The sequence below is a fragment of the Acetobacter conturbans genome (genome assembly GCF_011516755.1).
Taxonomy (GTDB): Bacteria; Pseudomonadota; Alphaproteobacteria; order Acetobacterales; family Acetobacteraceae; genus Acetobacter; species Acetobacter conturbans.
Genome location: NZ_WOSY01000007.1, coordinates 1 through 57,671 on the forward strand (window position 1 = coordinate 1; position 57,671 = coordinate 57,671).

The 57,671-nt window shown below is 59.1% G+C and carries 46 protein-coding genes (1 of these 46 running past the window's edge); 13 read left to right on the forward strand and 33 right to left on the reverse strand.

What is annotated here, in order from left to right; genetic code table 11:
* The 4 genes from GOB81_RS08495 to GOB81_RS08510 form a co-directional block, all read right to left on the reverse strand.
* Positions 1 to 2,649 (reverse strand): beta strand repeat-containing protein (locus tag GOB81_RS08495; RefSeq protein ID WP_173569992.1); only part of this gene is annotated, 2,649 nt, incomplete at its 3' end.
* A gap of 488 nt (positions 2,650 to 3,137) precedes the next feature.
* Positions 3,138 to 4,169: a ferrochelatase gene (hemH, locus tag GOB81_RS08500; protein WP_173569993.1), complete on the reverse strand. Its 1,032-nt coding sequence runs from the start codon at positions 4,167 to 4,169 to the stop codon at positions 3,138 to 3,140.
* Between the two features lie 56 nt (positions 4,170 to 4,225).
* Positions 4,226 to 4,870, reverse strand: coding sequence for a hypothetical protein (locus GOB81_RS08505; protein WP_173569994.1), 645 nt, complete (start codon positions 4,868 to 4,870; stop codon positions 4,226 to 4,228).
* 31 nt (positions 4,871 to 4,901) lie between these two features.
* Positions 4,902 to 6,002 (reverse strand): A/G-specific adenine glycosylase, encoded by a 1,101-nt coding sequence (locus tag GOB81_RS08510; RefSeq protein WP_338421340.1) that lies wholly within the window; start codon positions 6,000 to 6,002, stop codon positions 4,902 to 4,904.
* A gap of 10 nt (positions 6,003 to 6,012) precedes the next feature.
* On the opposite strand from GOB81_RS08510, the gene GOB81_RS08515 reads away from it, so the two are divergent.
* Together GOB81_RS08515 and GOB81_RS08520 are read left to right on the forward strand one after the other, a co-directional pair.
* Entirely contained in the window at positions 6,013 to 6,519 is a 507-nt protein-coding gene (locus GOB81_RS08515; protein WP_242010145.1) for a DUF721 domain-containing protein, read from the forward strand.
* 169 nt (positions 6,520 to 6,688) lie between these two features.
* Positions 6,689 to 6,877, forward strand: a complete 189-nt coding sequence (locus tag GOB81_RS08520; protein ID WP_173569997.1) for a hypothetical protein — start codon at positions 6,689 to 6,691, stop codon at positions 6,875 to 6,877.
* A gap of 63 nt (positions 6,878 to 6,940) precedes the next feature.
* Here GOB81_RS08520 and GOB81_RS08525 read toward each other — a convergent pair whose 3' ends face one another.
* On the reverse strand, positions 6,941 to 8,311 hold the full coding sequence (locus GOB81_RS08525) for an aldehyde dehydrogenase family protein (RefSeq protein WP_173569998.1): 1,371 nt from the start codon (positions 8,309 to 8,311) through the stop codon (positions 6,941 to 6,943).
* Positions 8,312 to 8,640: 329 nt separating this feature from the next.
* Between GOB81_RS08525 and GOB81_RS08530 the strand changes: the two genes are divergently transcribed.
* Entirely contained in the window at positions 8,641 to 9,414 is a 774-nt protein-coding gene (locus GOB81_RS08530) for a glycosyltransferase family 25 protein (RefSeq protein WP_173569999.1), read from the forward strand.
* Positions 9,415 to 9,536: 122 nt separating this feature from the next.
* Positions 9,537 to 11,690, forward strand: a complete 2,154-nt coding sequence (locus tag GOB81_RS08535) for a catalase (protein WP_173570000.1) — start codon at positions 9,537 to 9,539, stop codon at positions 11,688 to 11,690.
* 218 nt (positions 11,691 to 11,908) lie between these two features.
* On the opposite strand, the gene GOB81_RS08540 is transcribed toward GOB81_RS08535, so the two are convergent.
* From GOB81_RS08540 to GOB81_RS08590, 12 genes are all read right to left on the reverse strand, one after another.
* Entirely contained in the window at positions 11,909 to 12,100 is a 192-nt protein-coding gene (locus GOB81_RS08540) for a hypothetical protein (RefSeq protein ID WP_173570001.1), read from the reverse strand.
* An 11-nt stretch (positions 12,101 to 12,111) separates the two neighbouring features.
* Positions 12,112 to 13,251, reverse strand: coding sequence for a cytochrome d ubiquinol oxidase subunit II (cydB, locus tag GOB81_RS08545; RefSeq protein ID WP_173570002.1), 1,140 nt, complete (start codon positions 13,249 to 13,251; stop codon positions 12,112 to 12,114).
* A gap of 3 nt (positions 13,252 to 13,254) precedes the next feature.
* Positions 13,255 to 14,850 (reverse strand): cytochrome ubiquinol oxidase subunit I, encoded by a 1,596-nt coding sequence (locus GOB81_RS08550; RefSeq protein WP_194299862.1) that lies wholly within the window; start codon positions 14,848 to 14,850, stop codon positions 13,255 to 13,257.
* 87 nt (positions 14,851 to 14,937) lie between these two features.
* On the reverse strand, positions 14,938 to 16,599 hold the full coding sequence (gene cydC / locus GOB81_RS08555; RefSeq protein ID WP_173570004.1) for a thiol reductant ABC exporter subunit CydC: 1,662 nt from the start codon (positions 16,597 to 16,599) through the stop codon (positions 14,938 to 14,940).
* 17 nt (positions 16,600 to 16,616) lie between these two features.
* Entirely contained in the window at positions 16,617 to 18,305 is a 1,689-nt protein-coding gene (cydD, locus tag GOB81_RS08560) for a thiol reductant ABC exporter subunit CydD (RefSeq protein WP_173570005.1), read from the reverse strand.
* A 391-nt stretch (positions 18,306 to 18,696) separates the two neighbouring features.
* Positions 18,697 to 20,019: a cytochrome P450 gene (locus tag GOB81_RS08565; protein ID WP_242010147.1), complete on the reverse strand. Its 1,323-nt coding sequence runs from the start codon at positions 20,017 to 20,019 to the stop codon at positions 18,697 to 18,699.
* Positions 20,000 to 20,131 (reverse strand): hypothetical protein, encoded by a 132-nt coding sequence (locus tag GOB81_RS17885; protein WP_277876904.1) that lies wholly within the window; start codon positions 20,129 to 20,131, stop codon positions 20,000 to 20,002. Before GOB81_RS17885 ends, GOB81_RS08565 begins: the two co-directional genes overlap by 20 nt.
* A gap of 10 nt (positions 20,132 to 20,141) precedes the next feature.
* Entirely contained in the window at positions 20,142 to 22,358 is a 2,217-nt protein-coding gene (locus tag GOB81_RS08570; protein WP_173570157.1) for an FUSC family protein, read from the reverse strand.
* A 213-nt stretch (positions 22,359 to 22,571) separates the two neighbouring features.
* Positions 22,572 to 23,102 (reverse strand): adenine phosphoribosyltransferase, encoded by a 531-nt coding sequence (locus GOB81_RS08575; protein ID WP_173570007.1) that lies wholly within the window; start codon positions 23,100 to 23,102, stop codon positions 22,572 to 22,574.
* Between the two features lie 137 nt (positions 23,103 to 23,239).
* A complete protein-coding gene (locus GOB81_RS08580) occupies positions 23,240 to 25,477 on the reverse strand; it encodes an ATP-binding protein (RefSeq protein WP_173570008.1) in 2,238 nt (745 codons plus the stop codon).
* Between the two features lie 141 nt (positions 25,478 to 25,618).
* A complete protein-coding gene (locus GOB81_RS08585) occupies positions 25,619 to 26,872 on the reverse strand; it encodes a multidrug effflux MFS transporter (RefSeq protein WP_173570158.1) in 1,254 nt (417 codons plus the stop codon).
* Between the two features lie 181 nt (positions 26,873 to 27,053).
* Positions 27,054 to 27,821, reverse strand: a complete 768-nt coding sequence (locus GOB81_RS08590; protein WP_242010149.1) for a TVP38/TMEM64 family protein — start codon at positions 27,819 to 27,821, stop codon at positions 27,054 to 27,056.
* A gap of 112 nt (positions 27,822 to 27,933) precedes the next feature.
* Here GOB81_RS08590 and GOB81_RS08595 point away from each other — a divergent pair, with 112 nt between their 5' ends.
* Positions 27,934 to 28,998, forward strand: coding sequence for a COX15/CtaA family protein (locus GOB81_RS08595; protein ID WP_173570160.1), 1,065 nt, complete (start codon positions 27,934 to 27,936; stop codon positions 28,996 to 28,998).
* A gap of 302 nt (positions 28,999 to 29,300) precedes the next feature.
* Here GOB81_RS08595 and GOB81_RS08600 read toward each other — a convergent pair whose 3' ends face one another.
* The 3 genes from GOB81_RS08600 to GOB81_RS08610 form a co-directional block, all read right to left on the reverse strand.
* The gene (locus GOB81_RS08600; RefSeq protein WP_173570009.1) at positions 29,301 to 30,785 is read right to left on the reverse strand and encodes a glucoamylase family protein; all 1,485 of its coding nucleotides are present in this window, start codon (positions 30,783 to 30,785) and stop codon (positions 29,301 to 29,303) included.
* Positions 30,786 to 30,975: 190 nt separating this feature from the next.
* Positions 30,976 to 31,608 carry an SGNH/GDSL hydrolase family protein gene (locus GOB81_RS08605; protein WP_338421341.1) on the reverse strand — a complete coding sequence of 211 codons (633 nt, stop codon included), beginning with the start codon at positions 31,606 to 31,608 and terminating at the stop codon, positions 30,976 to 30,978.
* A gap of 93 nt (positions 31,609 to 31,701) precedes the next feature.
* Complete coding sequence (locus tag GOB81_RS08610; RefSeq protein ID WP_173570010.1) at positions 31,702 to 32,955, reverse strand: OpgC family protein; 1,254 nt, start codon at positions 32,953 to 32,955, stop codon at positions 31,702 to 31,704.
* A 215-nt stretch (positions 32,956 to 33,170) separates the two neighbouring features.
* Here GOB81_RS08610 and GOB81_RS08615 point away from each other — a divergent pair, with 215 nt between their 5' ends.
* A complete protein-coding gene (locus GOB81_RS08615; protein ID WP_173570011.1) occupies positions 33,171 to 34,286 on the forward strand; it encodes an Mrp/NBP35 family ATP-binding protein in 1,116 nt (371 codons plus the stop codon).
* A gap of 4 nt (positions 34,287 to 34,290) precedes the next feature.
* Here the strand turns inward: GOB81_RS08615 and GOB81_RS08620 are convergent, their stop codons facing one another.
* On the reverse strand, positions 34,291 to 34,737 hold the full coding sequence (locus GOB81_RS08620) for a hypothetical protein (RefSeq protein WP_173570012.1): 447 nt from the start codon (positions 34,735 to 34,737) through the stop codon (positions 34,291 to 34,293).
* Positions 34,738 to 34,841: 104 nt separating this feature from the next.
* A complete protein-coding gene (locus GOB81_RS08625) occupies positions 34,842 to 35,717 on the reverse strand; it encodes a 4-(cytidine 5'-diphospho)-2-C-methyl-D-erythritol kinase (protein ID WP_173570013.1) in 876 nt (291 codons plus the stop codon).
* A gap of 227 nt (positions 35,718 to 35,944) precedes the next feature.
* Between GOB81_RS08625 and GOB81_RS08630 the strand changes: the two genes are divergently transcribed.
* The gene (locus GOB81_RS08630; RefSeq protein WP_173570014.1) at positions 35,945 to 36,868 is read left to right on the forward strand and encodes a DMT family transporter; all 924 of its coding nucleotides are present in this window, start codon (positions 35,945 to 35,947) and stop codon (positions 36,866 to 36,868) included.
* Between the two features lie 25 nt (positions 36,869 to 36,893).
* Here GOB81_RS08630 and GOB81_RS08635 read toward each other — a convergent pair whose 3' ends face one another.
* On the reverse strand, positions 36,894 to 38,894 hold the full coding sequence (locus GOB81_RS08635) for a transglycosylase SLT domain-containing protein (protein ID WP_173570015.1): 2,001 nt from the start codon (positions 38,892 to 38,894) through the stop codon (positions 36,894 to 36,896).
* A gap of 163 nt (positions 38,895 to 39,057) precedes the next feature.
* On the reverse strand, positions 39,058 to 39,903 hold the full coding sequence (locus tag GOB81_RS08640; RefSeq protein WP_173570016.1) for a uracil-DNA glycosylase: 846 nt from the start codon (positions 39,901 to 39,903) through the stop codon (positions 39,058 to 39,060).
* A 303-nt stretch (positions 39,904 to 40,206) separates the two neighbouring features.
* Here GOB81_RS08640 and GOB81_RS08645 point away from each other — a divergent pair, with 303 nt between their 5' ends.
* The 4 genes from GOB81_RS08645 (at position 40,207) to GOB81_RS08660 (ending at position 44,945) form a co-directional block, all read left to right on the forward strand.
* The gene (locus tag GOB81_RS08645) at positions 40,207 to 42,012 is read left to right on the forward strand and encodes a tetratricopeptide repeat protein (protein WP_173570017.1); all 1,806 of its coding nucleotides are present in this window, start codon (positions 40,207 to 40,209) and stop codon (positions 42,010 to 42,012) included.
* A gap of 159 nt (positions 42,013 to 42,171) precedes the next feature.
* A complete protein-coding gene (locus tag GOB81_RS08650; RefSeq protein WP_173570018.1) occupies positions 42,172 to 42,795 on the forward strand; it encodes a methyltransferase family protein in 624 nt (207 codons plus the stop codon).
* A 513-nt stretch (positions 42,796 to 43,308) separates the two neighbouring features.
* Positions 43,309 to 43,707, forward strand: a complete 399-nt coding sequence (locus GOB81_RS08655; RefSeq protein ID WP_173570019.1) for a GlcG/HbpS family heme-binding protein — start codon at positions 43,309 to 43,311, stop codon at positions 43,705 to 43,707.
* Between the two features lie 20 nt (positions 43,708 to 43,727).
* Positions 43,728 to 44,945, forward strand: a complete 1,218-nt coding sequence (locus GOB81_RS08660; RefSeq protein WP_173570020.1) for an MFS transporter — start codon at positions 43,728 to 43,730, stop codon at positions 44,943 to 44,945.
* A 166-nt stretch (positions 44,946 to 45,111) separates the two neighbouring features.
* Here the strand turns inward: GOB81_RS08660 and purU are convergent, their stop codons facing one another.
* On the reverse strand, positions 45,112 to 45,990 hold the full coding sequence (purU, locus tag GOB81_RS08665; RefSeq protein WP_173570021.1) for a formyltetrahydrofolate deformylase: 879 nt from the start codon (positions 45,988 to 45,990) through the stop codon (positions 45,112 to 45,114).
* Positions 45,991 to 47,050: 1,060 nt separating this feature from the next.
* On the opposite strand from purU, the gene GOB81_RS08670 reads away from it, so the two are divergent.
* Positions 47,051 to 48,037: an alpha/beta hydrolase gene (locus GOB81_RS08670; protein ID WP_173570022.1), complete on the forward strand. Its 987-nt coding sequence runs from the start codon at positions 47,051 to 47,053 to the stop codon at positions 48,035 to 48,037.
* A gap of 38 nt (positions 48,038 to 48,075) precedes the next feature.
* Here GOB81_RS08670 and GOB81_RS08675 read toward each other — a convergent pair whose 3' ends face one another.
* From GOB81_RS08675 to GOB81_RS08700, 6 genes are all read right to left on the reverse strand, one after another.
* Positions 48,076 to 48,585 carry a hypothetical protein gene (locus tag GOB81_RS08675; protein ID WP_173570023.1) on the reverse strand — a complete coding sequence of 170 codons (510 nt, stop codon included), beginning with the start codon at positions 48,583 to 48,585 and terminating at the stop codon, positions 48,076 to 48,078.
* A gap of 66 nt (positions 48,586 to 48,651) precedes the next feature.
* Positions 48,652 to 50,538 carry an N-acyl-D-amino-acid deacylase family protein gene (locus GOB81_RS08680; protein ID WP_173570024.1) on the reverse strand — a complete coding sequence of 629 codons (1,887 nt, stop codon included), beginning with the start codon at positions 50,536 to 50,538 and terminating at the stop codon, positions 48,652 to 48,654.
* A gap of 192 nt (positions 50,539 to 50,730) precedes the next feature.
* The gene (locus GOB81_RS08685) at positions 50,731 to 51,246 is read right to left on the reverse strand and encodes a hypothetical protein (RefSeq protein ID WP_173570162.1); all 516 of its coding nucleotides are present in this window, start codon (positions 51,244 to 51,246) and stop codon (positions 50,731 to 50,733) included.
* Positions 51,247 to 51,452: 206 nt separating this feature from the next.
* Positions 51,453 to 52,562 (reverse strand): 3-isopropylmalate dehydrogenase, encoded by a 1,110-nt coding sequence (gene leuB / locus GOB81_RS08690; RefSeq protein WP_173570025.1) that lies wholly within the window; start codon positions 52,560 to 52,562, stop codon positions 51,453 to 51,455.
* A 35-nt stretch (positions 52,563 to 52,597) separates the two neighbouring features.
* Positions 52,598 to 53,890 (reverse strand): hypothetical protein, encoded by a 1,293-nt coding sequence (locus GOB81_RS08695; protein ID WP_173570026.1) that lies wholly within the window; start codon positions 53,888 to 53,890, stop codon positions 52,598 to 52,600.
* A 110-nt stretch (positions 53,891 to 54,000) separates the two neighbouring features.
* Positions 54,001 to 55,281, reverse strand: coding sequence for a hypothetical protein (locus GOB81_RS08700; protein WP_173570027.1), 1,281 nt, complete (start codon positions 55,279 to 55,281; stop codon positions 54,001 to 54,003).
* Positions 55,282 to 55,383: 102 nt separating this feature from the next.
* Here GOB81_RS08700 and GOB81_RS08705 point away from each other — a divergent pair, with 102 nt between their 5' ends.
* Positions 55,384 to 55,986 (forward strand): DNA-3-methyladenine glycosylase I, encoded by a 603-nt coding sequence (locus tag GOB81_RS08705; protein WP_194299858.1) that lies wholly within the window; start codon positions 55,384 to 55,386, stop codon positions 55,984 to 55,986.
* 25 nt (positions 55,987 to 56,011) lie between these two features.
* Here GOB81_RS08705 and ybaK read toward each other — a convergent pair whose 3' ends face one another.
* On the reverse strand, positions 56,012 to 56,491 hold the full coding sequence (ybaK, locus tag GOB81_RS08710) for a Cys-tRNA(Pro) deacylase (protein ID WP_173570028.1): 480 nt from the start codon (positions 56,489 to 56,491) through the stop codon (positions 56,012 to 56,014).
* A gap of 153 nt (positions 56,492 to 56,644) precedes the next feature.
* Positions 56,645 to 57,671, reverse strand: partial view of a mechanosensitive ion channel family protein gene (locus tag GOB81_RS08715; protein ID WP_338421345.1) — the 3' portion only. Its footprint extends 104 nt past the window's final position; the window shows 1,027 of its 1,131 coding nt (coding positions 105-1,131); its start codon lies beyond the right edge, outside the window — the gene reads right to left on this strand; the stop codon is at positions 56,645 to 56,647.

Genomic DNA, 57,671 nt, shown 5'->3' on the forward strand with positions numbered 1-57,671 from the left:
GAGATCAACTTCCTCGGTATCGCTGGATGAACCGCCCGTAATGCTGACAGACCCGTTCAGACCAGCGCCGTTGCCCAGAATAACCTGATTGGCACCACCAGCATTGATCGTAACGTCGCTGTTGCCGAGCCAGACCTGATTGCTGCCACCAGAAACGCCGGTGATCGTCCAGTCAGTCGTATTGCCGGCCCCATTGGACACCAGCAGTCCTGTGCCGCCCGTGTAATTGACCTGAGACGCGGAACCGAAAACCACGACCTGAGACGTACTGTCGGCAGCATTGACAGTCTGGGTTTTTCCGTCTGCCGTCACCGTGGTGGAGCCGCTGCCGGTGTTTGCAATATTCAGCGTATTGGAACCACCGTCGGCGCCCATGATAAAGCTGTCGCCGCTTGTGCCTGTTTCCGTTGCGTCAACGATTCCGTTGCCCGACATGGTGACAGTCGTGCCGTTGCTGCCTGCGTTGTCATTCTTCAACGTCAGTGTCGATGCACCGGCATTAATGAAAGTACCTGCCGCCGTGTTCGTCAGCGCCACACTGACATCCGCATTGTTGGATGTGGTGATTGTATTGCCGGACGTCAGGAAAGTCGCTGAACCCGCCACGCTGACGGTGGACGACGCCGATACCGTGGTGGAACCATCCGAGGCGGTCAGGGAGAAAGTCGCGTTACCGCTTTCCGAATCCACCATGACGGAGGGGTCAGTTGCCGTGATGGCGCCGCTCGCAAGCTCTGCCGTAAGCTCAGCAACAGTGCCGGTAACGGTCACTGTTTTGCCATCGGTGGACACCGTTGCATTCAACGCGCTGTCAGCCGCAACAGACAACGTGCCGGAACCGCTTGTTTCCTGTACGGTGAGCGTCACACTGGTGGCACTTGCATCCGACAGATTCACACCCTGAAGCAATGCGGAAAGGGAGTCCGCCGTTGCCGGAGCACTGAACGACAGGCCTGGCTCCACGATCGTCGAAGCCGTCGCGGTGCTGGATGTGTAGCCATTCGTGACCGAGGTCGAAAAAGAAACTGTTTCCGCCGTTTCAAGACCAGCGGTTGCCGTAAATGTGACGGCACGCAGAGCGGCCTGCACATCAGCGACATCACCCTTCAGCGTGAGAGTGCCACTGCCACTTCCCGAAACCGTCAAATCCGATGCAGTGCCGGACGAGAGTGTCCCCGCAGCATCCGCGACCGTGACCGTCACTGTAACCGGCAGGTCGCCCGGACTGGTCACAACAGCAGATGCGAACGGAGTATTCGCGGCGTCACTTGGGTCGCTTGAAGCAGGCAGACCACTCAGGGCAGGAGCCGTCGTCGGAATAACGGTCAGATTCTCGGAAAAGGCTGTGGCCGTCACACCACTTGAAACATTGGACGCGTCCAGTGTCACGGTGGTGACCTGACCTTCCGCCGCAGAACCCTGAGCGATATCGAACACGGCGGTATCCAAAAAGGCCGTCGCGTCGGTAGCATTGTCAAATGTGGCCGTGACCGTTTGTGCAGTACCGTCTGTCGTATTCGACACCGAACCGACAAGGCCCGTGTTCGAAGCCGCAGAGAGATCCAGCGTGCCAGCCGCGGTATTGCTGTTCACAAGAGAGACGCTGACCTCGCCCGTCGCATTGGTGAAGGTCACCCCATATGTGGACGATGGGAAAAGTGCGTAAGTGGCATTCGACTGGGTCAGGCCGTAGCTCCCCCCACTCGCGCTGCTGCTTCCAGTCGGAGACACAGCACTAACCGCCATGGAAAACGGCAACAGCGTACCGTATTCCATTAAAGTCTGGCCGATCGACTGCACGACACTACTGCCGGTTTCCTGCAGCGTCAGGGTCGTCTGGATCTGGGCCTCGTCGGTTTTCAGGAGCGTCGAACCGCTATTGCCGACAAAGTAGATATCGTTCTGGAGAATGGTAGCGAGTTCAGCTTCCGTGCCCGTCACGGCGATCGTGGTGGTGCCATTGCCCGAAACCGTCGCATCCGATGGAAGGCTGATCGCTTCAAGTGTGCCACCCACCCCGGCTGTGACAGTGTCGATGGAAAGCGTCAGCGTCGCTGTCTGGGTAGTGGAAAGCCCCGACGTTCCGAGATTCGACGTCGTCAGGCGATACAGTCCACCAATGCTGGATGCGAGCCCTGCCGTGTCGGAAACCGAGAAAGATGGCTGGGTGGAAATGAATGCCTGCGCGGCATCGATGTTGCTATCGATGACAATGGAGGTCGTCGCGGACGCAGTGCCATAGCTGTTGCTGATGCTGACCGTGAAATCGTCCGTTTCCGGCACCTGCGCATAAACGCCGTAGCCCAGTTCCTGTTCAAAGTATTTCGTGAAATTAGACAGGGAACCGACATAGGTAATTGTATTGCCGTCGGACGAAACCGTCACATCACTCGCAATATTTGAATCATGCAAAATGCGGGTAGTGCTGAAAGTTCCGCTACCCGCCGTTTTGGTGATCGTTATGGTATCAACGGGATCATCACTCTGATCTGCCGCCTGCCAGTCGATACTGCCATCCGACAGGACAAGTCCTGCAAGCGGATAAAAGCTGATGGGCGCAAGCTGATACCCTCCTTCCTGCACGAGGACGGAAGGGGCCGTGCTTGTGGTTTTCCCAAGCTCGGAAGAAATATTGCTGTTGTCGCTCATGGATCCATATTCCATCAGCGCTCCGCACGACTGTTATCCGCCAGTTTTTCTATCTGCGAACACATCCGCACGCGAACGCGGCATTCAGGAGCCGGACCATTGTCCAGCGGCATGGATGGAGACTAAGAAAAAGAAGTTAATAAAATCTGCACAAACACTTGGCCAATTCCTAATTAGTGAATGTATTTTTAATAACTATATTCAAAAATAGAGACTTAAAAGTAATTTAAACACAATAACTGTATAAATTATGAGATATATTATATTTTTTACCAAACAATCAGCGGGTTTCAGTTACATAAGCCCTTCTGACACCGATATATCTCCTCCCCATAAGGTGGGGATGATTTTCTTCTTTTTTATACAGAAATAGATTCTTAACTCCCTCCTCTGACGAGGGAATCAAAGACCACCACCTCGATTTAAAGTAAAAATTACAATTTTATTTCTAATAACCGCAGAATTACAGAAACAAATCAATTTTACTTCTAAACCCAACCCTGAAGTTGCGACCGCGCAAGATACTCGAGTAAATCGATAGCCTGAGAACAGGCATTCAGGCACGGAATAAGGGTCAGTTCTTCCCCGCCAGCCGCCATGAATTCATGCCGCACTTCATTCCCAAGTTCATCAAGCGTTTCGAGGCAGTCCACCATGAAACCGGGCGTCATGATGGCGACTCGACGAATCCCCTGTGCCGGAAGTGCTGCCACAAACGGTGCGGTGTAAGGCTCAAGCCATTTTGCGGGTCCGAAACGCGACTGGAAGGTCAGCGGCATCTCTTCACTGGTTTTACCCAGTCGCTCCCGGAGCGCCACGACGGTGCGTTCACAGTCCGCCTGATAAGAATCGCCCTTGCGAACATAGTCTTTCGGCAGGCCATGGAAGGATGTCACCACCACCTGAGGCTGCTCGGGAAGCCCCGCAAGCGCTTCTTCCAGCGTCGAGGCAAGCGCATCGATATAGACCGGATCATCGGGAAAGGGTGCAAGCGTACGAATGGCAGGCTGCCGTCGGATCTTCATTAAAAAACGGAAGAGCTGATCGTTGGCCGTCGCGGTCGTGGTCGCGCTGTACTGGGGATAAAGCGCCATGGCCACAATGCGGTCGCAGCCACTCTGCATCAGTTCGGTCGCGGCATCCGCGATGGAAGGTGTACCGTAGCGCATCCCCCATGCAACGCTCACATTCTCGGAACGGAACCGCTCCGCCAGCAACTCCGCCTGCGCCCGCGAAAAAGTCCTTAGGGGACTCTCATCGCGCTCCCTGTTCCAGATACGACCGTACGCCTTGCCGCTCTTCCCCGGCCTGACGGTCAGCACCACGCCCTGCAGGATGGGCTGCCAGATCGCGGGATTGGCTTCAATCACGCGCTGATCGGAAAGAAACTCCGACAGATACCGCCGTACAGCCGCATAGTTCGTATCATCGGGCGTGCCGAGATTGATGAGCAGAATGCCGACCCGACTGCCCGGGGCAGGCGCATCAGGATGTTCGGAAGAAATGTGAAGGAATTCCATGCGTCCTGCTTATCGTAATCCCGTCGCAGAGAGAAACCGCCGGAGCGGCCCTCACCTCACGACCGGGGTGGCATGTAACGTGCTGCGGTGATCGTCTCCTCCGGCTCCGATGCCGTCGCCGGCAGGACAAGAGTCGTGCTTTCACCGGGAGGAATCGTCCCCATGCGCGTCAGGATGCTGCCGATCACTTCCAGCGAGTATGCCCGCTCACCGATGAGCACGCGCAAACCGCTCGTCGGCCGCGGCGCCTCCATCGGATGACCATCCTGATCCTTGAGCACCAGCCCGCTGTCGGGGAAAATATTTTTCGCCGTCCGCATGGGAATGGGCGTCAAGAGAATGCTTTCTCCTTCTTCCCTCTCGCCGAGCGTCACGCTGCCATCCTCGTGACTGGCGATAAACCCTCCACGCGCTTCAACGAACGGGCCGTCCGAATCAGTGATGCGGAGAGAAAGTGCCACACCCTGCTGAATGACCGGCTCGATCATGGGGAGCGGCATAGGGCGCGTCTCACGCTTGATGAGCATGAAGGGTTGCTGCGTCCGTCCGGGATCAACGTCGAAGATCAGACCGGGGAAACCGTTGGGGCAATCTTCAGGGGCACGGGCAACGAGGCGATCTTCATCAGGGTCGTTGTCAAGGAACCGGCCATAACTGTCATACAGCCAGATTTCCTCAGGACGCGTCCGTGTCTCCGACACATTTCATCTCCCTTGCTGCGTGACCCCACCGTCAGCCGGGAGTGTCACCAAAAAATCCCGCTACCCCCGTCTCGACGCATTTCCGCATCAGAGAAGAGAGCGCAAGCCTTCCGACATCATCGAGCTCAGCCGGAAACCCTTCTTCCTCGCGCGGATTGGGCAGGGTGTCCACCATCGCCGCATAGAGATCGACGAACAGGGTGAAATGCGTGAAGACGTGCTTCACCAGACCCACCGGTCGCCAGTCGAGCGCCCGAAGCGTCTTCGCCTGCCGATCGGCGAACGGGGCCTCCTCCCCGATTTCTCCCACAGCCCAGCGATTTGACCGCCATTCCGGACCCGGCAGTTCGAGGGTGCCGCCGAGAAGACCATGTGGAGGACGCCGTCGGAGGAGCACCCTGCCGCTCCTGTCGAGCAGCAGGAAATGCACTCCATACCGGACCGGCCGTACGACCTTGGGGGCCTTACGAGGGAACTCCGTCTGCCTCCCCAAACGCCGGGCTTCGCAGGGGGCCTGCCAAGGGCAGAGAACGCAGGCGGGAGAACGGGGAACGCAGACTGTTGCGCCGAGATCGAAAAGCGCCTGCGCGAAATCGGATGGCCGTTTCCGCGAGGCTTTGCCCACATTCAGTAATGCAGCCTTTTGGGCCAGTTGCTTGCGTGCGCCCGGCAGAGGGTCTTCAACCGCGAACAGCCGGGCGGTGATCCGCTCGACATTGCCGTCCACCGGCACGACCGGCACTCCGAACGCGATGGCGGCGATCGCCGCTGCGGTATAGGCACCGATACCGGGCAGCGTCAGAAGGCCGGTCACGTCCAATGGAAAGCCGCCGAGACGAACAAGGTCCTGCGCGCAACGATGCAGGTTGCGGGCGCGGGAATAATAGCCCAGCCCGGCCCATGCCTGCAGCACGTCGTCGAGGGGTGCCCGTGCAAGGGTCGCGACATCGGGAAAGCGTTTGAGGAAATTGTGGTAATAGGGGATGACCGCCGTAACCGTCGTCTGTTGCAGCATGATCTCGCTGATCCACACATGATAAGGATCGGCGACTTCGCCATGAGGCGCGCGCCATGGCAGAGTCCGGCGGTTATGGTCGTACCATGCGAGAAGATCTGAGTCTGACAGAGTCACGGAAGCGCTTATGAAACCCGCACGCCCGACAGGCAAGAGCAAGGCAGGCGAAGCTCCTCCCCCTCCGAAACGCGCCTTCAAACCGCGCGACCTCGGCGTGCTGATCCCCGGGATCACGCGGGAAGCTTTCAGGAAACGGTCACCGGCCCATGTCACCCTGTTCATCGACTGGATGCAGATTGTCGGACAGGCTCTCGCCGACCGGACCGAGCCCCGGAAGCTCTCCGCCGGCACCCTGACCATCGCCTGCCGGGGTCCCGTGGCGATGGAAATCCAGCACATGCAGACAGCGCTGGTCGATCGTATCAACACATGGTGCGGGCACAGGATCGTCGACCGACTGAAGCTGGTGCAGGATTTCCAGCCAACCAGCCCGCATCTGGCGACGGGGGCAAAAAAACAGCCACGGGTCAGCGTGCCCCCGGTGGTGGTCGCGGATCTGCCTGAGGGCCCCCTACGGGAGGCGCTGGAGGCGCTGGGCACACGACTGGCCGAACGTAAGGCGGCACAGAAATAGCCCCTCAGGTTTCCCGCAAGGGAGACCCTTTGCCAGAGCATGGCAGAATCGCATGCCCGACCCCAATTTGTTTACCTATTGGCTACGGAGACATGAGAAAGACGCGCCCGGCTCCGGGCACTCTGCTTCCGGAGATGTCAAATCGCCATCTGACCGTCCGGAGACACACATGAAACACGCCACGCACAATCGGGATGCCGATCTGCAGGCCGAGCACGATTTTCTGCTTCGCTGGCGACGTACATCATCGCGAGACACCGCCGGGATGCTGCGGGCCAGTCTACTGCGTCGCACCAACCCCGATCTCGTGAAGAAAGTGGAGATGGAGAAAGAGCCGGTCCTCACCTCCGTCGACTGACCTCCTGCTTCCACAAAGGCTCCGCCCGCGCTGTCGCGGGTCGGAGCCATCCGCTGGGTTGCTTTATGGAACGCAAACCAGCTTGCGGTTGATGAACTCCTCGATGCCGAACTCGGACAACTCACGACCGTAACCGGAGTTCTTGATCCCGCCGAAAGGCAGTTCCGGACCGCCGCCGCCCATGGCGTTGATGAACACCATACCGGTTTCGATGCGTTCCGCGACACGCCAGCCGCGCTCGATATCCTTCGTATAAACCGAACCGCCAAGGCCGAATGGCGAGTCATTGGCCAGCGCGATGGCCTCTTCCTCGTCACGAACACGGTAGATCGAAGCGACCGGACCAAAGATCTCCTTGTAGAAGATCGGGTTATCCTTCGTGATATTGGTCAGTATCCCGGCCCGCATGAAGAAGCCGTCATGGTTGAGACGCTCGGCACCCGTAAGCAGGGTTGCCCCGCCTTTCACGGCAATATCAACCTGTTCGAGCGTAAGGTTCAGGGCGCTCTCGCTGCTCATCGGGCCATGCGTGTTGTCCGGGTCGAGCGGATCGCCATAACGGAACTCGCTGATCGCGGCCTGCAGGCGACCGGTAAATTCGTCGGCGAGACTCTCGTGGACGATCATCCGCTTGGCGGCAGTGCAAACCTGCCCGTTATTTTCGAAGCGCCCGTCAATGGCGCTGCGGATCACGAGATCAAGGTCGGCATCCTCCAGCACGATGAAGGCATCGGTCCCGCCCAGTTCCATGGTGCTCTTCTTCAGAGCCTTGCCCGCCTGCGCGGCCACCGCGCTGCCCGCCCGCTCACTGCCGGTCAGCGCAACACCACAGATTTCCGGTCGTGAGATGAGCTGTTCGGACTGATCGTTGCTGATGAAGAGATTGGTATAAGCCCCCTCGGGCGCACCGGCGTCGATGAACAGTTGCTCGAAGGCCAGCGCACACTGCGGAACGCTCGGCGCATGCTTTACCATGACGGTATTGCCTGCCATGAGATTGGGAGCCGCGACACGGGCGAGCTGATAGTAAGGGTAATTCCAGGGCTCAACGCAGTAGATGACACCGAGTGACTGGCTGATGACCTGCGCCTTGTGGCAGGAGGTCTGAATGTTGCGTGGTGCGAGGATGCGCTCGGCGTTGTCGGCATAATAATCGAGAATAGCGGCGGAAAACTCGATCTCGCCGACGGATTCCCGGATCGATTTACCCATTTCAAGCCCGATGAGGCGTGCGTGCTTTTCCTTGTCCCGGCGAAGACTCTCGGCGGCAGTCTTGAGGATTTTCTTCCGGTCATCGAAGGAACGGTGACGCCAGTCATCGCGCCAGAGAGCATGCGCCTTTTCCAGTCTGGCACTCATCTCAGCATCGGTGTGCTCGTCAAAAGTCTTTTCAACCTTGCCTGTCGTCGGATTGAGCGTCTTGTAAGCTGACACGATGATCTCTCCTCTCTGATATTGCGGGCTGAAAGCCGTCATCTGCATCGGAAGCAGGGATGTTGGCTCATACTCCAATGAATTCGCGCAAACAGGAAGAGGTCAGGAGCATCTTGCGCCTCTCCCCGCATGCAGCCCCAACGCGCCACTAAACGCCAGCGTTCACGTAGCGCGGCCGATCGTTGCCGAAATATGATGAACACGCTCATTTCTGTCGCGGGTAAGAAATTCTTAATTTGGACCGTCTAACGAAAGACAGAAGCTTTTCGCTCGAGGAGCCGATTGCCCTGCCGCTGAGCCGACAGGGTTCTGTGTGGGGCTGTTCTGCCGTGAGTGCGCCAAAAACCTTCGTCATCAATCTTGAACGCCACACCAGTCGGCTTGCGGCCTTCTTCCAGAACAATCCGGGTCTTCGCGATGTGGAGGTCTTCCGGGCCGTGGATGGCTGGTCTCTGTCCCGACCGGACCTTATCGTCGGCGGCATCATCGCGCCTGACAATAAATATGTAGAACCAGCTCTCGGCGTGCTGATGTCCCACCTGACCCTCTGGCGCTTTGCCATAGAGCAGAACCAGACCATCACCATCCTTGAAGATGATGTCATTCTTGCGAGCGATTTTTCTCCGCTCACCTGTGAACTGGCAGCCCCGCAGGAAGAGTATGATGTGATCGTGTGGGGGGCGAATACGGACTGGCCGATAACGGTGCGTCCCGGAAGAGGACTGCCGGAAACCACACTGATATTCGACCCACAATCCGAATCAGGACAAACTCCACCCGAAGGACGCACGCACACCCCGTCCCTGCTCCCTCTCACGGGGTTTGCCGGGATCAGCGCCTACACGATCACGCCGCAGGGAGCACAAACGCTTTTCACCCGCCTGCTGCCGATCGGGAACCAGCCTGCCCGCACGCGTTATTTCGAAGCCGGACTGGGGCTCCAGTCCCATTTCATCGAATGGGCTAACAGCGGACTGGATGTGGAACTGAACAGACAGACAGACACAATGAAGTTTTATCTGTGTTTCCCGTTCCTCGCGATTCCCTCCAACGACTGGTCAACATCTTCCTTCACGCGGGAAGCCCATACCCTGTGTGCATGACACAGAACTGAAAGCCTTTTCCACTTCTCCCGACACGAGATTGGTGAACAGATCCCGCAACTTCTGAACGGCAGCTGCGTTTGAACGGCAAAGCACGACCACATGACGACCGGGAGAACCACATGTCTGAAGAGAACACGCGCACCCCCAGCATCAAGAACGGGCTGCACGATCATCCGCAGGGCAGCGGCGAGACCAGAACAGTGGATCAAATTGCGCCGGGTGGCGAACTCCATCAGAACGTGGCTCATGACGGTGACCATGCGGATGGCGTCACCCATCTGACAGACAATTTCGGTCTTCGTATTGCGGATAACGAAAACTCCCTCAAAGCAGGTACGCGCGGACCAAGCCTGCTTGAAGATTTCATCCTTCGTGAAAAAATCTTCCATTTCGACCATGAGCGCATTCCGGAGCGGATTGTGCACGCACGCGGCTCCGGTGCGCATGGCGTCTTTGAATGCACAAAAGCCATTCCGGAACTGACCAAAGCGTCCATTTTTCAGAAGGTCGGTGCAAGCTGCCCCGTTTTCACACGCCTATCCACCGTGACGGGTGGCGCAGGGTCAGTTGACACCCCCCGCGACGTGCGCGGATTTGCCGTCAAATTCTATACTGACAGCGGCAACTGGGATCTAGTCGGCAACAATATCCCGGTTTTCTTCATTCAGGATGCCATCAAGTTCCCCGACCTCGTCCATAGTGTGAAAATGGAAGCGGACCGAGGGTATCCGCAGGCCGCAACCGCGCACGATACTTTCTGGGATTTCGTCAGTCTCATGCCTGAATCCCTGCATACTGTCGTGTGGGCGATGTCCGATCGCGGCATTCCGCGTTCCCTGCGGATGATGGAAGGGTTTGGTGTCCATACTTTCCGTTTCGTGAATGAAAAAGGCGAAGGAAAATTCGTCAAATTTCACTGGAAACCTGTTCTCGGCATACAATCGACAACATGGGATGAGGCTGTAAAAATAGCCGGAGCCAATCCTGACTTTCACAGGCAGGATCTGTTCGAAGCCATCGATCAGGGCGATTTTCCGGCATGGGATCTGGGTGTTCAGATATTTGACGAGGCATGGGCCGAGAAACAGCCTTATGACGTGCTGGACGCGACGAAACTCGTGCCGGAAGAAGAAATTCCCGTTGATATCATCGGTCGGATGACACTCAACCGAAACGTGGACAATTTTTTTGCCGAGACCGAACAGGTCGCATTTATGCCGACCAACATCATCCCCGGCATCGACTTCACCAACGATCCACTGCTTCAGGGGCGCCTGTTCTCCTATCTCGATACCCAGAAATCCCGTCTGGGCACGACAAACTTTCACCAGATCCCCATCAATGCGCCGAAATGTCCGTTTCACAACTTCCAGCGTGACGGCATGATGCAGACACTGGTTCCGACAGGCCGGGCCAATTACGAACCCAACAGTCTGGCGGAAGCAGGTGAAAACGGTGGCCCACGCGCCTGCCCCACAACGGGTTTCTCGACGTTCCAAGAAAACGCCGAGCGCAATGATCCGACAGAGAAAGTTCGCACCCGAGCTGAGACTTTTTCCGATCACTACAGCCAGCCAGGACTGTATTACCGTTCCCTCACGGAGAACGAACAGGCCCATCTTGCCTCTGCCGTCGTCTTCGAGTTGTCGAAAGTCCAGATTGAGCATGTTCGCAACCGTGTCGTGGCTCAGTTCCGGAATGTCGATGAGTCTCTTGCGAAACGTATTGCCGTTGGTCTCGCCATCGACCTTCCTGAAAAGGCCAAACCCGCCAAGGAACCTGTCGATCTCGGCACATCGGACGCTTTGTCAATTCAGAAACAGGCGAAGAACACAATGCAGGGGCGCAAGGTCGCCATCCTGTTCGCGGAAGGTTCTGATCTGGCTGAAATCACGAAATTCAAGAAGCTGATCGAAGCTGAAGGCGGCACCCCGGCACTCGTGGCGCCGAAAGTGGGTGGAATTCCCGTCAAAGGCGGAGAACTCAAGGCCGACGGCTTGCTGGCAGGCTCTCCCTCTGTCCTGTTCGATGCCGTGATTTCGATTCTTATGCCGGAACAGGCGGAAAAACTGGCAAAAAATGCGGCGGCCCTGGAATGGTTCATGGACGCCTACGCCCACTGCAAAACGATTGCCCATTGCAAGGGAACGCAGGTTATTCTCGACCGGGCTGGCATCCAGAAAGACGATGGCGTTGTGCCGCTGGATGAATTTAAAAAAGTTGGTGTCAAGCGGCACTGGGAACGCGAAGCGAAAGTCCGTGATCTCGCCTGACGGCCGCCAGCTTCCACTCTGCCTGTTACGGAAAGCCCCCGACTGCGACACTGCAGTCGGGGGCTTCATATATTGCCCAATCTCCTGAGCAAATGAGGCGTTATGGCAAGCGCGCGTTCAGGGAATCATCTTTTTCATGATCGTCATGGCGATCAGGTACAGAAGCAGATAAAAACCCGGCACAAGAAAGATAAACCGCTCGATATCACCAAACATGATCAGATATCCTTCACTTCGCTACCCTGATGCTGTGCCTCGAACAGCACCGCACCTGCACTCGCAGTAAGAACAATCATCACCGTTCCCACCACCCACGCGAAATACCACGGCCCCTGATCACCGACGAACACAGCGAACAACAGCGCAACGACGACTGCCAGCGCCAGACCGACCATACGGACAAGTTGCATGACATGATTCCTCAATAGCTGTGGGGGTCTTGCACTACGTCTTCAACACGCACCTTGCCGCGCATGACGTAGTAACACCACGATGTGTAAGACAGAATAATCGGCATGAAGATCAGCACCACGATCAGCATGCAAGTCAGGCCATAAGCACTGCCTGTCGCATTCCACACTGTCAGGCTTTCGTCAGGCATTGTCGAAGACGGCATGAGAAATGGAAACATCGACACAGCGACCGATCCGATTGTCCCGATCCAGGCGCCAAGGCCACCCCACCATCCGACGACCGGCGCGTTTGCCTTCAGCGACAGGACGCCGGCAAGCATGCTGATGACCCCGAAAGCGGGGAAAAGCCAGAGCAACGGATAATCATAATAGTGCGCGAGCCACGCGCCGGTCACACGCGCCACTTCCTGTCCATGCATCGGGTTTGCCGCCATCGCGGGATCTACGGTTCCTGTCAGAACATAACCACTCATGGAGAAAATCCTGAAACCCCCGACGACAAACAACAGTGCGGCGATCACCCCACCGCCCATGGCATAGCGACGCGCCCGGCCATAGATCGGCTCTTCCGAGCGCAGCATCAGCATCGCGCCCCCCTGATACACGCTGAGTGAGACAGCCATCAGGCCGCAGAGGATTGCGAAGGGGTTCAGGAGATAAGAAAGAAATGTCTCGTCCTGATAATACTGGCCAAGCCAGTCATAATGATAACCCACGCCCTGCATCACATTTCCGAATGCGGCCCCGTAGATGAACATGGGAACGAAACCAGAGATCAGAAAGACCCAGTCCCAGCTTGCCTTCCAGCGTCTGCTGTCAGCCTTGGAGCGATACTCGAATGCCACCGGACGCAGGATCATGCTGAACAGCAGCATGATCATCACCACGTAAAAGACCGAGAATGACGTCGCATAAAGGGTCGGGAAGGCTGCAAAGATCGCGCCACCACCAAGAACAAACCACACCTGATTTCCGTCCCAGTGCGGTCCGATGATGTTGAGCATCGTGCGACGTTCGCCATCATTCCGCCCGACCAGACGCAGCAATGTACCAACACCCATATCCATGCCGACCATCAGCCCGAGACCGATAAACAGCACGCAGAGCAAAGCGCCCCATATGAGTTTCACAACTTCATAATAGTCCATGGGTCAATCTCCCATGCCCGTGACGAACACATCGTCAGGGACGACATGAACGGATGCGCTCTGAGCGTGATGCGCGTCATGCTCAGGGCCGAGACGGGCGAATTTGAACATCAGGAAAAGCTCGGCTGCGATGAAGATCGAGTAGAGCAATGCAAATCCCGCCAGCGAGAACACCATGTAAGACACACCGTGGGAGGAGGCGGACAGATAGGTCGGCAGAAAGTTAAAGACCGTCCACGGCTGACGCCCGGCTTCCGCCGTAATCCAGCCGAACTCGGTCGCCAGGATCGGGAGTGGAATCGACCACAGACATAGTTTCAGCAACAGATGGTTGCGGTTCAGCCTGTTTTTCAGACTGACATAGGCGCCAAGGGCAAATAGCAGGAAGAACCACAGGGACAGGACAACCATGATCCGAAAGGACCAGAATGTGACGAACACATTAGGAAGAATATCCGGTTTCGTGGCATCGACCACGGACTGCATCTGATCTTCCGTAATAGCTGCTACATCCTGCCCCGGCGCATGTTTCATCGCCAGAAAGCCGAAACCCATATCGGCTTCATGAGCCCTGAATTCTGCCAGAGCGGTTGCGGAATGCGTCTGATCATAATGATGGAGCGCAACCAGTGCCTGAATACCTGAGGTTATGCGGGGTTCAGCCTGTGTCTGCAGCTCCTTCATCCCGATAATGGTCGTGTCGAAAGAATGTGTCACCAGCGGGGACAAAACGAATGGAATACCAACTTCCAGATGATTTTTCTGCTTTTCATCATCGGGAATGGCAAATGCCAGCCAGGGTTCGTAAGGAGGGTGACTGTTCTCCCAGAGCCCTTCGATCGCCGCAATTTTGGTCGGCTGGTGTTCATAGTCAAGGCGACCAAGAACATCCCCAAGTGTGATCACCGCTACCGTCGAGATGATCCCGAAAATCGCCGCCATGCGGAATGATCGTGCAGCAAATTCTTTGTTACGACCCTGAAGAATATAGAATGCGCTGATTCCCATCACAAACATGGCTGCGGTGACATAGCCCGCCACAGATGTATGAACGAACTTCGCCTGAGCATCCGGATTGAAAATCACCTGCACAATGCTGTCCGACTGCATACGCATTGTGTCCGGATCAAAATGGGCTCCCTGAGGCACATTCATCGCGGCATTGGCAACGAGAATCCACAATGCCGACAGGTTGGACCCCAGAGCGACGAGGAACGTCACAGCCAGATGCGCCTGCCGACTCAGGCGATCCCATCCGAAAAACATCAGTCCAACGAAGGTTGATTCCATGAAGAAGGCCATCAGACCTTCAATGGCCAGTGGTGTGCCGAACATGTCACCAAAGAAATGGGAATACATGGACCAATTAGTCCCGAATTCGAACTCCATGGTAATACCGGTGGCAACACCTATGGCAAAATTGATGCCGAACAGTTTGCCCCAGAACTGGGCCATGTCCTTATACACCTGCTTACCGGTGACGACGTACACCGTCTCGATAGCAGCGAGGAAAAAAGTCAGGCCCAGAGTCAGTGGTACAAACATGAAATGATAAAGGGCTGTCAGCGCAAACTGGAATCGCGAAAGATCGACAACCATGGGATTTATGGAATGCACGTCAGGTCTCCAGATTTTCTCTATCTGTTTTAGAAGTCACCTTATAAGTCATTGATCTTTTCCTTCTTCTTATATTTTCTTATCCCGGAATTTTCCCTGCTCCAGCATGATAATCCTTCCTGGAAAATGGATATTCCGAAGTCTATGGGTGATACACAGCACAGTGGTCGTCTTCGGAATAACGTCCAGAAAACTGTGGATAAGCTGACATTCCGTTTCTTCATCAAGACCTTCCGTTGGTTCATCGAGGATGATCCAGGGGGTATTGCGAAGAATAGCCTGCGCCATCGCGAGCCGACGCGCCTGCCCGCCGGACAGCTTTACTCCGGCCTCACCAATCAGCGTGTTCAGCCCGGCAGGAGAATTTCGAATGAATGCCCCGATTTGGGCGGCGTCCAGCGCACGCCACATTGCATCCTCATCGGCATACGGACAGGCGATCAGAAGATTCCTCCTGACACTACCGACAAAAAGATGAAAATCCTGAGAAACGACGCTGATACATTCAGCCATGACTTCCGTATCGAGCGTCCGCAGATCGACACCCCCGAAGGTAATGTTGCCTTCCTGAAAATCATAAAATGAGAAAATAACTTTTATAAGACTGCTTTTCCCGGATCCGGACTCCCCGACAAGCGCCACGCGCTCCCCCGGCCGGATGACCAGATTAACATCCTGAAACACCGGCTCCGTTCGTCGGGGATAACACATCGTAACATGCGCCATCTCCAGACCATGATCTAAAAGACCATGATAATATCGAGTATTTTTCTCCGTTTTCTCAGTATCACACAGAGGAAATACCCGATCCGCAGCAACCCGTGCGCGCAAGGCCGCCATTCTGGTCGCCACGAGCGGGGACACAAAACCAAACGCACACAACGTCCCGAGCATGAGCATAGGCACGCAAGAACCCGAAATTTCATGAGATTGCATTGCCTCGACCGCAATGACGATGATTGCAAGAGTTACACATATCATCAGGAAAGAGTTCAGGGCCCTCGCACCACTCTCCCTTACAAGCAGCCGGATGCGTGCCGTTCCTATCTCACGCTGAAGAGTCTCAAATCGGGCGATGATGCCGGTCACGGCACCCATCACGCGCAACTCTCCTACCCCCTGGATTGCCTCCACCAGATCACCCCGCATGATTTCCTGCCGTCGCGTGATGAACTGCGTTCCTTCCTCACATAATCTTCCCGCGATCCACGGAAGAATGAGACCGGAAATCACAAGTCCAGAACAAAGGAAAATGGCTGCTTCTTTAGAGACGGAAGCCATCAGACCAACCGCCACGCATCCGCAGACCAACGCCGTGCTGACGGGCAGCACCACATCCGACCATATCGTCGCCAGCGTGTCTGCGTCCGCAGCGAAGCGGGCCATCATGTCCCCGCTTCTGTTTTCCTCTGACAGGGCAGGCATCTTCGGAATAAGATTTGCGAAAACCCACGTCCTGAGCCGACCAGTTACGCGCAGGACCACATCATGCGTGGCCACGCGCTCGCCATAGCGGGAAAGAATACGTATGGTCGCAAACAAACGGACCCCGGCCGCAGGAAGAAACATGTTGAACGCATTCTGCGTGACATATCCTCCAAGACCCGCTTGCGCCGCTGCGGCCAGCAACCAGCCAGAGGTGACCAGCAAACCGAAATCCGACAGCGCCGCGCCACAGGACAATCCGAACGCCAGCGCCATGCGGCCCTGCAATCCTTTTGATAAGAGCAATATTTTCCTGAACACACTCATGCCACTACACCCCGAAGAGTGCGCACGTCCGTGACTGTCCCGCCACTCACATGCAGGACATGGTCCGCCACCTGCATCATCTCAGCCCGATGCGTCGCCACGATCACGATACGGCCCGTGACATTCTGCCGAATGGAACGAATCACCCGCGCCTGACTGTCACCATCCAGCCCGGCGGTTGGCTCATCCAGCAGCAGAACGGAAGAATTTCTCAGCAATGCGCGAGCAAGAGCCAGACGCATTCCCTGACCGCCGGAAAGACCGATACCATTGTCTCCAATGACTGTTTCGAATCCCTCCGGCGTAGCCTCAATGAATGCCAGCGCATCCGCCTGACCGGCTGCCTCGCGGAGTTGAGCGTCGGTCGCATCCGGCGCTGCGAGACGCAGGTTCGCCGCGATACTGCCTTGAAAAAAGTGAGGCCGCTGAGGCACCCAGCCGATCGACAACGCCGCCTTACTTTCGCGTCCTTTATCGTCGAGGCTTATGATACAACCAGCGGATGGCGTGATCTGACCGAGAAGCAGCCGTATTAATGTCGTCTTGCCCACCCCGCTCGAACCCGTCAGAACCGTTAGCTGACCGCGACAAAAACTTGCGTTTACACCAGCAAGAATCTCGGGACCGTCAGCATCGTAACGGGCACTCAGGTTTTCACAGGACAGACACGATACGCTGACGGATTTTTCCGTCACCTGCTGCTCTGCACCCATCAATTCTGGTAATGCGAACACACCCACGATCTTCGTGCAGGCAGAAACAGCATTCTGTCGTGCATGATAACTGGCGGAAAATGCTCGCAATGGTGCGAAATATTCCGGCACGAGCAGCAGAATCAGAAAAGCTGAGCGAAACTCTGCCGTTCCTGCCAGCAATCTCGTGCCCAGCACAACCGCAACCAGAGCGATGGACAGACTTGCAAAAAACTCCAGCGTGGCCGTCGTAAGAAACGCAATTTTCATGACCGACATCGTCGTGCGCCGATAGTCATCGGACAGGACAGATATTGCCCTAACCGCTTCGCGCGTGCGCCCGAACAGACGCAGCGTTGTCATCCCCTGCAGAAAATCGAGAAACGCACTGCCCAGACACAGGAACTGCGTCCATTGCCGATCCATCACCGCCTGCGCCCGATAACCCACAAGAGCCATGAAGACAGGAATAAGCGGCCCTGTGCAGACAAGGATCGCGAAGCTCCAGCCATCGACACGAAATACCACCGCCAGAATCAAGAGAGGTAGCACCATCATCAGGGCGGCGCGTGGAATATAATGAGCGACATACGGTTCCAGCGCCTCGGTGGCGTCCACGAGCGTGGCGGCAAGCTCTCCGCTGGATCGGCCGACAAGCCCGACAGGGCCAACGTGAAAAAGATGTGCGAGCAGATCACGCCTTACCGCGGATGTGATTTCTACACCCACACGCGCCGATAAAATGTCCGCACCCCACTGGAAAACGCACCGCCCTCCGGCAGCGAGCAGTACCCAGACCATGACGGTTTTTTCCGAATCGAAAGTCCGATGACGAAACACCAGCCCGTCAACCAGATCCGCCAGCAACATCAACTGGACAACCAGCAGCACGGCGGCAATGCCCGCCACGAGCAGGCAGGGAGCAAGCTTACGGCCTGCCCGCCGGGTCAGCCGCTCCATGCTCCATTCTTCGTTTTCCGATTTCGCCTGCATTGTCGTTTGCCTGTTTCCATGCCGACGGGAGGACCCGACTCCCACGCAACACTTTATTGATACCACATATAGTTTACTAAATAATTTAATCAATAACGGATTTATAAAATATATTGGCCGAAAAAGCCCAAAACAGCACATATTTTGGCTTATAATTAACATATTTTATTAATTAATATGAAAATCGCGCACAGCACGTAACGGCGCAGACCATCGCTCCGCAGCTCTTAGAGGCTGTTCAAAGGTTCTTTGCTGGCGCGCTTCCTGCGCACCAATGCTCCGGGTCCGCCTGCCCGCTCCGCTTCACGGCTCAAAAACACGCGCGTGGCTCATCAGAGAGCGTTTGAATCAACCTCGGATTCTCATTGAAAAAAGCTGAAACGTCTGCCTCTCACCCGCGAGGTGTAAATCTGAATCTCACGGCCCGGGAGGGGCGCGTCGAAAGCACGCCAACGGGCAGCACAGGCTCGTCGTCCACAACCGCAAACTGATAAAGCTGCACCAGCCGCGCCAGAACCAGAACGGCCTCGGTCATGGCAAGCTGCGCGCCGATGCAGACATGCGGACCAGCTCCGAACGGCAGAAACGCGAACCGATCAGGCTCCGGGCCATCGAGAAACCGTCCCGGATCGAATGCATCGGGATCACGCCATAACCCGGGATTGCGATGGAGCATCCAGAACGGCAGCAGCAGCATTGCGCCGCGTCGCACAATCTGCCCGCAGAGCGCCACATCCTCGACCGCTTCCCGCCCCGTCATGAAAGCCGGCGGAAACAGGCGCAACGCTTCACGAACCACCGCGGTTGTCACAGGAAGAGCGGTCAGGGCGGCCGCAGCCCCTTCCGGTGAGAGGTCCACATGCCCGACCTCCTCCGCCACCGCCTCCTGCCATCGTGGCACGCGGCCCAGCAGCCAGATGGCCCAGAAAAGCGCCGTCGCCGTGGTTTCATGACCGGCGACGATCATTGTCGCCACCTCATCCACCACCGCCTGACCCGGCGTCATGCCGTTCACACCGAAGGCCCGCACGAGCAGGTCGAACAGGTCGCGGGCCTCCTCCCCGTTTTCAAGCACCGGCCGTTCGGCGATGATCGCCTCGATCAGCGCCACCCACCTGCGGCGAAATCGCGCACGACGCCAGTCCACGAGTGTCGGCACGGAAGGCGGCAGCAAAAAATCCGTCGGGCGCGGCTGGCCGATGCCCATCATGAAGGAGGTCACCATCCGACGCAGGATTCCGCCGAATGTTGCGCTCGTCATCGAAAACATGGTGACCGCAGCAATATCAAGCGCGAGAGTCTGTGTCAGACCGAACACATCGACGGACGTGCCGGTCGGGATGGCTGGCAGTGCATCACCGGCACAGACTGCGATATGCCGCGCCAGCGTCGGCACGACACGCGGCGTAAAAGCCGGCGCCATCGCACGGCGCTGCCGTCTCCAGACATCGCCCTCACTGACCAGAATGCCCTCTCCGACAATCGGACTGAGCACGCGCCGTCCCATCCGCAATCGCTGGAATGACCCGGACTGAGTTGTCAGCACGGCCTTGATAGCCTCAGACCCGGGCGCGAGGACCAGAGTCTTCCCCAGTGCGCGCAACGGCACGACAGGTTGGTGAAAGCAGCGTGCAGGGAAAGCCCCGAACCCGTTTCGTTTCAGCCGGAAGAGAACGCCGAGACCACTGACATCATCAGGCGCGAGTGGCGGCATGGGCGGAATGAAAAGCGAGGGCATAAGGCAAGAAATAGCGGCAAACCGGAGAGCGGGCCAGTGCGCCGGACACCCCTTCCGATCCGGAAGAGACCGTTCGCGCCTCAGCCATTACGTGTTTTTCAGGAGAATACCGGATCCAGATAGGGGCTGGAGGCATCGAAAAACAGCCGGTTGTTCGACAGTTCCGCCGCGATCACACGCAGGCTCGCCAGAGCCCGCAGGATCTCGACGCGCTGGGAGAGGTTGGTTTCACTCTGTTCCAGTCGCACCAGAGCCGCGACGGCTCCGCTGGTAGCACGCTCCGTGCGACCGTAGTGACCACCATAACGTCCGGTAAACTGCGCCATCCGGACCAGCATCTCCTGCACGTCTCGTGCCGCGGCCGAAGGCAACGCGCCCCGCTCCAGCACGGCCCGCAGATTGAGGATGGCCAGCCCCACCGTCATGCCGGACAGAACGCCGTGAAGATAGGCGTCGATCACCGGCCCCCGACGCCCCCCCACCGTATTGAGCAGCCGCACCATGCGCTCGATGCTCACGCCGATCACATCATGCGACATCAGCGGGTAGCGGCTGCGCGCCAGCTTGCGCAGCATCAGCAGGATCTGTGCCCGCATGTTCCAGCGCACACCGTCAGGATCGAGCGGCAGGAAAACACGATACATCCACATGCAGAACGCCATCGTCAGAAACAGCGGCATCGCGGTGTTGAAGAATGTGACTTCATCCAGCATCCGTTCATCGTTGAACGGGCTGATGAGGATGGTGAGGAACAGGTTGTAGGCCACAGCCCCCAGAATCGTTGCCGGATTGGAGAAGGCCAGACCGCCGATCATCATCACGGGAATGAAGCAGAGGGCCATCATTTCGTAAGTCGTGATGGCGGGCATAACGATGAATGCCATGAACGTGGAAACCACGATCACGCAGATCGTGCCGTGCAGGAAGGCCCTTGTCGCCACGGCTGGCGTTTCCAGCGTCGAGAACAGCGAATTGATGATGCCGACGAACATCAGGAAGAAGAGACCCTGAGGCCACCCCGTGGTGATCCAGATCACTCCCGCCACGAACATCGAGACGCTGGCCCGCAGGCTGTTACCGGTTGCCTGCCGCCAGTCACGCCATGTCTGTATGGGATAATGGAAATGATCATGCGCGGGCGGGTTGCGGCTGGCATCGAACTGCGCCAGCGATTTCCGCAGTTCGTCCAGCATATCGCCCAGCACATGCAGGGCCTGCCCCTCCCGGGTGATGACCGTCTCCTGCGCTACATTGACGGGAGGATTCGTCACCATCTCCATTTCCCGCGCCAGACAGGTGGCGGCGTCCACTCGGCTGGTGGCGCGGAGATCGCGGAGTTCCGTCATGACGGCGGTGAATTCGTCCGGGTCCCGCAGCCGTTCCGGCAGGGAAAGAAGAAATGTCCGGCTTCGGGCTGCGAGGGCACGCCAGTAGGGTCCATAGGTCGCCGGGTCGTCCATCAGGGCTGACAGATCGAGCCCTCGCGAAAACAGGGCCGCCACCCCGGACAGGGCGGCACGGGCATGGTCGCCCTCATGCCCGTGCCGCCCCATTTCGATTTCCGCGAACTCGATCTGATCACCAAGCCCGGCCAGCGTGGTCATCATCTCGGCGGACGTGCGAAGCACATCCTTGTCGCCTCCCAGAAGCGCTCCCAGAGTGTTGGCGGTCGGCTTCATGGCGACGATGTAGTTGTCGGCCAGCCGGTTGCGCGCCCGTTCGTTCAGCCTGAACTGGAACAGTGAAGAGATGACGGTTTCACAGACGATGCCGAGCGTGATGTAGGTCACACGCGCCATGGTGATCTGGAAGATGTGCTCGGGGTCCGAGATACCATCCAGCGAGATGATGGAAACGGTGAAGCCGCTCGCCCGCATCCCATGCATACGGTAATTGGCCATCGAAGCCGGACCGGGCAGAAGCGTGCCGATGAAGCACAACGCACCGATCGAGGCCGCCAGCAACAGAATGAACAGCAGTGGTTGCTGGGGTGCTGCGGCCACGAGCGTGAAGGCAACAAACGTGCCGACCACCATGCCGAACATGTGCCAGCGGGCCTTGGCCAGCGACTTGCCGCGAGAACCCTGCGCGATCATCCAGACTGTCAGGGGCGCCCATTGCGGGCTGCCGAGCTCCCACCACAGCGCAATGCCGAGTGCGATGAGGGAAGCGATCGTGGTCCGCAGCGCATAACCGAAATTCAGCAGGCTGGGAGCGTAAAACCACTTTTGACGGGCAATCCATTTTCCCAGCGGACCTGAGCCGAAGGGAGCGGAAAGACCGCTGCGAGCGAGAAGATGTTCGAACCGGGCCATGAAGGGGTGCTGTTCGGGAATCGCCCCATCACTCATGCCCGCACCTCACTTCGTTGTCTGAATACGACACCTGCCATGTCGGCTTACACCAGCATTCCTTCAAGCACGTATCGGTGGGATGAATAACTCAATTTCCTGCAGGCGAGAGATGCAATGTCTGCCTGATGGGTGCATCCCGCGCTCCCATCAGGGAGCGCATTAAGTGCAGAGAATTCAGTCGTCGTAGGACATCAGGGAATGCAGCGGCACATCGATTTTGTCGCGCCCGCGCAGACCTGTCAGTTCGATGAGCACCGATGCCCCGACCACATTCGCACCAGCCTTGCGCAGCAGGGCGATGGATGCGGCCAGAGTGCCGCCTGTCGCCAGGAGATCATCGGTTACGACGACGCGCTGACCGGGGACGATGGCGTTCGCCTGAATATGAAGCGTATCGCTGCCATATTCGAGATCGTAGCTGTAAGAAATCGTCTCGCCCGCCAGCTTGCCCGGCTTGCGCAGCATGATGATGCCGCAACCCAGACGGGTGGCGAGAGGCGCTGCCGTCAGGAAGCCGCGTGACTCGATGGCGGCGAGCTGATCCGGCTGCCAGGGCCCCACGGCGTGGGCCATGCGAGCGGTCGCAAGCTGCCACGCATCCGCGTTCCGCATCAGGGAAGAGATGTCATAGAACAGGATTCCGGGCTTCGGGAAGTCAGGTATATTGTCGATATATTGCTTGAGATCGATGTCGTTCATGGTCATGGAGCCGTGCCGGGAGAGCGGGTTGACGGGAAATCGTCTTCAGACGTGAAAGCGCTCCCGTGGAGCGCGTCATCGGACAGCGCGGCGGACACTACCCTGCGGGGAAAAGGGTCGCAAGACTGTGAACACACATGTCCTCAGGCCGAAATCCGCTCCTTCATGGCGGCGGAGACCACCTTGAGAAACCCGTCACGACGGAAAGGTTTCGGCAGCAGTTGCGCGGTGGGCAACGCCGCCACGGGACGGGGGCCATCGAGGGTGAAGTCACCCGACATGCAGACGACAGCCAGAGCGGGCAACCGCTCCCGCAGAAGCTGGGCCAGACGAAACCCGTCCAGCGGCCCCGGCAACTGCACGTCCGTAACAAGCAGGTCGTACATATTGGCCGCCTCGACAACGAGGTCGTACGCGGCTTCGCCATCCGCCGTCTCTGTCACCCGGTAACCGGCAAGGCCGAGAATTGTCGCCACAATATCGCGAATGGCCGGATCGTCCTCGACTACCAGAGCCCGCAGATTCGTCTTGGGAAGAGCCGGAACCGCCTCCCGGACCGGCAACACCGCATCCACGAGCACCCGTGGCAGCCAGAGTGTGACCCGCGTGCCATGACCGGGCGCGGAGGCGACCGTGACCCGACCGCCTGCCTGACGGCAGAAATCCACCACCATCGCCATACCAAGCCCTGTCCCGGCACCGTCGTCCTTGGTGGTGAAAAACGGTTCGAAGAGCTGATGCAGGACTTCCGGCCCCATACCGCAACCCGTGTCAGCAACATCCACCCTCACCCATGCACCGGCGGCAAGCGGCGTCACCTCCGACGACACGCGCAGTCCACGCTCGTCCTCAATGGGCAGCGTCAGGAGATTGACCCCTGTGGGAAAGGATACGTTCGTGGCGCGGATGCTCAGCGTACCGCCGCGCGTCATGGCGTCGCGGGCATTGATGGCCAGATTGAGGAGAGCGCTTTCAAGCTGCGCGGGATTGACCTGCACACGCCAGATGCCCGTCGCATCCCCACATTCGACGGCGATACGCGGACCGATGACACGCGCCAGAAGGCCGGTGGTGAGAGCGAAGATATCCGCCAGCGCCACCGTATCCGGTGCGGGCTTATCGCGGCGCGTGAAGGAAAGAAGCTGTCCCGTAAGAGTTTCGGACCGCCGCGCCGCATGAGCGGCGGCATCCAGACAATGCTGCATCCGCTCTTTGTCGGCGTCCTGCCCCGCTTCTGTCGCCAGTTCGAGATTGCCGAGAATGACCGTCAGAAGATTCTTGAAATCATGAGCAATGCCCGCTGTCAGTTGTCCAACAGCCCGCAGCTTCTGGGACTCGCCCAGCGCCCGCTCGCTGCGTAGGCGGAGTGTGATATCGTTGGCGGTCAGCACGAAACCGCGACGGTCCTCGGCGTCCAGAATGTCATCCGGCGCGAAGAACAGGGTCCGGCACAGTTCAAGGTCGGCGTCATTGATGCCCTTGCACTCAACCATGACCGGAGCCGCGCATTCACCGCGTCGCAGCGCCCGTTCGACATGCGCGAAAGGTTCGAGAAGGGGCTGACCATCAGCGACCAGCGCCGCGCTCAGGTCGTTGTAGGACAGCCCTTGCTGGAGAAAACCATCCTCCAGTCCCAGAATGGAACCCAGCCGGTCGTTCCAGTGACGCAGTTGCCCGTCCGTGCCGAACACGGCGACGCCGATGGTCAGGCTGTCGAGAACCGCGCGAAGCTGGAGCGCGAGATTACGGCTTCGGGCCTCCGCCCGCGCGGCCGCCAGCGAGGTGCGGTCAAGAACCCAGCCCGCCGTCACCATGATCAGCACGCCGATGACAATACCGAGCGCATCGAGCCGTTTCTGCCAGCTCGTATTGCGCAGCATGTCGGCAAGACGACCCTCGCGCCGGGCCGTATCCACACTGTTCAGGCTCATCAGAGCGGAATCAACGCCCTTGAGGGTGGCATCCGTATCAACCTGCGCGAGGGCGGCGTCGGGGGATGTCTGCCAGCCGGAAATCGTCTCAAGAGACGCACGCAACTGATCGAGACTGGGGGGACGAATGCGGTTCAGCCGCTCCTGCACGGCCTCTACGGCCGGAAAATCTTTTCGAACCGTGCCGATCCCGGCAAGCGCGTCGATAAAGCACTGTTTCTGAGCCGGATCATGCGTGGCGAGCCAGGCGAACCTGCAAAGCCGGGCCTGACCCACGCCTCTGTCCAGCGAGCGCAGGATCTGATCCGCGCTGGCGCTCTGGCGGTCCAGTTGACCATGCCGCGCCATCTCATTTCCCAGCTGCATGGCGAAGGTGCCGAACGTCACGATCAGCAACGCGGCTCCGAGGAGCGCAAGAACATGGGCCCGTTTGGCAGGATGACGCGCCATTTCTTATCCCGTCAGATGTTGCGCGTGCGGCATAGCGTCTTCATATCGGGCCGCCCGTCAAGTCCGTCGTGGACCATGCACGTTCCGAAGCAAACGTGACAACCCTTTCCCGTTGCGGACCATGCTGTCGCTGAGGGTGCCTTATGTCCGGATGGGCCGCAGTGGCAGGCACATCACCATGGCGAAGGCACCGACCGCCATGCCGATGGCCATCGGCAGCGGCGTACCGCCGGAAAAATGCGGAAGTGCTGAGAGCAGCCCGATCAGGATGCCAGCCACCGCGCCGAACACATACTGCATCGTGCCGGTCAGGGCGGAGGCTGTCCCCGCCACATGCGCATGGTCCGCCAGCGCACCCATGGTCGCATTGGGATAAATCACCCCCGTCGGGCTGAGCGTAAGCAGCATGGCGCCGATCAGGGCGACGATGATTGGAGACAGGCCGGGCGTCACCGCCGGATGACCGCCCATCCAGAACGCCAGCCCCAGCAGGACCAGACTTCCCGCAACGGAGATCGACGTCGCCACCGTCAGGATTTTGTGCGGATCAAAACGGCTGACCAGCGCCCCGTTGATCTGCGACGCCCCGATCATGAACACGGCGAACAGACCGAACAGCATGGAAAACTGGAAGGGCGTGAAACCGAACCCGTTGATGAAGATGGGTGAGGCCGCCGTCAGGTAGCTGAAGGACAGAAAGGTTGAGAAGGCGGAAATCAGCGCGTGGGAGAGGAACCCGCGATGCCCGAGCAGGGCGAAATAACGCGCCAACAGCATGATGGGGGGAAGGCGCTGGCGATTTTCCTCCGCCAGTGTCTCCGGCAGCATCCGCGTCACGAGCAGAACGCACAGCAGTCCATAAACCGCAGAAACCCAGAAGATCACGCGCCATGAGACGAACGTGACGACAATACCGCCGAGCATCGGGGCAAGGATCGGCACCACGCCCATGACCATCACCAGACGCGACATCATCCGCGCGCCCGCACGCTGGTCAGGCACCAGATCGCGCACGCAGGCCGTCGGAATGACCAAGCTGGCTGATGCGCCTATGGAGGCGACGAAGCGTGCGGCACTGAATGTAAGAATATCAGGGGCGGCGGCACAGACGGCGGAAGCCAATGCGAAGATCGCGTTCCCCACGATCAGCGGCCTGCGTCGTCCGAACCGGTCGGAGAGCGGTCCCACGGTCAGTTGCCCGATCGCCAGTCCGACGAACCAGATGGACAGCGTCATCTGCACCGAGGAGAGACTCGTGTGCAGACTTCTCACCATCGCCGGAAAGGCGGGCAGGTAGATGTCCGTGGAAATCGGTCCCACTGCCGTGAGAAAACCGAGCAGAACCGGCAGCCACCATGGAGTGGTTGCCTGAACCTCGTATTTTCTGCCCGACATCTGTTCTGAAGTCTGGATGTTGACGGCCATGCCGGTTCCCGACTGCTGTGGCTGCTTGCGATGCAAACAAGCTCATAAAGATGAGGATTTCATGGAGAAAGGTGTTTTTACGGTGGAGATGGCTGATATCGCCACAGGAAATGACTACCGGGTCAAAAATGAGGACATCCGGCAGCGTGACTCACTCCCGCACAACGCGCCGCAGCAGCCTGTAGCCAACCCACCCTGACACAATGAAGAGAATAATGGCGGTCACGGCACGACCCATCCCACCAAACTGAGCGCCGGAGCCCAGCAGCACGAATATGACAGTCTGAGGAAGACTGCCGACCAGTGTCGCCGCGGCAAATGGCGCAAACGCCACACCCGTCACACCGGCGAACAGGTTAAGCAACAGGGACGACCCCACGGGAAGCAGTCTCAGGATGACGATCGCTTCAAAAGGATGGCGCTGCAACATGGCCGTGACCCGTCCCAGATGCCGCAAGAGAAACCCCGGCGTTTCCTGCTTGCGCTCCATATGCAGGCGAACCCACTCCCGGCCACCCCATCGCGCCCAGAAAAAGCATCCCACGGACCCTGTGACGGTGCAGAGGGTGGCAAGCGCCGTCCCTTCCACCAGCCCATAGGTCACGCCTGCCGCAAAGCACAACAACTGACGAGGAAGACCGAAAAGACACCATACGGCGCCCGCAAGGCAGAAGAGGAGCCGCCCGCCCACACCCTGTCGCAAACGCACCGTATCGCCGAGCAGCGCGTGAACCCCCGGAACTTCCCGCAGCAGCAGCATGCCCGCCACCAGAACCGCCAGCATCAGGGCGGGACGCAGCAACGATGCGCGCGACATCCCATCCGGCACAGCCTTTGCTTCCCCCGTTGCCGCCCCCTCCGGCGCCCCAGAGGATGCAGGCCCGACGTTACGCTCGTGCGATCCTGTCTGTTTCCGCATGGGAGTTTCCCTCATGAGGCGCGGTAACACCTCCTTGCTCACGGTTGCAAGAGCGCGGTAAACGGGCAGGATGTCCGACATACGCCCCCCATCCTCTCCACAGTCCGACGACATGACCGTCCTGGACGGCATGACCCTGCGCGACCGTCGCCACGTATCAGCCTGGCTCCTGAGCATCTGCGTCATGCTGCTCGGCATGATCGCGCTCGGTGGCGCGACGCGGCTGACCGGCTCCGGCCTGTCGATCATGGAGTGGCGCCCCCTGACGGGCATCATCCCCCCTCTGACGCACACCCAGTGGGAGCATGAATTCGCGCTCTATCAGGGCATTCCCCAATACAAGATTCTGCATGACGGATTCGGGCTTGCCGGATTCCAGCAGATCTTCTGGCTGGAGTGGATTCATCGCTTCTGGGGGCGGCTCATGGGCGTCAATCTTCTTGGCGGACTGGCGTTTTTCGCGGCGCGCCGGGTGCTGACACGGGGACTGATCCTCCGGCTGGTGGTCTTCTTCCTGCTGGGCGGCCTTCAGGGGGCGATCGGCTGGTTCATGGTGGCCTCCGGCTTTCGGCCGGACAGCACGGCGGTCGAACCGGTACGACTGGTGCTGCATCTGGGCATGGCACTGATCCTTTATGTCGCCATTCTGTGGACGGCCCTGTCGGTCCGCTTTCCTTACCCTGAACTCCTGCCGGACAGGATGGGTGCACGTCGCACACGCGCAGCACTGCATGCAGCGCTCGGACTGGTAGGACTGACCATCGTGGCCGGAGGCTTCACCGCCGGAACGCACGCGGGCTTCGCCTACAACACGTTCCCGCTCATGGACGGCCATCTGATCCCCGAGGGATACGCGAAGCTCAGCCCGTTCTGGTACAACTGGATCGCCAACATCCCGGCCGTGCAGTTCAACCATCGCCTGCTGGCGACCGTCACCACACTGGCCATCGGGCTGACTGTTTTTCTGGGCATGAAGACGAAACTGGCACCGCGCGCGCATGCCGCTGTCGCCCTGCTCGGCTGGGCCGTGCTGATCCAGTACGCACTCGGCGTCACGACCCTGTTGCTGGTGGTTCCTGCCTGGGCGGGCACCACTCACCAGACTTTCGCCGCCATTCTGCTGGGGGTGGGCGTCTTTGCCATGCACACACTGCGGGGTGCGAAGCGGGGGCGTTAAAGCGCCTGCCGCCCGCAAGAGGGATCACCACCCTACCAAGGGCGGGGGGGGTGATTCCATTCTCTCTTCCTTAGAGTCCTTTTGGAAATTTCTGTTCCGGACCGGAAGCCCCCGTGTGGCGTAGAGGTGAAACAGGAAACCTGCCGGAAACAGCCAATCTGGCGCTTAACGGCCTTGCGGAAAGCTTGCGTTCGAAGGTGAACAGCAATTTCCAAAAGGGCTTTTAGTCCAGCAGCCACCGTTTCAGAACGAGAAGAGGCCGCCCCGCGAGCCAGCGGGACGAACGGTGCGGTGGTCTTCCTTCAGGGGGTGTGGGCTTTCGCCGTTCCCGGCGCGTGAGCGGCAGCATCCGTCACCTCTTTGCCCAGCCATGCGCCATGGAAACCAGCGCGAAGAAGCCCCGTCCGGATGTACGGGTTGCGTTTCATCACATTCCAGACGAACCCGCTGCGCCAGTTTTCGATCATCAGCAGGATCGGCCCCTGATCGATCCCCAGATATTCATTATCGACCCAGAAAGACTGCCCTTCCGGAAAGCTGGGGTTGAACGCATCCATGAAGCCATACTTGCCGTAGATGCGATCCCCATAACGACTTCTCAGATCACGTAGCGCGGGAATGACGATTTCCGGCGCGAAGGCGATGGAGCCCAGGGCTGCCGTAGGGGCGATGGTCCCATCGTCCTGCACATAGTCCCGCCCTGCCCCACGCGCCGAATAGGACAGGAAGTGGCGGTCCTGCCCGTCGATCTGTTTCGTCATCTCGCCCGGACCGTCAGAGGCGGTCAGCCCCCAGATCGTGCCGCTGTAATCTTTCCATTTTCCGGGATTTGCCGTGGCGTACGCCTGCTGGGCATAGACCGCGCGACGGCTGTTTTCAAAATAATCGATGCTTTTTCCACGCGCCCAGTCATCCTGAATGCCCCGGAAGTCGATCCAGGCGTGACTGTACTGATGCCCGAACAGCGGTGCGAAATTCAGGAAGGTCTGGCCGTAATAGCTGCCCCACCGTTTGTCGTTTGTGGCCAGCCATGCCTGCCATGATACCGGCTGAAGCGCATGATCCGGCGATCCAAGGCCGAGAATATAGGCCATCATCCCTTCGCAGTAGCCTTCCCAGTAGTTCGGGAGAAACTGATGCTCAGGGCCCCAGCCCATGCTCAGACGCTCGTCAGGCCGCTTCATCCACTGCCAGTCCACACGCCGGTAAAGGTCGCCTGCGAGACTGCGGATTTCTTTTTCGTCAGCGTTATCCCGATCGTAGAAACTCTCGGTGAACAGCACGCCCTCTATCAGAAGCGCCGTATCGATGCTGGACAGTTCGATATCGGGATTGAGTCGCAGACCCGTCTTTTCATCAAGGAAATGATAGAAGAAACCGTGGAAACCGGCTGCGTTTCTGGGGCTGTCATTCTGCGGCAGGCGCAGCAGGAAACGCAGCGTCGCCAGTGTGCGCCCGACCGCCTGCTCCCGGGTGATGTACTGCCGTTCGACACCGATGCCATAGGCTGTCAGGCCGAAACCGATGGAGGCCACGCTCGCAAAGGTCTGCGGCGATGGATAGCGATCCGGCACCAGCCCCGTATGAGGATCGGCGGACTGCCAGAACCAGAGAAAGGTCCGGTGCTCCAGATCGTCGATCAGAGCACGATCCGAAGCCGTTATCCCTCCGGGAGCCTGCAACTCCGAAGATTGACTGGCCCAAGCGGGATGATCCTGAACGATCCCTGCAATTCCTGTGAGCAGCACAGCCGCCGCCCATCGCCTGATCGAGGCGCTTCGTGTCATCCGACTTTCCTGCTGGCAAAGAAAGTCCGGCTGGTTGGGCCGGACCGGGGTGAAAAGAGTATCGCGGAAACGACCACGTGCCGGAGCCATGACAGAACTGCCAGCACGAATCATCTCCGATGTTTGCTAAATGTTGCGAAGCAAGACGATCTGCTTCTGATTCTCCGGCAAAGCCCTGGCCAACACAGCCCTAGACAGCAGGCGCACCCGTCAGATCCACGATCCATCGCGCCACCGCCTCGCCCAGCAACCTGTAACCGAAATCCCCAAGATGGAGGCCATCCGGGGACAGTTCCTCCCGGGTGATGCCATATTCGGCGCACCAGGATTTCATCCGTGTATAGCGGTTGAAGAACGGCAGACCGAGTTCAATGGCCAGAGCCTCAACGGCATCCCGAAAGGCCGGGAAGCGCGGATGCTCTTCCATCATCTGACTCCACTGAGGCCCGATCATGCCGAGATCACAACCATATCCCCGCAGCACTTCCAGATCGGCACGCGTCTGATCGATGAAAGCAGAGACGGGAAGATCCTGCCATACGTCATTGGTACCGCCCTGCCACACGACGAGGTCGGCACGATCCTCGATGACCTGTGGCAACCGTTCGTGCATCTCCGTGGCGCCATTGCCACCGATACCCCGGTTGATGACCGTCACACCGCTCGGCATGAAAGGCTGGAGCGTACGCTCGACAACCGGACACAAGCCGTTCTCCGGGGCGCTCGCGCCAACACCTTCACAGGTGGACGAGCCGAAGAGGCAAATTCGCACCGGATCGCCCGAGCGAAGCAGCCGGGTAAGACGTGGAAAATTACTCATCATGGGCTCCCTGTGTCGGTGAGCCCCATCCTCAATGAAGACAATGCTTCTGTGAAGAGTGCGTGTCCTGTCTGCGGTCGGTGGGCAGACCCTCTCTCAGGACACGGCTTTTTCCCGTGAAGGGGACCGGCCTATCGTGGCGGCCTCCCCCCGGGCACGGTTGCGTTTACGCTCGTACACGACGGTCACCCGGTAGAGGATCCACAAGCCCACAAGGTTGATGGTCGCCTGAAGAAGCCACCCCTCGCCGATAGTCGTGAAGATCAGGCGTCCGATCAGGTCGAGAACCGTGCCGACCGTAAAGACTTCCAGGGAATGACGACCGCACAGGGCGAGCGCCTGACCTAATCTTGTCTCGGAGAACTTCCGCGCCAGTTGCGAGGACTGAACGAGATAGAAGATCGACAGCACGTCCAGCAGCCGCAGGGGCGCGAGCGTGCTTTTGTCGGGCGACGGCAATGCAAGCGGGCGGATAACGGGCAGTCCCCACTGGGTCCACGGAAAGGCTTCCAGCAGGGAGAAGACGAGATAGCTGCCGCAAAGAATCCGCAGCCAGGAGAATGACGGCAGGTTGCCCTCATGGCGGCCCGCCTCGATCGCCCCGCACGCGCCGAGCATGAACAGGAACTGCCAGGCCAGCGGATCGAAATACCACCCGTCCGGATCGAGCCAGTTTGGGAAATTGACGGTGGGATCAAGATTGATCACCAGCCACAGAAGCATGCTGAGACCAAGCGCCACGAAACGATTGATTTTGATGAGCCCGTACATCAGCGGGAAAGCCGCCAGCAGCACCATGTAAAGCGGCAGAATATTGAGGTTGGAGGGCAGCGCATCCAGCAGGAACACGCGCCAGAGGTTCGAGACGCCGTGCGCCAGTTCCGGCTCGAGGAAATCGACCGGAACCGGCGTGAAATTACGCCATGTGCGGATGATGACAACGAAAGAGATCATCATCAATGTCTGGGCGAGGTAGAGCTTGCCGCAGCGAAGGGCGAGACGACGCAACGTTTCGACCGTGCCGTATTTCGAGAATCCGCGCCCATACGCCAGCCATGAAGCATATCCGGCAAGCAGCACGAAAATCTCCGCAGCATCGGCAAAGCCGAGATTACGCAGGGTGAGCCGGTTGAGAAGGTTCTGCGGCATGTGATCGACGAACATCATCAGCAGGGCGATGCCACGCAACGCATCGACGCGATGATCGCGCTGCCGTTTGATAACCTCGCTCCCGACCGCCTGCTGACCGCCCGACACCGAAGATTCACGGCTGCCGGCAGAAGACGTGTCCGAAACGGGGGACACGAGCCGGATGTCGGCCGGTGGCGCGGATGAAAGGGTGACCGTCATGGCATGTCCTGACTGAGGCCGGGAAAAGGAAACCTGCAGTGATGGCGCAACATATAACTATCAGGAGCGTTCTGATAAACTGCGTATGTGACATCCTGATAAGCTGAAATGTTTTACAACCTGTTCGGATGAGGACATTTTGGCGACCTCACATCTGGTCTCGGCAGGAATTTGACGTCATATACCCCTCCACAGCAGACAAAAGAGGCGGCGTCATGGCGATGCAAAACGATCCTTCCCGCGAAGATATCGAGAAGATCATCGGAGGCGTGACGGATCCGGTTACGGGGCATTCACTGCTGGACGCCGGTCGTGTCGAATCCTGCATGGTCGAAAATGGTCGCATCCGCGTCACTCTCGCCGTTTCCGCGACCGCCGCGGCGGGCATGGAAAAGGCCGCGTCGCTTGCGGAAAAGGCTCTGGACACGGCCTTCGCCGGATGGCGCTCCAGCGTGCTTCTCACCGCTCACCGTGCCCCCGCCGCACCGACGGCCCCAGCGGGAGGTGGTCACCGACCACTGGGTGGCGTGGGCGCCAAGGGCACGGAAAGCGGCCCCCTGCTGCCACAGGTAGGGGCCGTGATCGCGATCGCCTCGGGAAAGGGGGGAGTCGGTAAATCCACGACTGCCGTAAATCTGGCGGCAGGACTGGTGCTGGAAGGTCTCTCGGTCGGCCTGATGGACGCCGACATTCATGGACCCTCGCTGCCGCGCATGCTCGGGGTCAAGGGTAAGCCGGAAGTCCGTGACGGCAAACTGCTGCCTGTCGAGGCATGGGGTCTGCGCGCCATGTCGATCGGGATGCTCGTGGACGAGACACAGGCGATGGTCTGGCGTGGCCCGATGGTCATGGGCGCCATAAGCCAGCTTCTGGGTGACGTCTCATGGGGCGCGCTGGATGTGCTGGTGGTCGACATGCCGCCCGGCACGGGGGACGCCCAGCTGACCCTTGCGCAGAAAGCCGTCCTGAACGGCGCCATCATCGTCTCGACGCCACAGGACATCGCCCTGCTTGATGCGCGGCGTGGCGTGACGATGTTCGAGAAGACCCACGTTCCCGTTCTCGGGCTCGTGGAAAACATGTCCTATTTCTGCTGCCCGAACTGCAACCACCGCACCGAACTGTTCGGTCATGGTGGGGCTCGTGACGAGGCCGCACGCCTGGGCGTGCCGTTTCTGGGTGAGATTCCGCTCCTCGCGGATATCCGTTCCAGCTCGGACGCGGGCACACCGATCGTCGTGGACGCACCAGACAGCGAAGCGGGGCGAGCCTATCGGGCGCTGGCGGCCGGAGTCGCGGCAGTGATCAGGAAATTGCCCCGCAGACGCTAACGTCTCAGTTGGCAGGCCCTGAAGCTTTCAGCGTTGCATCATTAAGCTGCTGATGAAGCGTCAGGCCTCGCGCCAGCTTCGATGAGTCAGCCGGCGTCAGTGCGAGACCCACCGGGCCATAGGCCGGGTGCTGGAAGGCGAGAACCGAGCCCTGCGATGCGGAATCAAGCTGGAGCGCCCAGTGTGTGCGGCGCACGGGGATGAACGATACACCTTCAAGGGAAGGCACTTCCGCTCCGACCATGACCTGATGGACAGCCCCGAGCGCCGCAATCAGGCTGGCAACCTGCTCCTCCGTCAAATCCATGACGATCTTCTTGCGTCCGGAGGTGATTTCCAGACTGGCTTGCTGGCGATCGTCCGACGGCGTGATGTGGATATGGGGCGCCTTCACCCGTTCGACGGAGGGGTTGGTGAACTCAGGGTCCGGAATGGTCGTTTTCTTGCTCATAGCCGCCACAGTCTCTTGTTGTTTGTTGATCTGGCATCAAGCGCGGATATCAGTATATCCGTCTCAGAATAAAGTAACGTGACCAATAAAGCGATTACAACGTTTCAGACTCGCTCGCGCAAGACTGACCCGGCCCAGATCCACCACGGATAGGCTTCGCGGCGCAGGGCATCCGCAGCTTTCCCGGCGTCTTCCTCTGAATTAAACAGCCCGAAACAGGTCGCGCCGGAACCGCTCATTCGGCTGAACTGACACCCGGGCAGAGCGGCAATGACATCCAGCACCATGCTGATGGCTGGACACAGGGTCCGGGCTGGCGGCTCAAGGTCATTGGTAAGACGGGCCAGATCAGCCGTCATGGCCGCGACTGTCGGCCACGCTGCCGGAAGAATGGCCTCCGGTGAAAAAGCGGCGTTGCGCGTCCTGAAGATCGCCGGCGTCGCGATGGCATCGCCACAATTCACGAGGACCATGCCGCAGGCTGGCAGAGCTGGGGCCGGGGCAAGCTGCTCCCCGATTCCGCGCATCCGTGTCGAACGCTGGACCAGACAGACGGGAACATCCGCACCCAGACGCGCCGCTATGGCAAGCAGGCGTTCCTGCGGCGTGTTGAGTGCCCAGGCACGATCCAGCAGCCGCAGAGTGGCGGCGGCATCGGCGGACCCACCCCCGATCCCCGAAGCGACGGGAAGATTTTTCTCAAGAACCAGCCGTCCGGTAAGAGCGACATCGGTGCCCTCAGCCAGAAACCGGGCTGCGCGCATGACGAGGTTGTCGTCCGTCGCATCGTCGGCGAGTTTCATGCCGAAGGGACCGGTCAGGTCCAGCGTCAGGGGAGAGCCGGAAGGCTCATAGATGAGCCGGTCCGCAGCGCCTGCGAATACGGCGAGGCTGTCGAGGAGATGATATCCGTCGGGACGCCTGCCGGTCACATGGAGATAAAGATTGATCTTGGCGTGGGCGGTTTCAATAAGGCTCACGGGTCTGTCCGGCTGCTGTTGGGTCTCCGGAAAAAAGCTTTAGCGCAGGTTCGGAGCGGGGGCGAGGTGGCACGATACGTATTCCACATATCTCCTGCCCCATAATATATTGCGGAAACGCAATGATACAGTATTTCCGCCCGCATCCTCACGTATTACAACCCCCATACCGACTGGAAGCCTCCGCTTCAGGAGGGCGGATCACCACGCACGACAACAGGGCAATCATGATTCCACGTAAGGAACCAGACGTCAGGGCCGTTCTGATCATGACGGCACTCTGCGCCATCTGGGGCGTGCAGCAGGCCGCCATCAAATCCGTTGCCGACGACATGACTCCGATCCTGCAAATTGCCGTCCGTTCCGGTATGGCAGTGCTGTTGATCGTGGCCCTCCTCCTCTGGCAGCGGCAGCTTCACAAGCTCCGCGAAGTGCCGTTGCCGGCCGCGCTGGGGATCGGCGGCCTGTTTGCCATGGAGTTTCTGTTCGCGGGAGAAGGGCTGCATTTCACCAGCGCCGCCCATATCTCGATATTCCTCTACACCGCTCCCATCTTCATTGCCCTCGGCATGCACTGGAAGCTGCCGGAAGAGCGGATGAGCCCCCTGCAATGGAGCGGAATCGGACTGGCTTTCCTCGGGGTCGCCGTTTCTTTTCTGGGAAAGGCCTCACCCACAACCGCACAGGATTTTCCTCTGGGATGGGTGGGCGATCTGCTGGGTATTCTTGGCGGCGTCACATGGGCCGCAGCCACCATGCTGATCCGGTTTTCGCCGCTTGCTTACGCTCCGGCGACCGTCACCCTGTTCTGGCAGCTTGTCGGGGCCTGTGGCCTGCTGTCACTGGCAACGATTATTCTGGGGCAGACTGATGTCCATTACACGCCAGCGCTCGTTGCCGACCTCAGCTTTCAGGTCATCGTCATATCGTTCGCCAGTTATCTGGCGTGGTTCGGGCTACTGCGTATCTATCTGGCGTCCCGCCTCGGCGTGCTCGCGTTTCTCACCCCACTCTTCGGCATCACTTCCGGCGTGGTGTTTCTGCATGAGCCCCTTGATCCGGCGTTCATCCTGGGAGCCGTGATGATCATGGGCGGCATCATGATGGTCAATGGCCAGACATTGCTGAAAAGGCGATTTCGAACGGCCTGATCACTCATGACCAGAGCGATTTCGCTCAGTGAATCGTCCGGGACGCAGAGGCCACGGAAGCCATGTGCCAGCGGGATGTCGCCAGATTCAGTTCGGCCCCGAACCCTGGCCACTCACCATCGGCAAGGGCTTCCAGCGACGGTGTCGGCAGGTCCAGACGGTCCGCGTAGGTCCAGAGATAGGAGAATGCCTGCGTGACATAGGCACGGGTCTGCGCGTTCGGTAGCCGTTCCATGTACAGCAGCGGGTCTTCCGAGACGCCGGCGCCGGTCTCCCAATGATAGATCGCACCCGGCCCTGCATTGTAACTCGCCAGAAGACGGATCAGATCGCCACCCTCCGGCGCGCTCTGACCGGCCCAGCTGAGGTGGGCCAGATACTTCACGTAACGCTGACCGATCTCCAGATTCAGGCCCGGATCGTGGAGCGCCTGCGGGAAGGATGAAAAGCGGTCTGCCTGACCGGTGACGAAACCAGCGGTTCCGGGCTGGATCTGCATGAGGCCATGCGCCCCTGCACCTGAGACGGCTCCGGGATCGAAATTCGATTCCAGACGGGTGAGCGCATATACGAGAGCCGGATCGACGGTGAAACCGTGACGCGGATGCAGCGCCGGGAGCGGCAACTGCTCACCGTGACGCCCTGAAGCCTGCTCCATCGACTGGATGGAATCCGCCATCTCCAGCGCCAGATCGTTCAGTCCCGCGGCCTCGGCCACCAGTTGCAGCGACCGCGCCAGCGCCTCGTCATGCACGACTTTGGGCCAGTAGCGGCGGAGCGCCATTTCGGCCCGCTCCTGTTCGCCCACCTGCAACAGCGCGAAGACGCGGCGACCGATCGGTGTGGCAGACACGGCCTCAACGTCGATTTCCGTCAGCAGCGGATCGGAAGGCGCGGTCTCGGCGGACATTTCAAGCGCGGCCTCCTGAACGACCCCGGCTCGCAACCGGTGGCGGGGGGCGCGCTCCATGATCCGTCGCGCCAGAAGACCGTAGAAACTCGTGGGGGCGGCCTGCGCCCGTTGCAGCCAAGGCCGGAAAGAGGTCATCTCGCCGAGCGCCTGATGGCCGCGCGCCGCCCAGAAGGCCGCTGCCGAAATGAGATCCGGCGTTGCGAGCGGCGCGCGTGAAGCCTTCTCGAACAGCACCACCGCCTCGGCTTTGTGGTCCTGCGACCATGCGGCTAGACCAGCCATGTATGCGGGCAGGCCGACCTTGCCGCCGCCACGCTCAAAAGCTTCGCGTCCAATCCGCTCGGCATCGGCGTATGCCCCCTGACTCAGCAGGGACTGGGCAACCTCGCCGCCCAGATGGGCCGCATAAGGGGGCGTCATCCCGGGCGTGATGGCCACGAGATGCAACGCGCTCTGTGCCCCCTTCACGCCCATGGACGCCCGTTCCGCAATGGTGTGGTCCAGAAGCGCATTTCGGATGAAAGCCCGTCCGACAGCACCGCTGGCCAGCCCGGCGTTGGTGCCCCCGAGCATGGCGCTGGATGGTGTGGGGGGAAGCGGCGCCGTGCCGCGCTCCGACAGGGAGGCCAGCCGCGCATAGACGGCAGGTGCATCGGCCATGTCCGCGTTGTCATGCAGCCAGCGCCGCAGTTCTGCGCCAGTCGGGTGATAAGATGGACTGAGAAAGCGCTCGGCCAGAAGGTCCGCCAGCAGAGTGGCGTCCGTCAGACGTGTCGTGCTCGACAGTGCCTCGCTGAACGCGCCCTGACGCTGGAGCCGGAAAATCGACCGTACGAGTGTCGCCATATCGGAGGAAAGAGGCCGCGGCAGGGTGACGTTTGCCTCCCGTGTCTGGTCGTCCAGACGGGAAGAAGCGGCCAGCATGGCCACCTCTTCGCTGCCGTGTCCGCCATCGGCGCCAGCCCCGACAGGTTGGGATAAGCCATCGTCTCTCGACATCGGCGCGACCTGCACAGGCCGCGCGCTGGCAAAGGAAGCCCCTGTCAGAAGTGCGGCTCCGGCAAGCAGAAACCGGGAGGCGATCGAGTGGGAAATCTGTCCAATGGGTCGCATAGTGGCGGCGGTCTATAAGTTCCCACCTGAAAAAGCAAGCTTTGCCTAAAGCAGCCGAGGGGCGGCACGTGGAACATATAAGGCAACCGCTTGAATTTCCGTGATTAACACCTGTGGTCAAGACCCTCTTCTACCATGATCTATTCCTGAACGACTGCCATTATTATTCCATCATTACGTCAGCATCACCGGCAATATCATCAAGTGTTACCGCCAGTAACAGAAGGTCGTCCCATATCTCACGGCGAGCTGAAGCCCCTGCGCGCAACTGGGAGGGGTGGCGCGTCGCCAGAACCGGCTTGTCCATGCCGCCATTCTCCTCCAGCGAGGCGATGCGCCAGCAACCCCGCGCTCTGGCAGGATTAACGTCGGGTCCCAGAAGCATCCGCACCGCCAGACCACCACACAGAAGCAGCCGCTCGGGTCTGTGGACCACTATACTTCTGAGAAGGAACGGCCTGCACAATTCAACCTCCGCGGGTGAAGGCGGCCTTCCTCCCGGGGGGCGCCAGGGAATGGCCGGGGACAGGACCATGTCCTTCCGATGCAGCCCGATCGAGGCCAGCATCCGGTCGAGCAGCCCCCCCACGTGCCCCGAAAAGACTTCTCCGCTCCGATCCTCATCGGCATCGGGTGCGTCTCCGATCACCATGACCCGCGCACCCACCGGGCCGCGTGCCAGCACCGTATTCGTCGCCGTGCCACGCAGGCTACAGGCCGTAAAACCATCAATCGCAGCACCAAGCGCCTCGACGGTACCGATGCCCGCCAGCGCCTTATCGGTCGCTTCCGACGCCGAAACAGCGACAGGCATCGGAGTGATGTCCGGCAACCGGCGGCTGACAGGCTCTGCGAGAGGCACCTGCGCCCGTTCAGCGACAGCAGTCCCCCGCGCGGCCTGCTCCTCGCGGAACGCGGCGAAACGATCATGCGACTCCTCATCGAGCAGCACATCGACGCCCCACTCCATCTGCAACTCAAGCAGTGCCGCAACCGCTCCAGCGTCCATCGTTACTCTCCGCACGGGTCGTCCCCTTATGGTGCACCCTCTATAGAGAGTGCACCGCCATTCGTCCTCCCCCGCCACACCACGGAGAAAACACGGCTTGCTGGCCCCCTGCCAAACACCCCATGACACGCAGACATTCAGACCCCGGACAGTCCGCACATCTTTTCTTCACGCCTATCCCGCCACACCAGACCTCAGGTGCCGGTTGGCCTATCCGGTTGGCCGGGTTACATCTTCCACAAGGCTACAACAGGCCGGGGACAATTTCCCCTCCATCCATCGCCTCAAAGGTACACCACTGCCATGCCAATACGTCCGGTCCTGCCTGTCCTGCTGCTGGCTTCTCTCCTGTCCAGCACCGCGATAGCCGCCGGGCATACAGCCGTCCCGCCCGCCGAGACCCGGAAGGCACCATCGACGCAACCCGTCATTCCCCTGGATGCACCGGATTTTCTGGTGGGGCTCGTGGCCGCCCGCGCTGACGATTATGCCGTCTCCGCCCGAGCCTACAGCGCAGCCCTCGCGGCGGACCCGAACAATTCCGAACTTCTGAGGCAGGCCTTTTCGGAAGCCGCCCTCGCCGGAGCCCCCAATGCCGCCGAACTGGCCCGCAAGACGATTGCGCGACCGGCCGGAAAATCTATTCTCACGGCCTTCGTGCTCGGCAATGATGCGGTGCTGCATGACCGCTGGACGGAAGCGGCACAGGCCTACGGGACCATGCCGGTAGACGCGCTGACCAACATTCTCTCACCGCTGCTGCAGGCATGGTGCCTCGCTGGCGAGAAGAAATATACCGATGCGATCAGCCTTCTCACCTCTCCCGCCCGCGCCATCTCTCCTGCCGCGCCGTTCTATGTCGGCCACGCGGGCCTGATCGCCGCTCTGGCGGGTGACACCACGCAGGCGAAAAAACTCTACGACAAGGCCGCGACGCTATTTCCCGGCAGCGACCTCCTGATGAATCGCGCCCGTGCCAATCTGCTGTGGCAGACCGGCCATCAGAGCGAGGCACGCGACCTGCTGCGCGCCACGACCGGCACCGATACCATCCTGTCCCTTGCCGAACCGGAATTGCAGGAGTCGATTGATACCTCCCCCATCTCGTCGGCGAAGGACGGCGTGGCTCATGCCTATGTGCTGGTCGCCTTCATCCTGAGGCAGCAGGCCCTGCATGCACCCGAAGCGGAAAGCATGCAGCAGATCAACGTCGCCTCCGCGATGATGCTGCGGATGGCTCTGTCCCTCGACCCGTCGCTCGGCATCGCCCGGCTCATGCTTTCTGAAATCGAGGAAAGCCTCGGCCACAGGAACATCGCCATCGCCGTCCTCAAGGATGTGCCGACGACAAACCCGCTGACCCGCGTCGCGCAATACAGCGTCGCCCTGCTTCAGGACCAGACCGGCAACCGGGATGAAGCCCGCAAGACGCTGGAAAGCCTGTCGCATGATGCGCCGACCCTCGTCCTGCCGATCCGCGCCCTCGGCACGCTCCTGTTCGAAAGCAAGGACTGGCCGGGCGCGATCACCGCTTTCAGCAAGGCGATCGACAATGCCCGCGCCAGCCACACGCTGGACTGGAGTCTCCTGTTCGAGCGCGCCGCCGCCTATGAGCGGGCAGGCGACTGGAACAAGGCGGAAGCGGATTTGCAGGAAGCCCGCAAGATGGTCCCTGACGAACCGCTGGTGCTCAATTTTCTCGGATATGGCTGGATCCAGCGTGGCCTGCACATGAAGGAAGCCCAGGACCTTCTGCAACGCGCCCTTTCACTTGACCCCGACGATGCCGCCATCCGCGACAGTCTGGGATGGGCTTTTCTGCGCAACGGCAACCTGAACCGGGGTTCAGAACTGCTCGAACATGCCGCCGAACAGACCCCCCTCGATCCCGAAGTCAATTATCACCTCGGCGTGGCATACTGGGATATGGGCCGCAAGACCGAAGCCATCGATCAGTGGAACGTCGCGCTGGGCCTCAAGCCCGAAGCGGACGACAAAACCCGCATCGAGAACGCCCTCAATTTCGCCAAGACATCTGAGACCAACACGAAGTTTCCAATCAAGGATTCGCCTGTCACTCCGCCGGGCCCCGTGACAGGCAGCAACTGAAACGCAGCCTTCCCCTAATCGCTCCGGCTATTTCCTTCTCCTCTCTGGGGGAAGGAAATAGCTGGCTGCGCTTTAGCTAAAAGATCCCTGCAGTCGAAACTAAAAATTTACATATTCGTTACATAAAGACATGCACAGTAACTGCGTGGCAATATCAGCATGTCTTCTCTTATGGCACGCACTTCATTTATCGAGCTTACGGAACGACTCTTCCTGCTCGGCATGAGTAGCTATTTCATTCATGTGAATTATGCTCCCGTATTCGTGCAGCACAGTTTCGTGGCGTTTCTGTACCTGACGGAAGCGCTCTTCGACACGGTCTTCACACTTTGCCGCAAACCCGGAAAGATCAGCCTGTCCAAAGAAGACTGGACGGTCGCTGTTCTCGGGACCTATGGCTCGCTGCTCGTCGTGGCGAACCCGGGCGTCCATCCTCTTGCGCCGCTGTTCCTGTGCGGCCCACTGGCGCTGACCGGTCTTCTGCTGAGCCTTTCCGCCAAACTGTCACTGAGAAGAAGCTTCGGAATCATTGCCGCAGTGCGCCCGATCAAAACATCTGGTCCCTACCGGCTTGTCCGGCATCCGATGTATTTTGGCTACCTGCTGCTCAATCTGGCTTTCCTGATGCAGTATCCCACGCTCTGGAATCTGGGCGTTCTCTCCTTCACATGGGGAATGCAGTTCCTGCGAATCCGGGCCGAAGAACGCCTCCTGTCCACGCAAGTCCCCTGGCAAGTCTGGTCATCCGGGGTGCGCTGGAAGCTTATTCCGTTCGTCTTCTGAACGAAAAGCGTTGGAAAAGCAGTTGCGCCTGCGAATCTCCTTCTTTCTTCCTCTCACGCATACAACCAGTGAGTTTCCAGCGTTCCTCCGAAAGATTCGCACGAAAAACCTCTCGTACCCTCGGGGATCCAAGCACCCAAACTGACCCGTCTGCACGTCACTGACGATCATGCGGAACAGAGGCCCCTTCCCTCCCGCTCTGCCAGATTATCAGTCAAAACGTCCAATACCCGCCTGAAGAGCTTCATCGAAAAGATTTACCCGCGAAGCTCTCTGCTCCGATATCCACTGGATCGGTATCGGGGCTGTATGACCGTGACGTGGCGCTGATCAGTATCCGCTCACTGCGCCAGCCCCGACGAAAGCAGGGCTGCATGGCGATGGTGACAAGGAGACTTCACGCCGCTTTCATCCAGTGATGTTGAATAAATCGCTATTTCACGATCCGCTGTATTCCATCACCCGTCAGTCTCATTAGCTTACATCTTTTTCACGGAATTCAAGGTCGACAGAATGAAACTTTCCCTTGCCTCCGCCATGATCGACGCCGCTCTTGCAGAAGCCCGGACGCTGAACGTGACCGTTTGCGTCACAGTCGTAGATGCTGCCGCATGGCCCGTCGCTTTCGCGCGCATGGATGGCGCCCCTCTCGGCGTCATTGATGTCAGCAGCAAAAAAGCGAAAACCGCAGTCCTGTTTCAGATGGACAGCGAAGCCTTCGGCAAGATCGCCCACCCCGACGGCGTTGCCTATTCTCTGGAAAACACCAATGGAGGCCTCACCAGCTTTGGAGGCGGCGTGCTTCTGAAAGCGCTGGACGGCAGCATCGCCGGTGCCATAGGTGTGTCCGGCGCCACCACGGAAGACGACATCGCCATTGCCCGCGTGGCCGCCCGCATCCTGTCAACCTGACAGCCTCACCCGGACCTCTCATGACCACAGATACCGCATCGACAGAATTCGCCCCCGTGCCGGTCCCTCCGCCTCACGGCACGGCCGCTGCCTTCCTGATCCTGACTTTTGGAACATTCGTGGTCGGAACAGGCGAATTCGCTATCATGGGAATGCTCCCCGAATTCGCCTCATCGCTTAATCTCTCCACGGCCGATGCCGGCTACGCCATCACAGCCTACGCCCTCGGCGTGGTGTTCGGCGCACCGCTCATCACCATCCTCGGCGCACGTCTCTCGCGGCGTGAACTGCTCCTGTCGCTCTATGTGCTGTTCTGCCTCGGCAATCTGCTGAGCATCGCCATGCCGACACCCGGTCTCATCGAAGTGGGTCGTTTCGTCACCGGCCTGCCACATGGCGCGCTTTTCGGCATCTCAGCGCTCGTTGCCGCCTCCATGGTCGATCATTCACGCCGGGGCTGGGCCGTTGGTCGGGTCTTGTCCGGCATCGCCATCGCAACCCTTGTCGGCGCGCCGTTCTCCACTTTCGCCGCCCACCATTTCGGCTGGCGCATCTCCTATCTCATCATCGCCTTTTGCGGTCTCGCCACCTTCGCGGGTGTCTGGCGCTACATCCCCGCCGACATCCCCAACCGCAGGAATTCCCCCGTCAGGGAGATTACCGCGTTGTTCAATACGCAGGTCATGCTGACCCTCCTGACCGCCGCGATCGGCTTCGGCGGCATGTTCACAATCTATACCTATCTCACCAGCGTTCTTCAGGATGTCACCCATGTCCCCGAATGGGAGATCATGGTGTTCATGGTGGTCTGGGGGGGCGGGATGCTGGTGGGCGCAAACGTCGGGGCGTGGCTGGTTGACCGCAACCTTTCGCTTGCTGCCATCATTGCGCTGAGCGGAAGCGCCATCGCCATGCTCGCCTTCCCGCTGGTGCTCCATAACCCATACGCGCTCATGCTGGTCGTGTTTCTGATCCCGACCTTCGTAAATGCCCTCGGACCGGCATTGCAGACGCGCCTGATGGATTTTGCCGGAGACGCGCAGACTCTGGCCGCATCGCTCAATCACTCGGCCTTCAACGTCGCCAATGCGATGGGCGCATCCATGGGAAGCGCCCTTCTGGCCGCACAATACAGCTACGGTTCACTGGGGATCGGCGCCGCCATGCTCTCCGCAGGCGGCCTTCTGGTCTATCTCGCGGCTCTTGCCCTGCTGAAACGCACAGTCGTCCCTGCGTAACATCCCATTGATAAGGAGACGCGGTTTTCCAGTTTACGAAGACTGCCGCGTTTCCACGAACTGGGAACCGACATTGAAAAAACGGCTCTCATGGACACGGTTAACCCCGTCTTCCGACGGGGAGTAAAGCCAGAGCGAACGCACCGGTCGAACCATCCACCGGACTTCAGGATGTGAACACGATGGTCTTGTTGCCGTTCATGACCGTGCGCATCTCGATATGATAGCGGACAGCGCGCGCCAGCACGCTCCGTTCGATGTCACGTCCTTTGCGGATCAGATCTTCGGGGCTGTCAGCATGCGAAATCCGCTCTACATCCTGTTCGATGATCGGCCCTTCATCAAGATCGCTGGTCACATAATGGGCCGTAGCCCCGATCAGCTTCACCCCGCGGTCATAAGCCTGATGATACGGACGTGCGCCCTTGAACCCGGGCAGGAACGAGTGATGGATGTTGATGCATTTGCCTGAAAGTGCTGCAGCCATCTCGTTCGACAGGATCTGCATGTAACGCGCCAGAACCACCAGTTCCGCGCCACTTTCCCCGACCAGAGCAAGAATCCGGGCCTCCTGCTCCGCTTTGGCACCCTTCGCGACCGGAAGATAATGGAAAGGTATGCCGTAGAAATCTATATCCCTGTAGATTTCTTCAGGATGGTTGGCGGCGATCCCGACCGGGTCTATCGGCAGTTCCCCTATCCGCCAGCGATAAAGCAGATCGACAAGGCAATGGTCGAACTTCGAAACAAGGATCATTACCTTCGGCCGATAGGACTGCCGGTTCAGCCGGTAGCTCATCGACAGGTTTTCCGCGACATCCGCGATGACACCGCGCAGATCAGCCTCTGACTGCCCCTCCCGCACAATGTCGAACATGATGCGCATGAAGAAACGGTCGCTGCTGACATCGTTATATTGCTGCGATTCCGTGATATTCGCGCCGACCTCGAACAATATCCGGCTGAGCGTAGCGACAATCCCGGAACGATCCGGGCAACTCAAGGTGAGAATATAGCCTCGGGCAGTGGGTGAAAGCATTGTCATGCGATAAGACCTGATAGTTCCGGTAAGAGTAGTCCGTGCGGAGAGTAAGAGTTGGCAAAGCGGCGCGACTTCAACCTGAGACGTATCAGCCTCTTTGGACATTTATCCCGTCCTCGCCGCCCTTCACACCTTAATTCTGGCGGTTTCAGGAGATACCTTTCCCGTCGTTTGTCATAAAGGCAACTGGTGTGCGGTCCGTAAAGCATCAGATTACCTTCCGGCGTATGCGCCACACCTGAAAGCACAAAATCCACAACCGGCTTTTCTACAAAGCCCCTATCCCCATGTTTCAGAAAAGCAGCCTTTGCCTCGGCCTGCTTCTCTATGCCGTCAGCGCACCTGCCTCCTCGTGGCCATCGGGCTGCATGCACATCCCCCAGCTTCCGACACGGCAATCGTTTTCGTTACATGGGTCAGAACCACCGACAAACCGCCGTCCGGCGTGCAGAGATGACGGGATGAAGTCCTGAAACTCTAGTGCAGCGGCCTCATCCGGGCCGTTATTGCCAGCGGTGAAATCGAGAACCAGATGACGTGAATAAACCCGCGACCATGAACCACCACCTTAAGAACGCCTATGACGAATACTCGCAACGTCAGGCGACGACGGACAATATTGCCAATCAGCTATCCCGGCAGCAGCTCGATGTGTCCAGACAAACGCGGGATTGGGCTACGCAGACAGCAGCCGGTTCGCCAAAGGCATGCCGATAGCCCTCACCACGAAAGACCCGACCGGCAGCAACACGCACCGGACGACCGTAACGACGTCCCGGATTCTGTATAAAATCCGTCCTGTCAGGCCGTCTGCCTGTGGTTGCCCTCATGGCCCGCGCTGAGTTCGTCCTGCGGCCAATGCGGCTTTCAGAGTGCGCCCCCCCCTCCCGGGTGGCGGTGCGATGGATCTTTACGCGGTTCTGAGAGAAAGCGGTGGATTGCCATTCCATGATCTGTTCTCCCCGTCCTGCCAGAGCGGAGGCGCATCGTCCCACCCGCTTTGCCAGCCACCATTTCCTGTGACACCTTACATTTCCTCAAAAAGGAGAAGATCGGCTTCATCATGTCGATATCGCGAAGGAAGATCACACTGCACGGCGCTGCCGCACTGGCTACGGCGGCCATGGGTGGATGCACCGACCGACACTCCCGCCGGAATGCAGTGGAAATGGCTTATCCGGACATCGCGCTGCCGACAGGGGACGATCATATTCCGCTCTGGCCGGATACTCCTCCGGGTGGAGGCGGACCACAGGGTGCGCCGCGTCTTTCCCACTACGGGGCCATGACCCACATCGCCACACCAATCATCAGCGTGCATCGCCCCGCCCGCCCCAATGGCGCGGCGGTGATCGTGGCTGCCGGAGGTGGCTATCGCTATCTCCAGATGATGAAGGAAGCCGTCCGACCGGCGGAATGGCTGAACTCCCTCGGAATAACCGCCTTTATCCTCATCTACCGCCTGCCCGATGAAGGCTGGAAAGTCGGCAGACTGGCGCCTTTTCAGGATGCCCAACGGGCAATCAGGCTGGTCCGTTTCCATGCCGCGACTTTCGGCATTGATCCCGATCGTATCGGCGCCCTCGGCTTTTCCGCAGGGGGCCACCTGCTCGGGATGTGCGCCATACGGCCGGAATGGAAGACTTATGAGCCCGTTGACGCCGCCGATGCCCAGTCTCTCGGCCTCTCGCTCACAATGCTGGCCTACCCCGTCATCACGCTGGAACCACCTTACCAGCGCACCGCCACACGCCGTTCACTGATCGGCAACGTGCTGGACCAGCGCCAGTGCGCAGACTGGTCTGTCCAGACATACGTCCGCCCCGGCGATCCACCCTTCTTTCTGGTGCAGGCCGCCGATGACCGCATCTCAAGCCCGGCCAACACAGAAATTCTCGAAGATGCCTGTTACCACGATGATGTGCCGGTAGTGAGGCACCTGTTCCCGACCGGAGGACATGGCTTTGGCATGGGACGCCCCGGCCTGCCCTGCTCGGCATGGCCCGGCATGGCGGCAGACTGGATGCGGGGACGAGGCTTTATCGCCTGAGCGACCGCAGTCAGCCCGGTCCCTGTTATTTTGCCTCGTTATTTTTCCGGCGAAACTTCGATATTCTCCACATGCTCATAAGCATGCGTGTCGCCGCTCCATCGCCATACCGAGCGTGTTGCCCCCCCCATAGCGAATGCAAGGTCGTTCACGGCCTGATTCTTCGATGACAGCACGGCAATGCTGGTGGCGTTATCCTGCCAGAGAATTCTGTCATTCCCGTCCAGCACGGTGATGCTGTTTTCTTCCGGTGCATAACATGCACCATCCTGCACGATGATAGCGCGCGTGCCCTTCAGCTTTTCCCCGAGATTCAGGGCAGCAATTTTCGGCGTAACACTCTTGCCGCATTCATCAACATATTTGCCCTTCTGTTCTTCAAGGGTGCTGATGTGCTTGAGAGAATCGATATCAGATTCCTTGACCGCACGCCCGTCTTTGGCCGTGAGTCCTTTCGCCTGTTCGATTTCGTGCGTGAAATCTTCCGCCCGGGCGGGGCAGGTGAGCGTCATCGCTATGGCGCAGGCGAGAATCCCGAATCGTTTCATTCCGTCCTTCCTTGTTGCATGACACTTATACCAGAAATATCTGCACATGCCTCGGGACAGAGGCCGTCAAATCGTCTTCTCCACACCATTATTTCCGGCTCGCAGCACCTTGCCATACGCGACAGCACCAAGATCCTTCGTATGGGCGCCCTCACTCCACACCCGGGCTCCGGAGACCATCACCTCACGCACGACGCCCTCCGGGCGGTTCACCATCTGTCGGCACCCGAGGTCATCGCTCTCAAGCATTTTATTCGTCTCCTCCGGTTTCCACTTTCGCAGAGCAACCGGATCAATCACGCACAGGTCGGCCTTCGCCCCCACCCGCAACACGCCGACATCCAGATCAAGGAACGCGGCAGGCTGGGATGTCAGGCGGCGCACGCCCTGCGCAACACGCTGCAACCCATCTTCCTGAGCGATTTTGAGAGTGCGAAGGTTGCCGTCATAGAAAGCAATATTCGCAAGATGAGCACCACTGTCATTAAAACCGGGCAAAGTGAGGGGATGAAAGAGAATCTTCTTCAGGAGGGCAGGATTCCTGTTGGCAAACACGGTTTCCCACCGCAGGTCCGTATCCCACGCGCGGAGAAGATGAATGAGAAATTTTGCATCATCCTTAACCGGATCAGGAAAAGTTCTGAAAAACAGCTCTTCTTCCCAGTCGGTCGAACCGATACACCCACTTGAAGCCTGCCAGCGAAGCAGTCTGTGGTAAGGCTCGGCCAGCGTCTCTCCACACCAGTTTGGAAGAGGGCAGTTCACAACACGCATATCGGACAGGCTACGCGTCAGGACCACATGATCGAGCCGCAGGAGGCGCAGGAGCCGCGCGAGAGAAACCCCGCTCTTGCCCCGCATCCACATCCTACGAAATGCAGAAGCCCATTTCGGATCACTCATGATCCGCAGACGTCCTGCCCTGTCATCCAGCTCCAGTTCATTCAGGGCACGAAGTTCAGGAACCTCATCCGCAACAGGATTGATCGCACCGTCACTCCAGATGCGGAAAGGCGCAGACAGAGCCTGAAAGTGAAAATTTCCTCCCACAGCACGCGAATTCAGGATTTTCGACAGAAGCAGGCATAAATGCCAGGCGAGCCGGTTGGTGCTCAGATCCAGCGCCGCCAGAACCGTCGTCCGCAAGGGACGACCATATAATCGGCTGCTGGTCAGCAGGAAACCCCGAACAGCGGCCACAACATCGTCCTTGGGTGGCGTGGCCTGCCACACGCGCCCATGTCTCCTCACGATCGAGAGAAGACGCTTGAGTTCCGAAAAACCCGCGTATTGTGTTGGAATCTTGTTTTTCTTGTGCGGTGCGTTTGCCAGAAAATGGAACGGCAGGGCGTCTGTCGAAAGACCGACATACCCTTCGCCCATCGCCGTCTCGACCAACTGCACCATGTGCTTCATTTCAGCCCTGTCGGGCTTGCGGGAAATCGATCCATCCAACCCCATCGCTTCGATCCGCACCATGGAATGGGGCAGCAGCGGGACGACATTGGCGCCAAGAGGCAATGCATCGAGATGGTCCAGATAACTGCGCGAACTGGTCCATGTGCAGCGACCCGCAATTTTTTCCAGCACTGTCTTGGGAATATTCTCGACACGGGCAAAGCAGTCGACGATGGGGTCTCCCCCTCCACTGCGCTGGTTGCCATACGTGACCCCGATCGAGCAGTTGCCTATGACAACAGTCGTCGTTCCGTGACGGACCACTTCCGGCAATCCCGGCGAGAGTTCCACTTCAAGATCGAGATGGGTGTGAATATCGAGCAGCCCGGGCATCAGCCACAGACCACGACATTCGACTTCCGTCGTGGCGTCCGAAACTTTCAGTCCTGTACCCATCTCGGCCACAATGCCGTCACGGACAAGAAGGTCAGTTTCGATGGGTGCATTTCCCAAACCATCGAACAGCAAAGCGTTCCTATAAACAGTCGCCGACAAGAACGCCTCCGAGACAGATGAAGGAATGAAGCTCTGCAATCGATACGCTATGGCAACCGCGCTTCACAGAACCAGACGCATGGGACGGCCCTGAGTTCCGCCGCATACAGATCATTCAGTTTTAACGTTTTTATCACATAGCCATGTAATTCACTTAACTGTTAGACCATATAACAGATATGGTCCCTATTCCTACTTCAGTTTTTCACGCATTTTCTGCCGCAGATCATTACACCGCTGGGTATAATGCGTTGCCCGAAATGCCGTAAAGAAATTGACGCAGAAAGCGGCAAGAAGAGAGAAGAAAGAGGCGGCTGTCAGGACCATTCCGGGAAGGGAAAATGTCTCGTCATAATGAGCGCCGGAATACCATAGCAGGCTAATGCTGAGGATGGCGCCCAGAAGACCAAAAACGCCGGTGGTCTTGAGCATGGAGTCCTCGACCTGCTCAAAATCCGAGGTCGTATGCCAGAGATCAAACAGCTCGCGGTCAATCTCACCGACCTTGTCCGCGTGGTCTTTCTTGTCTTTTTCCGTGATCTTGTGCGGATTTTTTCGATAGATCTCGAGTTCCTGCCGCGCCTTCGTAAACACATGTCGGCGTTCCTTGATCGCCGGGATGCTGATATCGACAAAACTCAGGATGGCGACGTTAAGACCGGCCGAAAGTTGAATAATGGCCTGAAAATCTCCCCAAGTCGTAGCCATCGCCCATCCCTTGCAGCGTTTATCCGTCACAGGGGATGCTTTGTAGCGGCAGGAGCGGGGGAGGCAGAAGGCCGTGTGGACATGGCTGCCATTCAGGGCAGAACACATCATGTGCGTCCTTTCCCTGCGGCCACAAAAAGATTTTCAAAAACAGGACTTCGGCAGGGTTTCATGGACGGACCCCATGAAACCCTGTCAGACCGATCTCAGTCGCTGAGCTTGTCCAGTTCACGGACGATGGCCTCGCCCATCACGTCCGTGCCGACGCGGGCTTTGCCTTCGCTCATGATGTCGGCGGTGCGCAGGCCTGTTGCAAGCACGGTGGAGACCGCGTTTTCAATCATCTCTGCTTCGGTCAGGAGGTTGAAGGAATAACGCAACATCATCGCCAGCGAGAGGATCTGCGCGATGGGGTTGGCGATGCCTTTGCCCGCAATATCGGGGGCGCTCCCGTGGATCGGCTCGTAGAGCGCCGGCATGCGACCGTCTGAGTGCTTCGCGCCAAGCGTGGCGGACGGCAACATACCGAGGCTGCCGGTCAGCATGGAGGCGAGGTCGGACAGGATATCGCCGAACAGGTTGCCGGTGACGATCACGTCGAACTGGCGCGGGTTGCGGACGAGCTGCATGGCGCAGTTGTCGGCCAGCATGTGCGTCAGCGTCACGTCCGGATATTCGCGGGCGTGGAGATCGGTGATGACCTCTTTCCACAGCAGGCCACTCTCCATGACGTTGTGCTTTTCGACGGAGCACACGCTGTTCTGGCGCTTGCGGGCCATCTCGAAAGCAACCCGTCCGACGCGCTCGATCTCGTGCGTCGAATAGACTTCCGTGTTGATGCCGCGTTTCTCGCCGTTCGGCAGCGTCTCGATGCCACGTGGATCGCCGAAATAGATGCCGCCCGTGCTTTCACGGACGATCATGATGTCGAGACCTTTCACGACATCAGGCTTGAGCGTGGACGCATCCACGAGGGCGTCGAACACCTTGGCCGGGCGGAGGTTCGCGAACAGCCCCAGTTCCTGCCGCAGTTTCAGGATGGCCACTTCCGGGCGCTTGTCGAAGCCGATATCCTTCCACTTCGGATCGCCGACCGAGCCGAACAGCACGGCGTCCGCCTCGCGGGCCTTGTCGATGACTTCCGGACGGATCGGCGTGCCGTATTCCGCCAGCGACGCGCCTCCAACGAGGTCTTCCGTAACATCGAAGGTAATACCACGCTTCCGGCTGAGCCACGCGGTCACGCGGGCAACCTCACGCATGATTTCGGGGCCGATGCCATCACCCGGGAGGATCAGCAGTTTCCTGGCGCTCATGACAATCTCCGGCGTCCTGTTGTTTGTCGCCGTATTTACCAGCCGGGCCGGGGGGATTCAATGCAGGGTCTGTGGGCACACCTGACGACCTCGAAAGTCGTATTAGGTCGCTCGGGAAACGTGAAATGCGACCCGTCTGGTGCTGTCTCGAATTTTTCCGCCAACGTGCTGAAATGATCATTAACCGCACGGGGAATATGCCAGTCGCCGGGAATGGCGATGAACACACAGGCTGCAAGCGCCATGCAGCTCACTCGTCTCGCCCACCCACGCGGCCCGGCAAAGGCCAGACTGACCATCACGACCAGCCAGAAAGTGATGGGAAGATAAAAATACCGCACGCCCGTCTCGGGGCGGGCAAGCCCCGCCCATGCTGGCATGTCGCCGCTGGAAACGGGACATATCAGGGAGGCGGCAAAGACCCCCGCCGTGAAGAGACCATACAGGAAAACAGCGCGAAAACGCAGGGAGGCGACCACGGCCAGCCAGCTGGCGACAAGGGTGAGCGCCCAGGGCAGCACATTGCTGCGCCAGAGAGGCAGCGCATACAGCCACTCAAGTCTGCGATGACCTAAAAGAGTTGAGCCGACAATCTGGCCGCCGAGTAAACGGGCCAGCGCGATCGGGTTCGCTCCAAGATTGGTGGTCACGCCACGCGCCTGTTGCCTGATGGAGTAATATTGAATGAGCGCGCCACAGAGCACGATGGCGAAACGGACGAGACGCGCCTTATCGGGCCTGAACCACGTGACCCACGCGGCAACAGGAAGCAGCAGAATGGCATAAGGCCCGCTTAAAGCGCCAAAGGCGAGCATCCCGCAGTCGAAAATCCAGCCACCCATGGTGCGGGGGGCAGAGGCTGCCACGATGAGGAAGGACAGGATCGCCAGATGCCACTGACTGTTGGTCAGGTTGGCATAGACTTCCATCGTGTTCGGCATGGCGCAGATCACGACGCAGATCACGAACCGCAGGGCGACGGAAGGGCACAGTGCGGCACAGCGGGATGAGAGGAAGTAGGCGGGAGGCAGGACCTGGAAAATGAAAGCCGCGATGGCAAAGATCAGCGGGCCGTCCTTCAGCGGAAAAAAGCTTGCGAGTAAACCGATGAACCGACTGTCGGTCTGAAAATACCCTGTGTGGGGGAAGAAAAGACTGCGGAAACCGTAATAATAAGCTTCCGGCCACCAGTTCCATCCGTCTTCGCCCCAGAAGGAGGGCTGGAGAAGAATCTCGGGCCAGCGAAGAAAGGTGAGCACCACAAAGAGCGCGATCCCTGCGATCAGCAAAGGCCGCGACGGTGTGAGCGATGAAGAGGAAGAAGACACACGCACCTTATGAATTGAATACGCCCTCACTACGGAAATGAGGGCCAGTGGGCCATCCCGACGTACGCCTGTTGTCCGCCATCGTCACCATACGTGACGGACTGTACGGATCATTTCCCCAGAATAAAATGCGTATTTGGACGCATCGGCAGGTCAATGAACCCGCCCGACGGCAGTGTTTCATATTTCTCGCTCAAAGCCGGGAAACCCCGATCCGGCTCGGCCGGCATGCGCCAATCATACGGGATGCCGACAAGCACGCAGACACCCAGCGCAATGCGAGCAAAATTACGTGCCGGGCTGGCTGAGGCCGCAAAGGAAAGCGTGACGAGCGTGACCAGCCAGAAGGTAATGGGAATATAGAAATACCGCACACTGGAATCGGGCAAGAGGAGCAGCTCCCACATGGGGGAAGCATCCCACGCCAGCGGACGCCAGAGTGATGCGGCAAGCACGAAAAAGGCGAACACTCCATACAGCCGAACCACCGGGAAACGCCGGCAGGCCTCGATCATCAGCCACACGCCTCCCAGTGCAAGGGTCCACGGCAGCATCCCATCCTTCCAGAGGGAAAGGGTGTAGAGGTGCGGCAGATGCAGATGCCCCACCAGGGTCGCCGCAATAATCTGTCCGGCGATCAGCCGCGCAAGCCCCGTAAGGCTGGCACCCAGATGCGGAGCAACATCCCGAGGCTGTTGCAGGATTGATCCTGCCTGAATGGCGGCACAGGCCAGCACAAGCCCAAGTCGGGCGAACCGCACCTTGTCGGGGCTGCTCCATGCAACCCATGCTGCGACCGGCACCAAAAACACGGCAAACGGCCCGCTTAAGCCGCTGACTATCAGCATGAGGCCGTCAAAAACCCATCCCGCCACCGTGCGCGGCGGCGAAGCCACGATAATGAGAAAGGCCAGAACGGCCAGATGCCACTGACTGTTGGTCAGATTGGCGTAAACCTCCCAGCAATTCGGCATGGCACAGAGGATGGCCCCGATGACGAACCGGAGAGCTGTCGAGGGGCAGAGCGCGGCGCAACGGGAGGATAACAGATACACCGGGGGCAGGATCTGGAAGATGAAAGCGGCAAGCGCGAAGATCAGTGGGCCGTCTTTCAGCGGAAAAGGAGCGGCCAGCAAACCGATGAGCCGACTATCAGTCTGAAAATAGCCGGTATGGGGCATGAACAGGCTTTGAAGACCGAACTTGCGGGCATCAGGCCACCAGAACCACCCATCCTCTCCCCAGAATGTCGGGTGAAGGAGGATTTCCGGCCAGCGCAGAAAGGTGATCAGGCTGAAAAGCGCGATACCGAGAAGGAGCGTCGGGAAGGAAGGGCCGTCTATGCGCAGGGTGTCAGCAAATAACGGAGCAGGTCGGCGAAGCAAGCGCATACAGGGCCCTTGGTAAAATCAGGAACAGCTTCCTAATATATCGCCGGGCGCATCGTCCAGTTCGGAAAAAATCGATCACGACCTGACAAAAGGGAAAACATATTGGAAACACTTGCAGGACGTGACGGACGACCACGCTGTGCATGGTGTGCCGCGACTACGACCTATGAGGCGTATCATGACACGGAGTGGGGTTTTCCTGTCTCCGATGACCGGAGGTTGTTCGAAAAGATTTGCCTGGAAGGATTTCAGGCCGGTTTGAGCTGGCGCACAATTCTGGAAAAGCGGGAGACCTTTCGGGAGGCTTTTTTCGGTTTCGATCCTGAACGTGTGGCGCGGTTCAATGAAAACGACGTTGAACGACTGCTGCAGAATCCCGGAATCATCCGGCATCGCGGAAAAATCGAGGCGACGATCAACAATGCCCGCCGTATGCCCGAGCTGCTGGAGCGGGAAGGATCGCTGGCGTCCTACATATGGCGCTTTGAGCCTCCCCGCCGGGACGTGCCGGAAGTGGTGACGGCAACACCGGCGTCGGTTGCCCTTTCAAAGGATCTGAAGAAGCGCGGCTGGCGTTTCGTGGGACCGACGACCGCCTATGCCTTCATGCAGGCGATGGGGCTGGTAAACGACCACGCCACAGGCTGCGCCATGCGGGCGGATGCTGAAGCGGCACGGGCGCGCTTTATCGTACCAACCCGCTAGGAAGCGCCTTTTCCCGCAGAACGGCTTATTCCGCCGCGACGTCCGCCACTTTCGCGTCGGTCAGCTTCACCACGTCAGCGGGAGAGATCCGCACGACAAACCCTTGATCGCCAGCATTGATGTAGACATGATCCTGATTCATGGCATCGTGAGAAATCACGAGGGGAATGGCCGTTTTCTGGCCGAAGGGACTCGTGCCGCCACCCTGATAGCCGGTCAGTTCATGCGCCTTTTCCGGACTCATCATGCGGGCATTACGTCCCCCGAAAAGCGCCGCGACCTTTTTCAGATTGAGCTTCTGATGAACGGGTGCGACGACACAGGCGGCCTGTTTTTTGTCGATCTCGACAACCAGTGTTTTCAAGACGCTGTCCGGGCTTGAGCCGAGCGCCTCCGCCGCCTGCATACCGATCGGACCACCTTCCGGCGCATATGAATATTCATGCAGGCTGTAGGGAACGGTCTGCTTCGCAAGAAAAGCAGTCGCGGCAGTGTCCTTCGTCACACTCTGTCTCCTGATCGGCGGCTATGCCTCAATGGACCCGTGTGGTGTCCCATGTGAGTTATGGGCACCACACCATTCCAGCCTGCATTTACCAACCCGTTCCCGGACAATGAAGCGCAGTTTTTCACGCGACCACGGGACGAAATCTCTACTCTACGGATGGACCGGAGCGCCTTGCGGTCCGTCCGTGAGTTGCACGCAGTGCGGATAGTCCTGCGTCGAAGCATGGGCGGAGAAACGGGCCTGCGGAAATGCCTCCGGGCAATTGTCACGAATCCAGACGATGATCTGCTCCCGGATGGCGCAGCGCAGATCCCAGCTTCTCACGGCCGTGCGGGCTCCGGCGGTGATGCGGATCATGATGGTCCTGTCGTTGGCATCCCCCACCTGCACGCTGAAATCCTTGCCGTTCCAGTCCGGACAGGCCTCGACGATCCCTTCCAGCTTTTTCCTGATCCGCTCAACGGGCGCCAGAAAATCGAGATAGAGATACACGGCGCCGATAAGTTCCGCGGAATTGTAGGTCCAGTTCTCGAACGGATTATCGAGGAAGTAAGAGAGCGGAATGATACGCCGCCGCTTGTCCCACGCACGCAGGACCACGAACGTGGAGTTGATCTCCTCCACCCATGTCCAGTCGCCGTTGAACGCAATCATGTCCCCCATACGGATGGGCTGCGTCACGGCAATCTGAGCGCCAGCGATCAGGTTGGTGAGAACCGAACGGGCGGCGAAACCGACGACGATGGAGGCCGCACCGGCCGAGGCCAGCAGACTGAGGCCATATTGCCGGACCGGCTCGAACGTCATGAGCGCCGCGCCGATCGTCAGCACGGCAATGAGAGCCCCGGCGATCCGTTGCAGCAGCCTGACCTGAGTGAGGTGTTTTCTGCCGAGAATGTTTTCTTCGTGATTATCTCCCGCCGCATCGATCTGCTCGATATAGAGCGAAGCGGCGAGACGCGCGGACCGGCCCAGACTGAGACCCAGCGACAGCACGATGCAAACCGCCAGAAGATGGGCGATAGGCCCTGCAAGCCGCGGTGACATCTCCAGCGCGGGAATGGTCACGATCATGGCCACCGAGGCTACCGCGAGCTGCGCGGGAAACCGGAGACTGACCGCACTCGTGCGGATAAAGGAACCGGAACGACGGCGACCTGGCACACGGGCCAGGCCG

Excerpts from the sequence above, each read along its gene's own strand:
- hemH (WP_173569993.1), bottom strand. The coding sequence starts at position 4,169 with ATGGAATTCCTTCACATTTCTTCCGAACATCCTGATGCGCCTGCCCCG.
- GOB81_RS08515 (WP_242010145.1), top strand. The coding sequence starts at position 6,013 with ATGAAACCCGCACGCCCGACAGGCAAGAGCAAGGCAGGCGAAGCTCCT.
- GOB81_RS08520 (WP_173569997.1), top strand. The coding sequence starts at position 6,689 with ATGAAACACGCCACGCACAATCGGGATGCCGATCTGCAGGCCGAGCAC.
- GOB81_RS08535 (WP_173570000.1), top strand. The coding sequence starts at position 9,537 with ATGTCTGAAGAGAACACGCGCACCCCCAGCATCAAGAACGGGCTGCAC.
- GOB81_RS08540 (WP_173570001.1), bottom strand. The coding sequence starts at position 12,100 with ATGCAACTTGTCCGTATGGTCGGTCTGGCGCTGGCAGTCGTCGTTGCG.
- cydB (WP_173570002.1), bottom strand. The coding sequence starts at position 13,251 with ATGGACTATTATGAAGTTGTGAAACTCATATGGGGCGCTTTGCTCTGC.
- GOB81_RS08550 (WP_194299862.1), bottom strand. The coding sequence starts at position 14,850 with ATGGTTGTCGATCTTTCGCGATTCCAGTTTGCGCTGACAGCCCTTTAT.
- cydD (WP_173570005.1), bottom strand. The coding sequence starts at position 18,305 with ATGCAGGCGAAATCGGAAAACGAAGAATGGAGCATGGAGCGGCTGACC.
- GOB81_RS08565 (WP_242010147.1), bottom strand. The coding sequence starts at position 20,019 with ATGCCGCCACTCGCGCCTGATGATGTCAGTGGTCTCGGCGTTCTCTTC.
- GOB81_RS17885 (WP_277876904.1), bottom strand. The coding sequence starts at position 20,131 with ATGGCTGAGGCGCGAACGGTCTCTTCCGGATCGGAAGGGGTGTCCGGC.
- GOB81_RS08570 (WP_173570157.1), bottom strand. The coding sequence starts at position 22,358 with ATGGCCCGGTTCGAACATCTTCTCGCTCGCAGCGGTCTTTCCGCTCCC.
- GOB81_RS08575 (WP_173570007.1), bottom strand. The coding sequence starts at position 23,102 with ATGACCATGAACGACATCGATCTCAAGCAATATATCGACAATATACCT.
- GOB81_RS08580 (WP_173570008.1), bottom strand. The coding sequence starts at position 25,477 with ATGGCGCGTCATCCTGCCAAACGGGCCCATGTTCTTGCGCTCCTCGGA.
- GOB81_RS08585 (WP_173570158.1), bottom strand. The coding sequence starts at position 26,872 with ATGTCGGGCAGAAAATACGAGGTTCAGGCAACCACTCCATGGTGGCTG.
- GOB81_RS08590 (WP_242010149.1), bottom strand. The coding sequence starts at position 27,821 with ATGCGGAAACAGACAGGATCGCACGAGCGTAACGTCGGGCCTGCATCC.
- GOB81_RS08595 (WP_173570160.1), top strand. The coding sequence starts at position 27,934 with ATGACCGTCCTGGACGGCATGACCCTGCGCGACCGTCGCCACGTATCA.
- GOB81_RS08600 (WP_173570009.1), bottom strand. The coding sequence starts at position 30,785 with ATGACACGAAGCGCCTCGATCAGGCGATGGGCGGCGGCTGTGCTGCTC.
- GOB81_RS08605 (WP_338421341.1), bottom strand. The coding sequence starts at position 31,608 with ATGATGAGTAATTTTCCACGTCTTACCCGGCTGCTTCGCTCGGGCGAT.
- GOB81_RS08610 (WP_173570010.1), bottom strand. The coding sequence starts at position 32,955 with ATGACGGTCACCCTTTCATCCGCGCCACCGGCCGACATCCGGCTCGTG.
- GOB81_RS08615 (WP_173570011.1), top strand. The coding sequence starts at position 33,171 with ATGGCGATGCAAAACGATCCTTCCCGCGAAGATATCGAGAAGATCATC.
- GOB81_RS08620 (WP_173570012.1), bottom strand. The coding sequence starts at position 34,737 with ATGAGCAAGAAAACGACCATTCCGGACCCTGAGTTCACCAACCCCTCC.
- GOB81_RS08630 (WP_173570014.1), top strand. The coding sequence starts at position 35,945 with ATGATTCCACGTAAGGAACCAGACGTCAGGGCCGTTCTGATCATGACG.
- GOB81_RS08635 (WP_173570015.1), bottom strand. The coding sequence starts at position 38,894 with ATGCGACCCATTGGACAGATTTCCCACTCGATCGCCTCCCGGTTTCTG.
- GOB81_RS08640 (WP_173570016.1), bottom strand. The coding sequence starts at position 39,903 with ATGGACGCTGGAGCGGTTGCGGCACTGCTTGAGTTGCAGATGGAGTGG.
- GOB81_RS08645 (WP_173570017.1), top strand. The coding sequence starts at position 40,207 with ATGCCAATACGTCCGGTCCTGCCTGTCCTGCTGCTGGCTTCTCTCCTG.
- GOB81_RS08650 (WP_173570018.1), top strand. The coding sequence starts at position 42,172 with ATGTCTTCTCTTATGGCACGCACTTCATTTATCGAGCTTACGGAACGA.
- GOB81_RS08655 (WP_173570019.1), top strand. The coding sequence starts at position 43,309 with ATGAAACTTTCCCTTGCCTCCGCCATGATCGACGCCGCTCTTGCAGAA.
- GOB81_RS08660 (WP_173570020.1), top strand. The coding sequence starts at position 43,728 with ATGACCACAGATACCGCATCGACAGAATTCGCCCCCGTGCCGGTCCCT.
- purU (WP_173570021.1), bottom strand. The coding sequence starts at position 45,990 with ATGACAATGCTTTCACCCACTGCCCGAGGCTATATTCTCACCTTGAGT.
- GOB81_RS08670 (WP_173570022.1), top strand. The coding sequence starts at position 47,051 with ATGTCGATATCGCGAAGGAAGATCACACTGCACGGCGCTGCCGCACTG.
- GOB81_RS08675 (WP_173570023.1), bottom strand. The coding sequence starts at position 48,585 with ATGAAACGATTCGGGATTCTCGCCTGCGCCATAGCGATGACGCTCACC.
- GOB81_RS08685 (WP_173570162.1), bottom strand. The coding sequence starts at position 51,246 with ATGGCTACGACTTGGGGAGATTTTCAGGCCATTATTCAACTTTCGGCC.
- leuB (WP_173570025.1), bottom strand. The coding sequence starts at position 52,562 with ATGAGCGCCAGGAAACTGCTGATCCTCCCGGGTGATGGCATCGGCCCC.
- GOB81_RS08700 (WP_173570027.1), bottom strand. The coding sequence starts at position 55,281 with ATGCGCTTGCTTCGCCGACCTGCTCCGTTATTTGCTGACACCCTGCGC.